General features: G+C 75.7%; 55 protein-coding genes (2 of these 55 only partly in view). 21 read left to right on the top strand and 34 right to left on the bottom strand.

Annotated features, from left to right (window positions below; translation table 11 throughout):
• Together ABD994_RS08730 and ABD994_RS08725 are read right to left on the bottom strand one after the other, a co-directional pair.
• Window positions 1-2895 carry the 5' portion of a putative T7SS-secreted protein gene (locus ABD994_RS08730; RefSeq protein WP_345413044.1) on the bottom strand. 1383 nt of this gene lie to the left of the window's left edge, so only the first 2895 of its 4278 coding nucleotides appear in the window; its start codon is at window positions 2893-2895; its stop codon lies beyond the left edge, outside the window.
• Between the two features lie 7 nt (window positions 2896-2902).
• On the bottom strand, window positions 2903-3487 hold the full coding sequence (locus tag ABD994_RS08725; RefSeq protein WP_345413042.1) for a hypothetical protein: 585 nt from the start codon (window positions 3485-3487) through the stop codon (window positions 2903-2905).
• A gap of 141 nt (window positions 3488-3628) precedes the next feature.
• Between ABD994_RS08725 and macS the strand changes: the two genes are divergently transcribed.
• The 3 genes from macS to ABD994_RS08710 are packed head-to-tail and all read left to right on the top strand — an operon-like array spanning window position 3629 to window position 6163.
• Window positions 3629-4783 (top strand): MacS family sensor histidine kinase, encoded by a 1155-nt coding sequence (gene macS / locus ABD994_RS08720; RefSeq protein WP_345413038.1) that lies wholly within the window; start codon window positions 3629-3631, stop codon window positions 4781-4783.
• Window positions 4783-5421: a response regulator gene (locus tag ABD994_RS08715; protein WP_345413036.1), complete on the top strand. Its 639-nt coding sequence runs from the start codon at window positions 4783-4785 to the stop codon at window positions 5419-5421. Before macS ends, ABD994_RS08715 begins: the two co-directional genes overlap by 1 nt.
• A gap of 46 nt (window positions 5422-5467) precedes the next feature.
• Complete coding sequence (locus tag ABD994_RS08710; RefSeq protein ID WP_345413034.1) at window positions 5468-6163, top strand: VC0807 family protein; 696 nt, start codon at window positions 5468-5470, stop codon at window positions 6161-6163.
• A 3-nt stretch (window positions 6164-6166) separates the two neighbouring features.
• On the opposite strand, the gene ABD994_RS08705 is transcribed toward ABD994_RS08710, so the two are convergent.
• Window positions 6167-6706: a PadR family transcriptional regulator gene (locus tag ABD994_RS08705; RefSeq protein WP_345413032.1), complete on the bottom strand. Its 540-nt coding sequence runs from the start codon at window positions 6704-6706 to the stop codon at window positions 6167-6169.
• Between the two features lie 60 nt (window positions 6707-6766).
• Between ABD994_RS08705 and ABD994_RS08700 the strand changes: the two genes are divergently transcribed.
• Entirely contained in the window at window positions 6767-8140 is a 1374-nt protein-coding gene (locus ABD994_RS08700; protein ID WP_345413029.1) for a carotenoid oxygenase family protein, read from the top strand.
• A gap of 50 nt (window positions 8141-8190) precedes the next feature.
• Here the strand turns inward: ABD994_RS08700 and ABD994_RS08695 are convergent, their stop codons facing one another.
• The 4 genes from ABD994_RS08695 to ABD994_RS08680 form a co-directional block, all read right to left on the bottom strand.
• Window positions 8191-9006, bottom strand: coding sequence for a transglutaminase family protein (locus tag ABD994_RS08695; protein ID WP_345413025.1), 816 nt, complete (start codon window positions 9004-9006; stop codon window positions 8191-8193).
• A gap of 40 nt (window positions 9007-9046) precedes the next feature.
• On the bottom strand, window positions 9047-10567 hold the full coding sequence (locus tag ABD994_RS08690; RefSeq protein ID WP_345413022.1) for an N-acetylmuramoyl-L-alanine amidase: 1521 nt from the start codon (window positions 10565-10567) through the stop codon (window positions 9047-9049).
• Between the two features lie 234 nt (window positions 10568-10801).
• Window positions 10802-11404, bottom strand: a complete 603-nt coding sequence (locus ABD994_RS08685) for a hypothetical protein (RefSeq protein WP_345413020.1) — start codon at window positions 11402-11404, stop codon at window positions 10802-10804.
• A 23-nt stretch (window positions 11405-11427) separates the two neighbouring features.
• Window positions 11428-12075 (bottom strand): hypothetical protein, encoded by a 648-nt coding sequence (locus ABD994_RS08680; RefSeq protein ID WP_345413018.1) that lies wholly within the window; start codon window positions 12073-12075, stop codon window positions 11428-11430.
• Between the two features lie 219 nt (window positions 12076-12294).
• Here ABD994_RS08680 and ABD994_RS08675 point away from each other — a divergent pair, with 219 nt between their 5' ends.
• Window positions 12295-13800 carry a carboxylesterase/lipase family protein gene (locus tag ABD994_RS08675; protein ID WP_345413015.1) on the top strand — a complete coding sequence of 502 codons (1506 nt, stop codon included), beginning with the start codon at window positions 12295-12297 and terminating at the stop codon, window positions 13798-13800.
• Here the strand turns inward: ABD994_RS08675 and ABD994_RS08670 are convergent.
• From ABD994_RS08670 to recC, 4 genes are all read right to left on the bottom strand, one after another.
• Window positions 13791-14057: a hypothetical protein gene (locus ABD994_RS08670; protein WP_345413013.1), complete on the bottom strand. Its 267-nt coding sequence runs from the start codon at window positions 14055-14057 to the stop codon at window positions 13791-13793. The two genes, ABD994_RS08675 and ABD994_RS08670, sit on opposite strands and share 10 nt — an antisense overlap.
• A 63-nt stretch (window positions 14058-14120) precedes the next feature.
• Window positions 14121-15959, bottom strand: a complete 1839-nt coding sequence (gene recD / locus ABD994_RS08665; protein ID WP_345413011.1) for an exodeoxyribonuclease V subunit alpha — start codon at window positions 15957-15959, stop codon at window positions 14121-14123.
• On the bottom strand, window positions 15956-19330 hold the full coding sequence (locus ABD994_RS08660) for a UvrD-helicase domain-containing protein (RefSeq protein WP_345413009.1): 3375 nt from the start codon (window positions 19328-19330) through the stop codon (window positions 15956-15958). Before ABD994_RS08660 ends, recD begins: the two co-directional genes overlap by 4 nt.
• Window positions 19327-22563, bottom strand: a complete 3237-nt coding sequence (gene recC / locus ABD994_RS08655; protein ID WP_345413007.1) for an exodeoxyribonuclease V subunit gamma — start codon at window positions 22561-22563, stop codon at window positions 19327-19329. The genes ABD994_RS08660 and recC overlap by 4 nt, the downstream gene beginning before the upstream one ends.
• 129 nt (window positions 22564-22692) lie before the next feature.
• On the opposite strand from recC, the gene ABD994_RS08650 reads away from it, so the two are divergent.
• Complete coding sequence (locus ABD994_RS08650) at window positions 22693-23640, top strand: zinc-binding dehydrogenase (protein ID WP_345413005.1); 948 nt, start codon at window positions 22693-22695, stop codon at window positions 23638-23640.
• A 35-nt stretch (window positions 23641-23675) separates the two neighbouring features.
• Here the strand turns inward: ABD994_RS08650 and ABD994_RS08645 are convergent, their stop codons facing one another.
• Both ABD994_RS08645 and ABD994_RS08640 read right to left on the bottom strand, forming a co-directional pair.
• Window positions 23676-24206, bottom strand: a complete 531-nt coding sequence (locus ABD994_RS08645) for a DUF3558 family protein (RefSeq protein ID WP_345413003.1) — start codon at window positions 24204-24206, stop codon at window positions 23676-23678.
• Window positions 24203-24550, bottom strand: a complete 348-nt coding sequence (locus tag ABD994_RS08640; protein WP_345413000.1) for a PE domain-containing protein — start codon at window positions 24548-24550, stop codon at window positions 24203-24205. The genes ABD994_RS08645 and ABD994_RS08640 overlap by 4 nt, the downstream gene beginning before the upstream one ends.
• 113 nt (window positions 24551-24663) lie before the next feature.
• On the opposite strand from ABD994_RS08640, the gene ABD994_RS08635 reads away from it, so the two are divergent.
• The gene (locus ABD994_RS08635) at window positions 24664-25362 is read left to right on the top strand and encodes a hypothetical protein (RefSeq protein ID WP_345412998.1); all 699 of its coding nucleotides are present in this window, start codon (window positions 24664-24666) and stop codon (window positions 25360-25362) included.
• On the opposite strand, the gene ABD994_RS08630 is transcribed toward ABD994_RS08635, so the two are convergent.
• From ABD994_RS08630 to ABD994_RS08610, 5 genes are all read right to left on the bottom strand, one after another.
• A complete protein-coding gene (locus ABD994_RS08630; RefSeq protein ID WP_345412996.1) occupies window positions 25363-26028 on the bottom strand; it encodes a response regulator in 666 nt (221 codons plus the stop codon). It abuts the gene before it with no gap.
• The gene (locus ABD994_RS08625) at window positions 26016-27152 is read right to left on the bottom strand and encodes a sensor histidine kinase (protein WP_345412994.1); all 1137 of its coding nucleotides are present in this window, start codon (window positions 27150-27152) and stop codon (window positions 26016-26018) included. Before ABD994_RS08625 ends, ABD994_RS08630 begins: the two co-directional genes overlap by 13 nt.
• Window positions 27153-27216: 64 nt before the next feature.
• Complete coding sequence (locus ABD994_RS08620; RefSeq protein ID WP_345412992.1) at window positions 27217-27999, bottom strand: MerR family transcriptional regulator; 783 nt, start codon at window positions 27997-27999, stop codon at window positions 27217-27219.
• 34 nt (window positions 28000-28033) lie between these two features.
• Complete coding sequence (locus ABD994_RS08615; protein WP_345412989.1) at window positions 28034-29086, bottom strand: S-adenosylmethionine:tRNA ribosyltransferase-isomerase; 1053 nt, start codon at window positions 29084-29086, stop codon at window positions 28034-28036.
• Window positions 29083-29775, bottom strand: coding sequence for an SDR family NAD(P)-dependent oxidoreductase (locus tag ABD994_RS08610; RefSeq protein ID WP_345412987.1), 693 nt, complete (start codon window positions 29773-29775; stop codon window positions 29083-29085). Before ABD994_RS08610 ends, ABD994_RS08615 begins: the two co-directional genes overlap by 4 nt.
• 94 nt (window positions 29776-29869) lie before the next feature.
• Here ABD994_RS08610 and ABD994_RS08605 point away from each other — a divergent pair, with 94 nt between their 5' ends.
• The 6 genes from ABD994_RS08605 (at window position 29870) to ABD994_RS08580 (ending at window position 35041) form a co-directional block, all read left to right on the top strand.
• Window positions 29870-30763, top strand: coding sequence for a LysR family transcriptional regulator (locus ABD994_RS08605; RefSeq protein ID WP_345412985.1), 894 nt, complete (start codon window positions 29870-29872; stop codon window positions 30761-30763).
• 65 nt (window positions 30764-30828) lie between these two features.
• Window positions 30829-31920, top strand: a complete 1092-nt coding sequence (locus ABD994_RS08600) for a hypothetical protein (RefSeq protein ID WP_345412983.1) — start codon at window positions 30829-30831, stop codon at window positions 31918-31920.
• 9 nt (window positions 31921-31929) lie between these two features.
• A complete protein-coding gene (locus ABD994_RS08595) occupies window positions 31930-32826 on the top strand; it encodes a fumarylacetoacetate hydrolase family protein (RefSeq protein ID WP_345412981.1) in 897 nt (298 codons plus the stop codon).
• A complete protein-coding gene (locus ABD994_RS08590) occupies window positions 32826-33767 on the top strand; it encodes an MBL fold metallo-hydrolase (protein WP_345412979.1) in 942 nt (313 codons plus the stop codon). The genes ABD994_RS08595 and ABD994_RS08590 overlap by 1 nt, the downstream gene beginning before the upstream one ends.
• A 78-nt stretch (window positions 33768-33845) precedes the next feature.
• On the top strand, window positions 33846-34199 hold the full coding sequence (locus ABD994_RS08585) for a hypothetical protein (protein WP_345412977.1): 354 nt from the start codon (window positions 33846-33848) through the stop codon (window positions 34197-34199).
• On the top strand, window positions 34106-35041 hold the full coding sequence (locus ABD994_RS08580) for an amidohydrolase family protein (protein ID WP_345412975.1): 936 nt from the start codon (window positions 34106-34108) through the stop codon (window positions 35039-35041). Before ABD994_RS08585 ends, ABD994_RS08580 begins: the two co-directional genes overlap by 94 nt.
• 87 nt (window positions 35042-35128) lie before the next feature.
• On the opposite strand, the gene ABD994_RS08575 is transcribed toward ABD994_RS08580, so the two are convergent.
• The gene (locus ABD994_RS08575; protein ID WP_345412973.1) at window positions 35129-36208 is read right to left on the bottom strand and encodes a plasmid pRiA4b ORF-3 family protein; all 1080 of its coding nucleotides are present in this window, start codon (window positions 36206-36208) and stop codon (window positions 35129-35131) included.
• Between the two features lie 165 nt (window positions 36209-36373).
• Here ABD994_RS08575 and ABD994_RS08570 point away from each other — a divergent pair, with 165 nt between their 5' ends.
• A complete protein-coding gene (locus tag ABD994_RS08570; RefSeq protein ID WP_345412971.1) occupies window positions 36374-37396 on the top strand; it encodes a sensor domain-containing diguanylate cyclase in 1023 nt (340 codons plus the stop codon).
• A gap of 4 nt (window positions 37397-37400) precedes the next feature.
• On the opposite strand, the gene ABD994_RS08565 is transcribed toward ABD994_RS08570, so the two are convergent.
• From ABD994_RS08565 to ABD994_RS08530, 8 genes are read right to left on the bottom strand one after another with little or no spacing between them, the layout of a single operon-like run.
• Window positions 37401-38072, bottom strand: a complete 672-nt coding sequence (locus ABD994_RS08565) for a GntR family transcriptional regulator (RefSeq protein ID WP_345412969.1) — start codon at window positions 38070-38072, stop codon at window positions 37401-37403.
• The gene (locus ABD994_RS08560; RefSeq protein ID WP_345412967.1) at window positions 38069-38836 is read right to left on the bottom strand and encodes a carboxymuconolactone decarboxylase family protein; all 768 of its coding nucleotides are present in this window, start codon (window positions 38834-38836) and stop codon (window positions 38069-38071) included. Before ABD994_RS08560 ends, ABD994_RS08565 begins: the two co-directional genes overlap by 4 nt.
• Entirely contained in the window at window positions 38833-39690 is an 858-nt protein-coding gene (locus ABD994_RS08555) for an NAD(P)-dependent oxidoreductase (RefSeq protein ID WP_345412964.1), read from the bottom strand. The genes ABD994_RS08560 and ABD994_RS08555 overlap by 4 nt, the downstream gene beginning before the upstream one ends.
• The gene (locus ABD994_RS08550; RefSeq protein ID WP_345412960.1) at window positions 39687-40082 is read right to left on the bottom strand and encodes a carboxymuconolactone decarboxylase family protein; all 396 of its coding nucleotides are present in this window, start codon (window positions 40080-40082) and stop codon (window positions 39687-39689) included. The genes ABD994_RS08555 and ABD994_RS08550 overlap by 4 nt, the downstream gene beginning before the upstream one ends.
• On the bottom strand, window positions 40079-40468 hold the full coding sequence (locus tag ABD994_RS08545) for a cupin domain-containing protein (RefSeq protein ID WP_345412956.1): 390 nt from the start codon (window positions 40466-40468) through the stop codon (window positions 40079-40081). The genes ABD994_RS08550 and ABD994_RS08545 overlap by 4 nt, the downstream gene beginning before the upstream one ends.
• The gene (locus ABD994_RS08540) at window positions 40465-41337 is read right to left on the bottom strand and encodes an NAD(P)-dependent oxidoreductase (protein ID WP_345412953.1); all 873 of its coding nucleotides are present in this window, start codon (window positions 41335-41337) and stop codon (window positions 40465-40467) included. The genes ABD994_RS08545 and ABD994_RS08540 overlap by 4 nt, the downstream gene beginning before the upstream one ends.
• The gene (locus ABD994_RS08535) at window positions 41334-42137 is read right to left on the bottom strand and encodes an N-acyl homoserine lactonase family protein (RefSeq protein ID WP_345412949.1); all 804 of its coding nucleotides are present in this window, start codon (window positions 42135-42137) and stop codon (window positions 41334-41336) included. Before ABD994_RS08535 ends, ABD994_RS08540 begins: the two co-directional genes overlap by 4 nt.
• Window positions 42134-43372: an alpha/beta fold hydrolase gene (locus ABD994_RS08530; RefSeq protein WP_345412945.1), complete on the bottom strand. Its 1239-nt coding sequence runs from the start codon at window positions 43370-43372 to the stop codon at window positions 42134-42136. Before ABD994_RS08530 ends, ABD994_RS08535 begins: the two co-directional genes overlap by 4 nt.
• Window positions 43373-43468: 96 nt before the next feature.
• On the opposite strand from ABD994_RS08530, the gene ABD994_RS08525 reads away from it, so the two are divergent.
• Window positions 43469-44827, top strand: coding sequence for an MFS transporter (locus ABD994_RS08525; protein ID WP_345412941.1), 1359 nt, complete (start codon window positions 43469-43471; stop codon window positions 44825-44827).
• A 52-nt stretch (window positions 44828-44879) separates the two neighbouring features.
• Here ABD994_RS08525 and ABD994_RS08520 read toward each other — a convergent pair whose 3' ends face one another.
• Window positions 44880-46361 carry an FGGY-family carbohydrate kinase gene (locus ABD994_RS08520; protein ID WP_345412938.1) on the bottom strand — a complete coding sequence of 494 codons (1482 nt, stop codon included), beginning with the start codon at window positions 46359-46361 and terminating at the stop codon, window positions 44880-44882.
• 41 nt (window positions 46362-46402) lie between these two features.
• On the opposite strand from ABD994_RS08520, the gene ABD994_RS08515 reads away from it, so the two are divergent.
• Window positions 46403-46636 (top strand): hypothetical protein, encoded by a 234-nt coding sequence (locus ABD994_RS08515; RefSeq protein ID WP_345412936.1) that lies wholly within the window; start codon window positions 46403-46405, stop codon window positions 46634-46636.
• Window positions 46637-46641: 5 nt separating this feature from the next.
• On the opposite strand, the gene ABD994_RS08510 is transcribed toward ABD994_RS08515, so the two are convergent.
• From ABD994_RS08510 to ABD994_RS08500, 3 genes are all read right to left on the bottom strand, one after another.
• Window positions 46642-47610 carry a DUF2332 domain-containing protein gene (locus ABD994_RS08510; RefSeq protein ID WP_345412933.1) on the bottom strand — a complete coding sequence of 323 codons (969 nt, stop codon included), beginning with the start codon at window positions 47608-47610 and terminating at the stop codon, window positions 46642-46644.
• Window positions 47607-48812 (bottom strand): cytochrome P450, encoded by a 1206-nt coding sequence (locus ABD994_RS08505; protein WP_345412930.1) that lies wholly within the window; start codon window positions 48810-48812, stop codon window positions 47607-47609. The genes ABD994_RS08510 and ABD994_RS08505 overlap by 4 nt, the downstream gene beginning before the upstream one ends.
• Before the next feature lie 177 nt (window positions 48813-48989).
• On the bottom strand, window positions 48990-49883 hold the full coding sequence (locus ABD994_RS08500) for a DNA polymerase domain-containing protein (RefSeq protein WP_345412928.1): 894 nt from the start codon (window positions 49881-49883) through the stop codon (window positions 48990-48992).
• Between the two features lie 44 nt (window positions 49884-49927).
• Here ABD994_RS08500 and ABD994_RS08495 point away from each other — a divergent pair, with 44 nt between their 5' ends.
• Complete coding sequence (locus ABD994_RS08495) at window positions 49928-50443, top strand: RNA 2'-phosphotransferase (RefSeq protein ID WP_345412926.1); 516 nt, start codon at window positions 49928-49930, stop codon at window positions 50441-50443.
• 43 nt (window positions 50444-50486) lie between these two features.
• On the opposite strand, the gene ABD994_RS08490 is transcribed toward ABD994_RS08495, so the two are convergent.
• Window positions 50487-50885: an NUDIX domain-containing protein gene (locus ABD994_RS08490; protein ID WP_345412924.1), complete on the bottom strand. Its 399-nt coding sequence runs from the start codon at window positions 50883-50885 to the stop codon at window positions 50487-50489.
• Between the two features lie 94 nt (window positions 50886-50979).
• Between ABD994_RS08490 and ABD994_RS08485 the strand changes: the two genes are divergently transcribed.
• Genes ABD994_RS08485 through ABD994_RS08475 form a run of 3 tightly spaced genes read left to right on the top strand, consistent with a single transcriptional unit; the run spans window position 50980 to window position 53521 of the window.
• The gene (locus ABD994_RS08485) at window positions 50980-52251 is read left to right on the top strand and encodes a ferric reductase-like transmembrane domain-containing protein (RefSeq protein WP_345412922.1); all 1272 of its coding nucleotides are present in this window, start codon (window positions 50980-50982) and stop codon (window positions 52249-52251) included.
• A 26-nt stretch (window positions 52252-52277) separates the two neighbouring features.
• Entirely contained in the window at window positions 52278-53081 is an 804-nt protein-coding gene (locus ABD994_RS08480; protein ID WP_345412919.1) for an endonuclease/exonuclease/phosphatase family protein, read from the top strand.
• The gene (locus tag ABD994_RS08475) at window positions 53078-53521 is read left to right on the top strand and encodes a DNA polymerase ligase N-terminal domain-containing protein (protein WP_345412917.1); all 444 of its coding nucleotides are present in this window, start codon (window positions 53078-53080) and stop codon (window positions 53519-53521) included. The genes ABD994_RS08480 and ABD994_RS08475 overlap by 4 nt, the downstream gene beginning before the upstream one ends.
• On the opposite strand, the gene ABD994_RS08470 is transcribed toward ABD994_RS08475, so the two are convergent.
• A complete protein-coding gene (locus tag ABD994_RS08470; RefSeq protein WP_345412915.1) occupies window positions 53512-54369 on the bottom strand; it encodes an SDR family oxidoreductase in 858 nt (285 codons plus the stop codon). The genes ABD994_RS08475 and ABD994_RS08470 overlap by 10 nt on opposite strands.
• An 84-nt stretch (window positions 54370-54453) precedes the next feature.
• On the opposite strand from ABD994_RS08470, the gene ABD994_RS08465 reads away from it, so the two are divergent.
• Window positions 54454-55137, top strand: coding sequence for a TetR/AcrR family transcriptional regulator (locus tag ABD994_RS08465; protein WP_345412913.1), 684 nt, complete (start codon window positions 54454-54456; stop codon window positions 55135-55137).
• Here the strand turns inward: ABD994_RS08465 and ABD994_RS08460 are convergent.
• A protein-coding gene (locus tag ABD994_RS08460; protein WP_345412911.1) for an ATP-binding protein crosses the window boundary here: on the bottom strand, window positions 55121-55552 show its final stretch. Its footprint extends 2244 nt past the window's final position; 432 of the gene's 2676 nt are visible here — the last part of the coding sequence; its start codon lies beyond the right edge, outside the window — the gene reads right to left on this strand; the stop codon is at window positions 55121-55123. The two genes, ABD994_RS08465 and ABD994_RS08460, sit on opposite strands and share 17 nt — an antisense overlap.

The raw sequence follows: 55552 nt of genomic DNA, 5'->3' as shown, positions 1-55552 counted from the left end.
CGCGACGTGACCCGCCTCGTCGAACGACCACCGGCTCGACACCCCCGACGGCACGCGGCGCCCGACGACGCGCCCGCCGGCGTCCCGCTCGACCGCGACCGTGCGGCCGTCCACCGTCTCGGCGACCACGCGCCCCGCCGCGTCGCGGTCCAGCGCCAGCGAGCACGCGGACGACCACGCGCCCACCAGACGCCCCGTCGGGTCGTACGTGCGCCGCTCCGGCTCGCCGTCGACCCACCGCGTCGTCACCCGCCCGGCCGGGTCGTACTCCCAGCGCACCTCCTGGCCCGAGGCGTTCGTGCGGCGCACGACGCGGCCGAGGGCGTCCCGCTCGAGCGTGACGGTGCGGCCGTCGAGGTCGGTCTCGGCGACGAGGCGGCCGGCCGGGTCGTGGGTCGTGGTCCAGGTCCGGCCGACGGCGTCGCGGACGGCGACGACGCGGCGCAGCGGGTCGTGGGTCAGCTCGGTGCGGGCGCCGTCGGGCGCGACCACGGCAGTGACGACGTCGAAGGCGCCGTACTCGCGCCGCGTCACTGCACCGAGCGGGCTGCGCGCGGCGACCTCGTTGCCCTCGCCGTCGTGCTCCCACGACCACGTGGCGCCGTCCGGGCCCGTCCGGCCGGCCAGGAGCCCCTCGACGGTCCAGGCAAGGGACGTGCGCGCACCGAGGGGGTCCACCCGGGCCACCACACGCCCGAACCCGTCGCGCTCGACGCGGGTGACGGCCCCGGCGGGGTCGGTGACGGCCACCGGACGGCCCGCGGCGTCGTTCACGACGGCCGTGCGCGCCCCGAGCGGGTCGACCACGGCGACGACGTGCCCGCGCGCGTCGCGCTCCCACCGGGTGACCGCGCCGGTGGGATCGGTCGCCGCGACGACCCGGCCCGCCGCGTCCCGCTCCCACCGCGTGACCGCCCCACGGGCGTCGGTCCACGTGACCACGCGGCCGGCCGCGTCGCGCCCGACGGACTCGCGGGTGCCGTCGGGGTGCTCGACGCCGACGGTGAGGCCGGTGTCGTCGTGGGTCCAGCGGGTGGTGGCGCCGAGCGCGTCGGTGCGGGCGAGCAGGCGGTCACCGTCGGCCCACACCGAGCGGGTCACGGCGCCCAGCGGGTCGACGCTGCGCACGATCCGGCCGCGCGCGTCGTGCTCGAAGCGCTCGGTGTGTCCCAGCGCGTCGGTGGACTCGGTGACGCCGCGCCCGTACCGGAACGACCACGCCATCTCCCCGCCGTCGGCCGCGCCGTGGACGCAGCGGCCCCGCGCGTCGTAGGTCGAGCGGAAGGTGACCCCGTTGCGGTCGGTCCACGACGCCATCCGCCCGGCGGCGTCGTAGGTGAACCGCAGCGGGCGTCCCGACGAGTTGACGACCTCGGCGAGCTGCCCGTCGGCGTGGGCGAACGACACGACCGGGGACGAGTCCAGCCACAGGCCCGTGACCAGCCCGGACGGGTCGGTGGTGACCGCGACGTGGTGACCGCCGGAGTGCCGGACGGCGGTGGGACGGCCCTGGTCGTCGCGGTCGACGGCGACGTGGTCGCCACCGGGCACCGACCACCCGGTGACCGCGCCGCTCGCGACGAAGGTGCGCCGCAGCCCGGTGGCGGGGTCGGTGATCACCCAGCCCTCACCGTCGCGGGCGAGTGGCCATCGGGGGGCGTGGTCGGGCGCCGCGGGCAGCACGGCCTCCGCGCCGGCCGGCGCGGGGTAGACGACGACCACGGCGTCCTCGCGCACGAACCACACGGCGCCGGCGGCGAACTCGAGGCGCTGGTCGAGCGTCGAGGCCCAGCGCGGGCCGAAGGCGCGGCCGAGCTCCCAGCTCGAGACGTGGGTGCGGGTGAGCCGCAGCGGCAGGGGCGCGTCGATCGCGAGGTCGACCTGGCGCAGGATCTGCGCGCCGCTGACGACGTCGACGGGGTCGGCGCGGGTGGCCAGTCGTTCGAGCGACCGGTTCTCGCTGCGTCCCGCGGCCCGGGCGAGCCGCCCGAGCCGGCCCGCTGCGCCACCCCCTCCGGTGGCCGCGGTGAGGGCGGCGTTCGGGACCAGCTCGCCGAGGGCGCCCGCGGGGTCGCTGCCCCAGCCGGTGCCGACGGCGCCCTTGACCAGGTCGGTGGGGTGGGCGACCGCGCGGGCCAGCCCGGCCCCGGTCGAGGACAGGTTGGTGATCGCCTGCGCGGGGTGGGTCAGGTTGTAGGGGTCGAGCGGAGTGATCGTGCGGCCGAACTGGACGAGCCCCTCGAGGCCGCGCCCCACGCCCGCGGCGAGGCGGTCCTCCACGGTGCCGGCGACGCCGGCCGCGTCGGCGAGGCCCGCCCCGATCTGAGCGACGGTCGAGGGAGGCGCGCCCGCGAGCTCCCCGGCGCCGCGGACCTCGGCGGCGGCTCGCGCGGCGGCCTCGTCCCGTCCGCGGCGGGCGTCGGCCAGCAGCGTCTCGGCCCGGGCGAGGTCACCCGCCGCCGGATCGGTGAACGGCGCCATCGCCGGTGGCGTGCCGCCGGCCGCGATCGCCGCGTTGTGCGCCTCGACCCGGCCGTTGTACTCCGCACGGGCGGCCTCGGAGGCCGCGACCGCGCGGGCGTGCACGTCGACCGCCTCCCGCGCCCGGTCCTGCGCCGCGGCGACCGCGCTGCCGAAGTCGCCGAGGGCGCGCGACGCGCGGTCGAAGGCGGTGGCCGCGTCGCGCCAGCCGCGCGGCGTCTCGCCGAAGCGGGCGCGGAAGGCGTCGGCGGCGGCGCCGGTCCACTGCCGCAGGTCGATGCGCTCGAGGCCGTCGGCGGCGGCACCGAGGTGGTCGGCGAACCGGCGCAGCGTCCCGGCCCGGTCGGCGAGCGCGGCCGGGTCACCGCCGACGAGCTCGCGCGGGTCGGCCGTCGCCCCGAGCGCCGCCTCCATCAGCGGCTCACTCGACGATCTCCCCGAGGCCCGCGAGGTCGTCGCGGTCGGCGGCGAACGGGTCCTCGCCGTCCAGCGCGCGCCCGATGCGTCCCGGCGTCGACTGCTCCCACAGGTCCTGGCCGGTCTCCCGCCACTGCTCGCTCGCCGCCGCGCCGGCCTCCTGCCCCGACTCGGCGGAGAAGTCCGGGACCAGGCCGCGGCCGACGTCCTCCCACGACCCGTCCTGCGCCGCGTCGAGGTCGGCCGACGGGTCGCCGACGGCCAGCGTGGCGAGGCGGCGCAGCACGCCGGAGACCGAGGTGTCGACGCCGTCGTACTCGACGCCCGCGGCGTCCAGGGCCCCGGCGACCTCCTGCCCGCCCGCGACCAGCGCGCGGATGCCCCACGACCAGCGGTCGAGGAAGCCGTCGACCGACGCGGCGACCTCCGGGTGACCCGCCTCCTCCCCGTCGAGCGCGAGGAAGGACAGCCCGCGGCCGGACGCGGCGAGGTAGTCGTGGCCCACCTCGCCGAGGGTGTCGACGACCCCGCGGATGCCCTGCGCGGTGCGCGCGAGCATCGCCGGGTCGACGCCGAATCCGCCGCTCACGCCCCGGGATGCTGCCCGCGGGGCGGGCGCCGTGGGTGCCGTTCGTGCGTAGTTCCCCGCATCCGCCGAGCCGCGCTCGCCGTCAGGGTGTCGGGCGTGCCGGATATCCTCGCGGGACGCCGCAGCGGGTGGGGAGGTGCCGTGACCAGCGTCGACGGCGCCCGCCGGGGTGGGCCGGCCCGCGGCCACGCGCACCTCGTGCCGCTGTGGCGCGGCTTGGTGGTCTACCGGGTGGTCGCGCTGGTCGCGGCGATCGTCAACCTGGTGCGCTTCGGCGACGGGTGGGCACGCCCCACGCTGGGCGTGCTCGTCGTGGCGGCGATGGTCGTGTGGACGGCGATGTCGTCGCTGCGCTACCTGCACCGCGGCGACGCGCGCACGGCGGTCGTCGACCTCGTGGTCACGTCGCTGGCGACGGCGTCGACCCTGCTCGTGGAGACCCCGGCGCGGCTCGCCGAGGGCGGCCCGGTGATCACGACGGTGTGGTCGGCCGGCCCGGTGCTCGCCCTGGCGCTCGCGCTGGGCTGGCGCGGGGGGCTCGTGGGCGGCGTCGTGACCGTCGGCGTGCTGTTCGCCGTGCGCCGGGCCGTCGACGCCGACCTGGTGTTCGACACCCAGCTGCTGCTCGTCGCCGGGCTCGCCGTCGGGCTCGCGGCCGACACCATGCGGCGGTCGGGCGAGCGGCTGCGCGAGGCCACGGCCCGCGAGGCGGCCACCGCGGAGCGGGAGCGCCTGTCCCGCGACATCCACGACGGCGTGCTGCAGGTGCTCGCGCTCGTGCGCCGGCGCGGCGCCGAGCTGGACGGGGACGCGCCGGCCGTGGAGCTCGCCCGTCTCGCCGGCGAGCAGGAGGCGGCGCTGCGCCGCCTCATCACCTCCGCGCCCGTGCCCGGACCCGACGGCACCGTCGACCTCTCGTCCCGCCTGGCCGGGGCACTGCCGCCGCGGGCCTCGCTCGCCGTGCCGGCGGAGCCCGTGCTGCTGCCCGCGGCCGTCGTCGACGAGCTGGCCGCGGTGCTGCGCGAGGGCGCCGCGAACGCCGCCGCCCACGCGGGACCCGACGCGGGGCTGTGGGTCCTCGTCGAGGACGCGGCCGACGAGGTCACCGTGAGCCTGCGCGACGACGGCGTCGGCATCCCCGCCGGGCGGCTGGACGAGGCGGCCGCCGAGGGCCACCTCGGGGTCGCCGGGTCGATGCGCGGCCGCGTCGCGGACCTGGGCGGCACGATCACGCTGCACACGGGCGCCGGGCAGGGCACGGAGTGGGAGATCACGGTCCCGCGGAGGGGGAGCTGATGGTGCGCGTGATGGTCGTCGACGACCACCCGATCTGGCGCGAGAGCGTCGCGCGGGAGCTCGGCGAGCGCGGGGTCGACGTCGTCGCCACCGCCGCCGACGGTGCCGCCGCGGTGCGGATCGCGCCCGCGGTGCGGCCGGACGTCGTGCTCATGGACCTGCAGCTGCCCGAGCTCTCGGGCGCGGAGGCGACCGCGCGCGTCCGGGAGGCGCTGCCGGACACCCGGGTGCTGGTGCTCTCGGCGAGTGCCGAACAGGGCGACGTCATGGCCGCGGTGCGGGCCGGCGCCTCGGGCTACCTCGTGAAGTCGGCGGGGCTCGACGAGCTCGTCGACGCGATCACGCGCACGGCCTCCGGGCACGCCGTGTTCTCCCCCGGCCTGGCCGGCCTCGTGCTCGGCGAGTACCGCCGGCTCGAGAACGCCGGGCCCGACGAGCCCCGCCTGACGCCGCGCGAGACCGAGGTCCTGCGGCTGGTGGCCAAGGGCCTCACCGCCAGGGCGATCGCGGAGCGCCTCGTGCTCTCCCACCGGACCGTCGAGAACCACGTGCAGAACTCCCTGCGCAAGCTCCAGCTCACCAACCGCGTGGAGCTCACCCGGTACGCCATCGAGCGGGGGCTCGACGCCGACGACTGACGTGTCTCTCTTGACATGTCTGTATGGACAGGTGAGGCTGACGGTCGTGACGGAGCACGCGAACGCTGAGCAGACCAGTGACGAGCAGCAGGGCCACCCGGCCCGCACGATGCTCACCGCCCTGCTCTACGACGTCGGGGCGCCGCTGATCGCGTACTACGGGCTGCACCTGCTGGGCGCGTCGGACTGGGTCGCGCTGCTGGTGGCGACGCTCGCGGCGGGCCTGCGGCTGGTGTGGGTCGCGGTGCGCACCCGCGAGGTCACGTGGTTCGCCGCGGTGATGCTCGCGGTGTTCGGCCTCGGGCTCGCGCTGGCGTTCGTCGGCGGCGACCCGCGGTTCCTGCTGGTCAAGGACTCGTTCGGCACCGCACTGGTCGGCACCGTGTTCCTGGCCAGCCTGCGCTTCGGCAAGCCGCTGACGCTCTCGGCGTTCCAGACCTGGCAGCCGCGCCAGGCGCAGGAGATGGAGGAGTACTACCGGACGCTGCCACCGATCCGGCGCATGTTCCGGCGCAGCGCGATCGTCTGGGGCGTCGGGCTGCTGCTCGAGGCGGCCCTGCGCATCCCGCTGATCTACCTGCTGCCGATCGACGTCATGGTCGGCCTGTCGACGGGGATGATGGTCGCGGTGATCGTCGGGCTGTCGATCTGGAACGGCTGGTACGGCCAGCGCGCGGGCGCGAAGGCGAAGGCCTGGGCCGCGGAGCGGGCCGGGTCGGACGGCACGCGCGCCACGTCGTGACGGTCAGCGGACGGGCTCCCCGGCCGCCAGCCGCTCCAGCGACCACTGCGCCCAGCCCTGCACGGCCTCGTACTGGCGGATCCCGTACTCGCCGGCCAGCCGTCCGAACGGCAGCGGGTCGCCGGGGCGGTGCTCGGCGTCGTCGGCGTCCATGACCGCGCGCAGCGCGTCCCGCTCGCGGGCGCAGTGCTCGGCCATGCCCTCGAGCAGGGCGCGCGCGTCGTCGGGCTCGAGGGACTGCACGAGGAACATCCGCAGCACCGTCTCGTTGCGCACCGTCGCCTGCTCGGGCCAGTGCAGCATCCAGCGGCGGAGCTCGGTGCGACCGTCGTCGGTCAGCGTGTAGGTCTTGCGCCCGCGGGGCCCCGCCTCGTCCACGACGACCAGGCCGGCCTCGGTCATCTTGCCCAGCTCGGGGTAGATGCGGCTGTGCCCGGCCTGCCAGGCGTACTGCCCGATGCCACCCTCGAAGGCGCGCGTGAGGTCGTACCCGCTCGCCGGGCCGTGGGCGAGCAGGCCCAGCAGGGCGTGGCGCAGCGACATGGAGCCGGACGCTACCAGTCCGTATTGACATGTCCAGATTGACAGGTAAAGGTGGAGCGCATGACCAGCACGCCCACGTCGATCGGCCGTCGCCCCGAGCTGGGTGGGCGGTTCGCCCCGGTGCCCGACGAGATCGACGCCGTCGACCTGCCCGTCGAGGGCGCGCTGCCGCCCGAGCTCACCGGGCGCTACGTCCGCAACGGGCCGAACCGGCTGCCCGGGGAGGAACCCGGCCACCTGTTCACCGCGCACGGGATGCTGCACGGCGTGCGGCTGCGCGACGGTGGCGCGGAGTGGTACCGCAACCGCTGGGTCCGGACCCGCGCGCTGGAGGGCAGGCCGTTCCTCTCCGAGGCGGGCGTCGACCTCGCCGCCGTCCCGGCCAACACCCACGTCATCGAGCACGCCGGGCGCCTGTTCGCGCTGGTCGAGAACGGCCTGCCCTACGAGGTCGACCGCGACCTCGGCACCGTCGGGCCCTGCGACTTCGACGGTCGGCTGACCACGGCGATGACGGCGCACCCGAAGACCGACCCGGCGTCGGGCGACCTGCACTTCTTCGGGTACTCGCCGTTCCCGCCGTTCCTGACCTACCACCGGCTCTCGGCCGACGGCACCGACCTGCAGAGCCGCGAGGTGGCGGTCGCCGGGCCGACGATGATGCACGACTTCGCCATCACCGCCGAGCACGTTGTGTGGCTCGACCTGCCGCTGACGTTCCAGTGGGAACGGATGGCCACGGGGATGCCGTTCGGGTGGGACGACGCGTACGGCGCGCGGCTCGGCGTCATGCGGCAGGACGACCCGGCGTGCGCCGTGACCTGGTTCGACGTCGATCCCTGCTACGTCTTCCACGTCGGCGGCGCGTACACCGACGCCGAGGGCCGCGTGGTCGTCGACGGGGCCCGGTACGCGCCGGCGGACGTCGCGGTGATGTGGGGCGCGCCCGTGCCGACCGACCCCGCGGCGGCCGCCGCGGCGACCGGCGCCGCCCGGATGCACCGCTGGGTGCTCGACCCGCGCGACGGCTCGGTGGTCGAGACCGCACTCGAGGACCGCGGCGTCGAGTTCCCGACCATCGACGAGACGCTGGTCGGACGCGAGTCGCGGTGGCGCTACGCCGTCGCCGACCGCGGGCTGCGGGGTGAGCAGGCGGGCGCCGTGGTCAAGGTCGACACCGACGGGACGCTGACCGCGCACGAGCTGGGCCCGGACGTCGTGTCGGGCGAGGCGGTGTTCGTGCCCTCCGCGGCGCCGGACCGCGCCGAGGACGACGGCTGGCTGCTGACCATCACGACGACCCGCGACGGCTCGGCGTCCCGGTTGCTGGTCCTCGACGCGACCGACGTCGCCGCCGCCCCCGCCGCCGCCGTCACCCTGCCCCGCGGCGTGCCGTCGGGTTTCCACGGCTCGTGGGTGCCTGACGGCAGGTGAGCAGAGATCAGTGCTGCAGCACTGATTTCTGCTCACCTGGCGCAGCCACCTCAGTTGAGGTGGGCGCGCCAGCGGCGGGCGTGGCGGTGCAGGGCCTCGGCGTCGCGGGGCAGGACCTCGGCCCACTCGTCGAGCAGGGTCGCGGCCTCGCGGAACGCGGCGCGCCGACCGCGGACCTCGGCGAGCTCGGCCACCTCGACCGCGGAGACGCCGGGCAGGCCCAGGCGCATGCGCAGCACCCAGCCGAGCTCGGCGAGGTCGCCGCGCGAGCGGTGGATGCCGCGCAGGTTGGTCAGCATCCGCACGAGCACGGCCTCGGTGCCGATCGGCGCCAGCAGGGCGTCGTCGAACGGCACGTCGCGGCCCACGCCCGTCGACTCGCGGAACCGCCGGACGCACCGGTCGCGGTCGAGCAGCTCGCCGGTGAAGGGGTCGAGATGGAGGTCCGACCCGACGGGGTGGACGAGGAAGTGCCCCGGCATCCCGACCGGCTCGAGCGCGACCCCGGCCCGCCGCCCCACCTCCAGGCACACGACGGCGAGCGTGATCGGGATGCCCACCCGGCGGGTGAGCACCTCGGTGAGCGAGCTGTTGCGCGGGTCGTAGTAGTCCACCCGGTCGCCCCGGAAGCCGGCCTCGACGTAGAGGCGGCGCACGAGGCCGTCGAGGTCGCCCACGCCGTCGGCCAGGACGTCCAGCTCGGCGCGCGCGGCGTCGGTGTCGGCCTCCGGGTCCGCCGCCCGCGCGATCTCGAGCGCGGCCGCCAGCAGGTCGGGGTCGCCAGGGCCGACGAGCGCCAGGAAACGCTCGACGGCGCCGTCGACGGCGGCGCGCCGGTCCGCGTCCCTGCCGTCGTGACCGTCCACGCGGGGCATCCTGCCTGTCCCCTGGACGCAGCGCTGGACGTCAGGCGGGCGGGCCGACCACGTTCGTGGCCCGTGTCCAGGTCAGGGCGCCGTGCTCGAAGTTCTGCTGGCGTCCCGCCGGGACGTCGTACTCGCCGCTGGTCGGGTAGCCGAGCGGCGACCGTTCGGCCCCCGCGCCGCGCCACTGCTCGGCGATCGCGCCGGTCACGGGCCACGCCCCCGTGCGGGGCGACCAGATGACCGTCCCGTGCTCGAAGTCGGTGCTGCGGCCTGTGCCGTCGGCGGTCGGCCCCTCGACGCGGGTCGCCTCGCCGAGGACGGCGCGGTCGGCCGCCCAGGCGGCCCGCACGTCGGTGGCGGACTGCGCGATGAGGCCCTGCACCATCGCGCGCAGCGGCTCCATCATCGCGTAGGCCGCGTCGCCGGGGCAGGTCGTGCGCCCGACGTCGCGGTGCGCGAACAGCGCCGGCACGGTCGTCGTCTGCCCCTTGGGGATGCGCGACGTACCACCGCCGGACGACGTCAGCTCCACCTGCTGGCGGGGGTCCTGGTAGAGCCCGCCGAGCTTCCAGGCGGCCAGCGCCGCGACCGAGTTCATGGTCGCCGCGTCCGGCGGGATCATCGTGTAGTTGCCCATCATCGCGATGCCGAAGGTCTCGCGGTTGAAGCCGCCGGCGTGGGCGGCGACGACGTTGCGGTCGAGGCCGCCCGCGCGACCCTCGAAGATCGTCCCGTACTTGTCGACGAGGGCGTTGTAGCCGATGTCGCCCCAGCCCTGGGTGCGCGCGTGGTAGGCGTAGATCCCGCGCACGATGCCGGCCGACTGGTCAGGGCTGTAGTCGTTGGACTCGCTCGTGTGGTGGATCGTCACGGCCCGCACCGCCGGCGTCGTCTCCGGCGGCCAGGTCATCATCGACTCGTCGGCGCCCCACTGGGCGCGCGTGACGTAGTGCGGTGCCGCCGGCCCGCGCGCGGCGCCCAGCGCGCCGATCGCCTGGTCGTTGCTGCCCGTGCCCGGGTCGATCCGTACGACCTGGACCTGGTCGGTGACCGGCTGCCCGGCCCGCGTCGCGCGCACCTCGACGCCGGTGCGGTCTCCCACCCAGATCGGGTCGGTGCCGCCGCGTTCGGGGACACCGGCGGGGTCGGTGGCCTCGCGCTCGCTGCCGGCGGCGTCGAGGTCGGTCCAGGTGCCCCAGTGGCCCGCGGCGTCGGTGGAGCGCAGGGAGACGGTGTCGGGGGCCGGCCCGGTCCACGTGACGCCGACGAGCCGCAACGGCGTCGCACTGCGCGCCTGGCGTGCACCGAACGAGTCCCGCCCGCCGGGGGCGTAGGCGACCGGCTCGATCCCCGGGACCACGGGAGCCGACGCCGGCAGCGCCGCGGGCGGCATGACGGCGTGGGCCGGGTCGAGCTGGACCGGCGGTGCCGTCGGGATCGGTGTCCCTCCCGGCGGCAGCGGTTCGCGCGGTGCCGCCAGGGCCGACCCGGCGGGCAGCAGCAGCACGGTCGCGACGACCGTGGCCGTCAGCGCCACCCCCGCCCGCGCCGACCTGCGCACACGCCCCCTCGGGGCCCCGGACCCGGCCATCGCGCACGCACCTCCGCTCGCCCGGCGCGGTCCCCACGACCCGCCGTGACGATCACCTTGACCCCCACACGAGCACCACTGGCCACACCACGCGCAGAAGGCGCCCGGTCGGGTGACTTCGGGGGCGCGCCGCGAGGGGACCGAGGGACGCCTTCGCTCGGTGTCACGGAGCGAAGGGCGCCCTCGCTCCGCCTCGGGGCCGGGCTAGAGGTGCGCCTGGGCGAAGGTGGCGACGGTGCGCATCGCCATCGCGTCCGCACCGGCCCCGATCGGACCGGCCACCACGGGGATGAGCTTGGTGACGTTGAGGGCGCCGCGGCGGGTGAACCGCGAGGTCAGCCGGTAGCCGATGCGCGTGTCGAGCTGGGCGCGGACCTCGGTCGGCAGCCGGCGCAGGCCGTGGAGCAGGGAGGCGTTGACGAGGTCGAGGCCCGTGCGCTCCGCCAGCTCGACGCCGTCACCACCCAGCACGCAGATCATCGCCGCGGTGCGGGTGACGGGGTCGTCCAGGTCGCGGCCCCGCAGCGACGCGATCGTCGCGGCGAGCCGGGTGCCGAGCAGGTAGAGGCCGGTGATGCCCGCGGGGGCGGTGACCACGAGCGTGGCGGCCCCGCCGAGGCTGGTCACCAGCCCGGAGCTCGCGGCGAGGCGCACGTGGCTGCCGGTGACGCGACGGACCGCGGCCTCGACGTCGTCGTCGGTGGCGGCGAGCGCGTCGGCGGCCACCGACGGCGCGCCGGCGACGGGACCGATGCCGCCCACGGCCCGGCGCCACAGCTCGTCGACCAGGGTGTCGGGCAGGCTCACCGCACCAGTGTCGCGGGTCCCGCTCAGTCGAGGAGATCGCAGGCCGCCGCGAGCGTGCCGGCCCAGCGCTCGCGGCGGTCGCGGTCACGCGCCCGCTCGAGGCGTTCGCGCTGCGGCGCGGCGTGCGCCCACGCGAGGACCGCGTCGTCGACCCGCGCGCCGTAGAAGGCGTCGACCACCAGCTCGGCGAGGTGGTGGTCGGCGCTGGCGATCTCCTTGTACTCCCAGATCGCCAGCAGCCGCTCCGGCGGGTCGCCGAGCGCACCGAGCCCGTCGAGCATGGCCACGGCGGTCGCGCCCTCAGGGGCGTCCGGGTGCGTGTCCAGCAGCGCCGACCACACGGCGTCGGCGACGTCGCGCACCGCGTCGCGCTCGAGGTCGCCCCAGTCCGCCCAGGTCTCCGCGATCCGGCCGAGCACCGTGCGCAGGTCGACCCGGTCGTCGGTGAGCGCCCGGCGCAGCAGCCACGGGGTCAGCGCGCGCAGGTCCTCGAGGGTGCCGAGCGTGTTGCCCAGGGCGAGCGCGAGCGTCAGCGGGTCCGCGGTCGCGACCAGCACCTCGCCGTGGCAGTGGGGGCAGCCCGCGAGCGTCCGCGGGGCGGGGTACGCCACGAAGGCGGCCTCCAGGCCCCACAGCGCGGCGTCGACCCCCGCGTCCGTCTGCACGTCCATCGAGGGGAATCTTCGTCAACCGCAACGCGACACGCTGGGCCGATAGAGCGAACATGACTCAGTTGTGTGACCGTGCGTGGCTCTCGGTACCGCCGAGCGTGTCAGCACGTCCACTCGTCCTGTCGTCGAGGGGACACCGCGAGGGCCGCGACACGCCCGGGAGCGGCTGGTCGATCACATCGGCGGGCGGTGACGGGCCCGGTCACGCAGCATCGGAACATGCGTTCCCGTCACCCCGCCCCCGCGGCGGGCCCCGAGACCAAGACGACCGGCGGGGTCGTCCGCGGCATCAGCAGCCACGGCGTGCACTCCTGGCGCGGCATCCCCTACGCGGCCGCCCCGGTCGGCGACCTGCGCCTGCGCCGGCCGCACCCGGTCGTGCCCTGGGAGGGCGTGCGCGACGCCTCGCGGTTCGGGCCGGTGCCGATCCAGGAGCGCATCGGCGAGTTCATCGGCGCGGGACGCGACACCCCGATGAGCGAGGACGCCCTGACGCTCAACGTCAGCGCCCCGACGACGCCGTCGGACACCCCCCGGCCGGTGATGGTCTGGTTCTACGGGGGCGCGTTCGTCGTCGGCGCCTCGTCGGCGCCGACCTACCGGGGCTACGACTTCGTCCGCCGCGGCGACGTCGTGTACGTCAGCGTCAACTACCGCCTCGGGGCGCTGGGCTACCTCGACTTCTCCGCGTACGGCACCCCCGAGCGCCCGATCGAGTCGAACCTCGGGCTGCGCGACCAGATCGCCGCCCTGGAGTGGGTGCGCGACAACATCGCGGCGTTCGGCGGCGACCCGGACCAGGTCACGGTCTTCGGCGAGTCGGCCGGCGCGATCTCGGTGACGACGCTGATGGCGACCCCCTCGGCCCGCGGCCTGTTCCACCGCGCGATCGCCGAGAGCTCGGCGCCGGGCATGGTGTTCGGGCAGGAGCGCGCGCGGGCGTGGGCAGCCGGGTTCGTCACCGCCCTGGGTGCCGACGACGACCCCCTCACCGGCCTCACCACGGCGACCGGTGAGCAGCTCCTCGCCGCCGCCCGGGTCCTGCGCGACCACCTCGGCGACCAGCCCGGCACGATCCCCACCGCGCCCGTCGTCGACGGCGACCTGCTGCCGGAGGCGCCGCTCGACGCGTTCGAGGCCGGCCGGGCGGCGGACATCCCCCTGATCATCGGGACCAACGACACCGAGGGCCGGCTGTTCGAGCTGCCGCGGATGCGGATGGACGTGCTGGTCAGCGAGGAGCGCGCGTCGAGGATGTTCGCGCTGACCCAGCCCGAGCTGCGCGAGCAGGTCCTGGGCGCCTACGAGGGCCGCCCGTTCCGCAAGGACCTCGGCGGCGACTACATGTTCTGGTGGCCCTCGGTGCGGGTGATGCAGGCCCACCGTGGTCCGGTGTGGGCCTACCGCTACGACCTCACCACGCCGGTGCTCAACCTCATGGGCGTGCGCGCCACGCACGGCATGGAGCTGTTCACCGTGTTCGGCGTGGCCGACCGGGCGCGGTGGCTCACCGCCCTCGGCGGCCGCGCGGCGCTGCGGGCGATGCAGGACCGCGTCCAGGACGACTGGCTCCACTTCGCCCGCCACGGCACGCCCGCGTCGTTCTGGCCCGAGTACGAGCCGGACACCCGCCTCACGAAGATCCTCGACCGGACCGACCGCGTCGAGGCCGACCCCCGCCGCGAGCGCCGGCTCGCGTGGCAGGGGTTCCGCGGTTACGACTGATCGGAGCGGGGCTGGGCCGCGACCCGGCGCCGGTGGAAGCGCAGGGTCAGCACCAGCGACACGAGCGCGACGACCGCGAAGACGATGCCCAGCACCACGCTGTGCTCGTACAGGAAGAAGATCAGCGTCACGCCGATCGACAGGATCGTGCCCAGGATGCCGATCCCGACGTTGAGCTTGAGCTCGCTCTGCTTGTCCGGCGAGCTGTCCGGGTCGGCGGCGGGGTTCCGGACCCTCGGTGCGCTGTCCTCGCTCATGGCCGGATTACTACCCCCTCGGACGGCCGCGTTGAACCCCCGGACCGGGTCTCCACGGCGAGTTCACAGGCGTCGCCGCAGGCCCGACGCGCGGCCGATCGGCCGGGCGATCGCGGCCCGGACGGCCTCCTCGGTGCCGACGAGCCGCACACGCACCCGAGCACGGGTCACCGCGGTGTAGAGCAGCTCGCGGGTGAGCAGGGGCGACTCCGCCGGCGGGAGGATCACCGAGACGCGGGCGAACTGGCTGCCCTGGGCGCGGTGCACCGTCATCGCGTAGACCGTCGCGACGCCGTCGAGCAGGCTCGGCGCGATCTCGACCGGCGCCCCGCCGCGCGCGAACACCGCCCGCGGGCCGCGCGGGGTGCCGATGACGACGCCGGTGTCGCCGTTGTAGATGCCGCGGTCGTGGTCGTTGGCCGTCACCAGTAGCGGACGGCCCGGGTACCACTCCTCGTCGCGGTCGGCCACCGGCCCGGACTCCACGAGCCAGCGCTCGACGTCGCCGGCCCACCGCGTCACCCCGTAGGGCCCGCGACGGTGGGCGCAGAGCAGGCGGTGCTCGTCGAGGCGCTCGAGGGCGAGGGCCGCGTCGCCGTCGAGGGCCGCGACCTCGGTCTCCGCGGCGCCGCCGACGACGTCCTCGCGCAGCTCGGCGAGGCCGGCGGGGTCGCGGGTCGTGAGGTCGGCGTCCTCGACGAAGACGACGTCGTGCTCGCCGGCGCGCAGGGCCCCGAGCGCCGCGTCGGCGTCGCCGGCCCGGATCGCGGCGGCGAGCGTCGCGATGGTGCCGTGGAAGCGCCAGGTGCGGTCGAGCACCGTGACGCCGCCGCGCACGGGCGGCCCGGGCGCGCCCGCGCGCTCCAGTGCCGCGTCCAGCGCCGGCTCGGGCTCCGCGGGCGCCGCGACGAGGTCGCCGAGCACCGCGCCGGCCTCGACCGACGCCAGCTGGTCCGGGTCGCCGACGAGCACGAGCCGCGCGTCGGGCCGGACCGCCTCGAGCAACCGCGCCATGAGCGTCAGCGACACCATCGACGTCTCGTCGACCACGACCACGTCGTAGGGCAGGTGGCGGTGGCGGTCGTGGCGGAACCGCGACGACCCGCGGATCGGGCCGAGCAGGCGGTGGATCGTCGACGCCGAGAGCCCGCCGAGGCGCGCGCGGTCGGCCGCCGGCAGGTCGACCTCGGCCAGCGCCTCCTGCAGGCGCGCCGCCGCCTTGCCCGTGGGGGCGGCCAGCGCGATGCGCAGCGACGGGTCCTGGTCGCGCAGGACGGCGAGCAGGGTGGCGACGGTGGTGGTCTTGCCCGTGCCCGGCCCGCCGGCCAGGACGCTGGTCCAGCGCAGGGCGGCGACGGCGACGGCGCGGCGCTGGGCGTCGTCCGGGGCCCCGGCGAAGAGACGGGTGAGGGCGGCGCGCAGGCGGTCGGTGTCGACCGTCGGCGCCGCGGCGGCCGCCCGGCGCGCGAGGGTCTCGCGGACCTGCTCCTCCTGGCGCCAGTAGCGGTCGAGGTAGAGCAGGCCGTCGACCAGGCGCAGCGGGCGCCCGGTGGTGCCCGCTGTGTCGTCGGCCACCAGCGGCGACATCGCGACCGCCGCGGTCCAGGGCGCCGGGTCGGGCCACGGGAGGTCGGAGGTGTCGACGACCTCGTCGCCCTCGGCCAGCACCGTGCGGTCGACCGCCGCGAGGTCGAGGCACACCGACCCGGCCCGCAGCGCCCGCACCACGAGCGCCGCCGCCAGCAGCACCTGCTCGTCGGTCTCCCCGCCGAGACGCCCGAGCCGGCGGGCCACGTGGACGTCGGTGGCGGCCAGGACCCCGCGCTCGTTGAACGCCGCGAGGAGGCCGGTGGCGCGCGTGGCGAACCGGATGCCCTCCTCGGCGACCAGCTCGGCGGTCACGTCGCCCTCCCGTCGAGCAGGGCGGAGAGCTCCACCACCAGGGCCGGCGGCGGGTCCCACGCGAACACGCCGCAGGTGGTGCCGTCGACCACCGGGGTGTCCGGCCCGCACATGCCGCGCAGGAACAGGTACAGCACGCCGCCGAGGTGAGCCGCCGGGTCGTAGCCGCGCAGGCGCCAGCGCAGGAACCGGTGCAGCGCGACCGCGTACAGCACGGCCTGCAGGGGGTAGTGCGACGCGATCATCGCCGCGGCCATGGCCGTCGGCCCGTAGTGCGCCGCGGTCAGCGGCGCGCGGCCCGTCGGGCCCACAGGCCCGAGCCAGTTGGTCTTGTAGTCGACGACGACGAAGCGCCCGTCCGGCCCGCGGAGCACGCCGTCGATGCTGCCGGTGAGGTAGCCGCGCAGGACCTGCTCGGCGACGGCCTGGGCGTGCGGGTGCACGAGGGCGTCCGGGTAGGCGGCCAGGGGGTCGCCGGCGGGCAGGTGGCGGCGCAGCAGCGCGGCGACCTCGGCGAGGGTCACCGGGGCGTCGCCGGGGCGGGTGCGGTCGCCGCCGGCCAGCGGCAGCTCGAAGTCGAGCTCGGCGAGCCGGTCGCGCGGGGCGACGTCGGCGAGCCGCGCCGGACCGCCCGCGGGCAGGGGCGTGAGCATCACCGGCAGCAGCGCGTCGGCGAGCGTCGGGGCGTCGACCTCGGCGTGCGGGCGGTGCCGCAGCTCGTCCTCCGCGGCGGCGACCAGGGCCGCGCGCAGGTCGCCCGTCGCGGTGTCGACGTTCTCGAGGACGCCGTGCACCAGCGTGCCGAACGCCGGGCCGAGGGGCAGGTCGGCCATCGGGGACGGCACCGGCGCGACGTCGTCGGTCACCGGCGCGGCGGCCTCGTCGGGGTCGGTCTCGTCGGCGAGGGTGCGCTCCTCGGGCTCGCTGCCCACGGCGCCGGCCGCGTGGGCCCCGGCGGTGAGCGACGAGTACGACGAGCGCCGCCACGCGAGGTCGAGCGGCCGGTCGAACGCCGCCGCGGCCAGGGTCCGCGCCCGACCGGCGGGCGGGACGTAGGGCACGGCCTTGCGGGGCTCGACGCGCTCGACGGCGATGTCGTCCCCCGCCAGGGCCTCGAGGCGCTCCAGGATCGTCTCGTCGTCGCGCAGGGAGCAGGTCGCGTCCGGGGTGGTGCCCGGCGCGGGCCGGCCGACGAGCAGCCGGTGCACGGCCGAGGACGCGGTGTTGGTGGACGGCGCCCACCAACACACGACCTGTCCCTGCGCCCGCGTCAGCGCGACGTAGAGCAGCCGGAGGTCCTCGCCGTCGTCCTCGGCGCGGGCCGTGGCGACGTGCTCGCCCCAGCCCGGGTCGTCGGTGCCGCCGACCGCCCGGACGCGGTGACCGTCCTCGTCGTGGTGGGTGACGACGGTCGGGGTGTCCGCCACCCAGCGGTCCCAGCCGAACGGCACGTAGACCACGGGGAACTCGAGGCCCTTGCACTTGTGCACCGTGAGCACCTGGACCGCGCTCGCGTCCGACTCGAGACGGCGGCTGCGCTCGGGGCGGATCTCCCCGGTGCCGGCCACGGCCTCGGCCATGCGCGTGCGCAGCCACTCGACCAGCGCGACGATCCCGAGGCGCGACTCGACCGCCGCGGCGTGCAGGACCTGGCCGATATGGCGCAGGTCGGTGATCCGCCGCTCGCCGTCGACGCGGGCGAGCACGCGCGCGGCCAGGCCGGTCTCGGCGGCGACGGCCTCGAGGAACGCGGCGACCCCGCGGTCGTGCAGCACCGCGCCCCACCGCCGCAGCGCCGCGCCGACCTCGGGCAGCAGGGTGTCGGCGTACGCGTCGAGGTCGGCGGCGCGGTGGCCGAGGAACACCGTCAGCGCCGCGGCCCGCACCCGGCCTGGGCGCCCGGGCTGCTCGACGGCCTCGAGCAGCGTCAGCCACTCCTCGGCGCTCTCGGCGGTGAAGACGCTGGTGGCGCCGGCGAGCACCGACGGCACGCCGGCCGCGGTGAGCGCCTCGCGGACGAGCGTCGCCTGCGCGTTGGTGCGCACGAGGACGGCCACGTCGCCCGGCCCGAGGGTCGGGTCCTCCCGGCCGTCCTCCCAGCGGGAGTCGGCGGCGACCAGCTCGGCGACGTCGGCGGCCAGGTCCGCGGCCACCTTCTCGCGCACCGGGCCGACCAGGGGCAGCCCGGTGCGGTAGTCGGCGCGCAGGCCCGCCCGCGGCATCGCCCGCAGGCGGAACGGCGCGGGCCGCGGCGCGCCGGCGAGCCGGCGCCCGGGGTGGGCGGCCCCGACGGGCGCGACGACGATCCGCTCGTCGCCCAGGGCCGCGCCGCCGAACACCGTGTCGAGCGCCGACACCAGGGGCGCGTCGCTGCGCCAGTTCTTCGCGAGCCCGGCCCGGGTGCCCGCGGACTCGACGGCCTGCAGGTAGCTGACGACGTCGGCACCGCGGAAGCCGTAGATCGCCTGCTTCGGGTCGCCGATGAACGTCAGCGCGCTGTGCCCGTGGAAGGCGACGCGCAGGATGTCCCACTGGATGGGGTCGGTGTCCTGGAACTCGTCGACCAGCACCACCGAGAACCGCGCCCGCAGCCGCGCGCAGGCCGCGTCGCCCAGCCGCGGGTCGACGAGGGCGCGGTGCAGCCGGGTGAGCATGTCGTCGAACGTGAACAGCCGCCGGCGCCGCTTGCGCTTCTCGACCTCGCCGCGCACGGCCTCGGCGAACGCCGCCCGCGCGCCCGCGGCGTTCGGCGCGTCGCGGCCGGGGGCGATGCGCGCGCCGGGGTCGGCGACCACCGACTGCCCGATCGTCAGCGCCGTCGCGCGGTCGAAGGCGGGCGGGCCCGCGTCGGGCACGGCGTACTTGCGCAGGTAGAAGTCGTCGACCACCTCGGTGACGACGTCGTCGATCCGCTCGACGAACGTGCCGTCGGGGTCGGTGTCGCCGACGATGCCCAGCCCGGTGAGCATGTCCTGGCAGAACTGGTGGGTGGTGGCGATCGTCGCGGCGTCGAAGCCGGCGAGCGCGGCGGCCAGCCGGGCGCGGCGGCGGGCCACCTCGGCGTCGTCGACGGCGGCGAGGAGCCGGACGACGTCGTCGTCCCCGCAGCGCGCGGTCTCCGGGTCGGCGAGGGCCCGCTCGGTGCGCACGAACCGGTCGCGGACGCGCTCACGCAGCTCGCGGGTGGCCTCGCGGCCGAACGTCACGAGCATGACCTGCGGCAACGTGGCGTGGCCCTCGGCGACGTAGCGGGCCGCGAGCGCGGCGATCGTGTAGGTCTTGCCGGTGCCCGCGCTGGCCTCGAGCACCGTGGTGCCGGTGGGCAGCTCGCCGCAGACGTCGAACGCGCGGGTCAGCAGTGCCGTCGTCATCGCCCGCCCAGCTCCTCGGCCTCGCGCAACGGCGTCCACAGTCGGGTGGCGAGGGCGCTGAACCGCGTGGGCGCCCCGCCGGTGGCCGCGCCGAGGATCTCGTCGAGCGGGCGGCGCCGACCCCACACCAGCACGTGGGCGGGCTCGTCCTGCTCGCCGCCCTGGCGCTTGGCCCACAGGTCGCGCGCGCGGTTCATGGCCGCGACCTCGCCCTTCGTCGCCCGCGCCTGCGCGTAGGCCTCGGACGTGCGGCAGAGCAGCGGCAGCGGCTCGACCATGCCCTCGGCGTGCAGGGCGAGGAGGTCGGCGAGGACCTCGCGCGCCGTGGCGGGCTCGAGCGGCCCGAGGGTCGAGACGAGAGTGGGCGCGCCCCAGTTGCCGCGGCCCACGGTGACGGCCCGCCACGCGCGGTCCGGGTGCGTGACGGCGAGCGCGAGGAGGTTCGCCCAGGCCCGCAGCCGGTGCTTGGGCGCGAGCCGGGAGTACGTCACCGTCACGAGCGTCGCCTCGTGCACGCCCGCCACGGCACCGACCAGCGCGTCGGTGGTGACGTCGACGTCCGTCGCGACGGCGTCGCGCAGCCCGGCGGCGGCCGTCACCAGCGGCTCGACCTGGCGGCCGACCTCGCGGATCAGCCGGTCGCCCAGCGGGCCCGGCGGGAGCTCGCCGCGGCGACGTTCGGCGGCGATGCAGGCGGCGACCTCGCGGCCGGCGAGGCGGTCGCGCAGGAGGCGCTCGCCGATGGCCCACTTGGCCAGGCCGTCGGGCTCGACCGGCACCGCCTCGACGGGCTCGTCCTCGTCACCGCGCGCGAACACCCCGAGGCGCTGGCGCAGGAAGGCCTTCACCGGGTGCTCGACGAAGCGCACCAGGTCGTCGAGGTCGAGACCGTCGGCGGGGCGCGCGGGCAGCGGGCCGGGCAGGAACGGCACGACCGCCCCGCGCTCGGCGACCAGCGCCCTCGTGCCCGCGAGGGCCGCGCCGTCGAAGGAGAAGGGGCCGCCGTCGTCGGCGGTGTCGAAGTCCGCGGGGTCGAACGGCTGCAGCGGGTTGCGCCGCGTGAGGTGGTCGCGGGCGTCCCGGCCGTCGGTGAAGGCGAACGTGGCGTCGAGGGTGTCGAGCAGCTCGCCGATCGGCACGGCCGGCGGACGGTCGGCGCCCGTGCGCTCGTCGGCGCCGGAGTGGACGACGACGAGGTGGTCGGTGGCCGCGAGGATCGCGTCGAGCAGCAGCTGGCGGTCCTCGGCGGCGGGGTCGCGCTCGCCCACGCGGGGGTCGCGCGCGAGGACGTCGTCGCCGTCGGCGCGGGTCTCGCGCGGGAACACCTGGTCGTCCATGCCGAGCAGGCACACCACGCGGTGGGGCACCGAGCGCATCGGCACGAGCGTCGCGACCGTCAGCGTGCCGGTGCGGAAGTTGGCGCGCGTGGGGCGCCCGGCAAGCCGGTCGCCGAGCACGGCGCGGACGTCGTGCAGCGTCATCACCGGGTCGTGCGGGGCGCTCTCGAGCACCGCGGTGAGCTCGGTGCGGGCCTGCGCGAGCTGCCACGCGTCGGCCGGGACCGTCGCGGTGAGCCCGTCGAGCCCGCGACGCAGGGCGGCGATCCAGGCGGTCAGCGGCTGTTCGCCGCGCAGCTCCTCGATCACCGACCCGACGCGGTCGACCAGCTCGCCGAGGCGCCCGACCCGCTCGGCGTCGGACGAGTCGACCTCGTCGAGGGGCAGCGCGTCGCCCAGCCAGTCGCCCCCGTCGGCCGACATGGCGACGCCGAGCAGCAGCCGGTCGAGCCCCTGGGACCACGTGTTGTCGGGGAAGCGGGCCAGCGAGAACGCCGCCCGGTGCGGCGCGTCGAGACCCCAGCGGACGCCGGCGCGCTCGGCGAGCTCGCGCAGGCGCGGGAGGTCCTCGTCGTCGAAGCGGAACCGGCGGCGCACCGGGTCGGACTCCGCGAGGTCGAGCAGCTGGGACGCCGTGACCCGAGCGTCGGCGAGGTCCAGCAGCGTGGCGAGCGTGCCGAACAGCGGGTTGACCTCCCGCAGCGAGCGATCCGCCAGCCGGACCCGCAGCCGGTGCCCGGCGTGGGTCGCGCCCTCGGCGTCGCCGAAGCAGGCGGTGACGAGCGGGGCAAACGTCTCGATGTCCGGGCACAGGACGATGACGTCGCGCGGCTCGAGCGTCGGGTCGGCCTCCAGCAGGCCGAGGACGGTCTCGCGCAGGACCTCGACCTGCCGGTCCGCCCCGTGGCACCGGTGGACGCGGATGCTGCCGTCGTCGACCGCGTGCCGACCCGACGGCGCGCGGTCGTGCCGGAGGTCGTCCTGCAGCTGCCCGAGCAGCGTCGCCGGCTCCTCGTCGCGGCCGTGATGGTGATCGGCGCGGGCGGCCCGGCCGGGGCGGGCGAGGCGCAGCTGCAGCTCGCGGACGTCGCGGCCGAGGCTCGCGAGCAGCGGGTGCGCGACGGCGCGGGCGCTCGTGTCGTCGGCCCGCCGCCCGGCCGTCTGCCCCTCGAGGCGCTTCCACAGCACCGGCGACGGGTGCGGCAGCCAGAGGTGGACGTCGTGGTCGACGCCGAGGGCGTCGAGGACCGTGAGTTCGGTGTCGGACAGGCGCGTGGCGCCGAAGAGCGAGAGCCGGGCCGGGAAGCCCGCCGGCACCCGGACGTCCGCGACGGTCTCGGCCGGGCTCTCCGCGTCCAGCCGGGCGCGGAGCCGCCGCCAGAGCTCGGGCTGCCAGCGCAGGTCCTCCGGCGTCGCGGCGTCGTCGCCCGCGGCCCAGACGCGGACGAGCGCGGGCCGGTGGTCCGCGTAGCGGGTGAACAGCCGGGCCAGGTGACGTGCCGCGGCGAACCGGCGGCCGCGCCGGGTGCCGCTCGGGTCGCCGACCCCGAGGAACGCGCCCAGCGGCGCGCACCACGGCTCCTCGGCACACGCGTCGATCGTCTCCAGCAGCGGCCAGACCAGCCGCTCCGGTCGCCAGGGGTCGTCCTCCGGGACGGCGAGGACGCGCCCGACCAGCTCCCCCGGCGACGGGAAGACGACGTTGGCGCACACGCCGTCGTCGCCCGTCGTGGTGCCGAGCCGGTGGGCGAGGCGCTGGGCGAGCCAGCGCTCGATCCCGCGCGTCGGGACCGCCACCAGCTCGGGCTCGAACGGGTCGGCCAGCGGGTCGGCCAGGACGTCCGCGAGGGCCTCGACGAGGTGGTCGGCCCGCTCCGCCCGGTGCACGTGCAGCACGTCCGCACCTCCCCCTCGCGACCCGATCTCCCGCTGCCCGCGACGCTAGACGAGCCCTCCGACAGCCCCTCGCTCCGGGCCCGCGCGTGTCCTTGACCTCGACCTCTGTTCAGCGTGGAGCCTCGGCGCATGCGCGAGGTGCTGGTCGAGGAATTCGGTGGGCCCGAGGTGCTGCGGGCCGCGTCCCGGCCCGACCCCGAGCCGGGGGCCGGCGAGGCGGTGGTGGACGTGACGGCCGCGGACGTGATGTTCCTGGACACCCTGCTGCGGTCCGGCTGGGGCGAGGGCTTCTTCCCGGTGCGGCCGCCCTACGTGCCGGGGAGCGGGGTCGCCGGTCGCGCCGACGGCCGCCGCGTCGTCGCCGACACGAAGCAGGACGTGGGCGGCGCGGAGATCCCGGTCGGCGGCTACGCGTCGCGGGCGGTGGTGCCGGTGTCCGAGCTGATCCCGATCCCCGACGCGCTCGACGACCAGCAGGCCGTCGCCCTGCTGCACGACGGGCCGACGCTGCAGTCGCTGCTCGGGGCGGTGGCGGCTCGCCCGGGCGAGCGGGTCCTGGTGGCCGCCGCCGCGGGCGGCGCGGGGGTGCTGCTCGTGCAGGAGCTGGTGCGGCGCGGGGTGCACGTGGTCGCGGCCGCGCGCGGGGCGGCCAAGACGGCGCTGCTGCGGTCGCTCGGGGCGAGCGAGGTCGTCGACTACGGGACGGCGTCGTGGGCCGGGCACGTCGGGCCGGTCGACGCGGTCCTCGACGGGGCGGGCGCGGCGCTGGGCCGGGAGGCGTTCGGCCTGGTGGCCGACGGTGGCCGGTTCGTCTCGTACGGCACCGCGGGCGGCGAGTTCGCGGCACCGGACCCCGCCGAGGCGGCCCGCCGGCGGGTGACGGTGGTCGGCCTGACCGACCTGCCCCGCCTCGACCGGACGCGCCGTCGCGCCCTGGTCGAGCGCACGCTGGCCGAGGCCGCGGAGGGGCGCTACCGGCCGATCATCGGCCAGACGTTCCCGCTCGACCGCGCGGCCGACGCCCACGCCGCCATCGCCGCGCGCGAGACGGTGGGGAAGACGCTGCTGGTGCCCTGACGGGACCGTGTCCTGGGGACACGGGTCGGGCGAGGTCAGCCGGGGAGGGGAGGGAGCGCGAGGGCCACGTGCTCGGCGGCTCGCTGTGCGCCATCGCAACTGGCGGCCCCGGTGTAGTCGCTGATGAATCCTTGCCCGATCGCCGTCCCCACCGTGACGGTGCAGGTCATCGATCCGACGAAGCTCTGCTCACGCGTCGCGGGCAGGCCCGCGACCTGGATCGGCTGGAAGACGGGGTACTGGCGTGTGCGGTAGGTGTCGACGAGCACGTCGCGATCCGGGATGACGATGAGCGTGAGGTAGCCGTCCCCGCCGGTGGTTCTCCAGTCACAACCGCGGTCCCCGGTCTGCAGGACCTTCGGGCGCCCCCGCGTGGACAGGCCCATCGCGACGAGATCTGCGCTGTCGAGCAGTCCTCCGCACGGATCGCCGCCCCGTACGTCCCGGGGGGCCACGACCTCGGGAGCCCCGAAACGGCGGTCTGCGACCGGTGCGCGTGGTGCCGGTGCGGCACAGGCGGTGACCACCGCGAGGGAGAGTGCGAGGACGCACGCCGCGCGGATCACGACGAGATCGACAAGCGCGATCGGCCCTGCTCGTCGCCCTCCTGGTAGGCGCTGAGGCCCGCGCGCAGCGCCTGGATCATGCGGTCCAACTCCGCGATCCCGGCCTCCAGCGCGGCGAGGAACGACGTCGGCCCTCCGGTGGCCGTCATGCCCAGCGCCCGCGCGGCGTCGATGCTCACCTGGTCGGTCGTGGGCGGAGTGATGTGCCCCAGCAGGGTGGCGTCCTGCCGGATGCTCCGCAGTTCCTCGAGCGCCTGCTCCAACTGTCGGATGGCCTGGGGTGCCTGGGTGATGTCGACGTCGAACGCCCCACCACCGACGGCACGGGGCGGGGGCTGGGTCACGGCTCGTCACGCTAGCGACGGACCCCGGCGCTTGGGTCCGGTTCGACAGAGATCGCCCGGCGTTGTCGGGGGTCGGGCGCATCCTCCGTCGCGAGGCGACACGAGGAGGAGCGATGGGCAGGCGCAGGCGCGGTGGGCAGCGGCGGGCAGCGAAGGTCGAGGCGCGGCGGAGGCGGCGGGAGGTCACGACACGACCCCCGCGCCGGGCGCGGCACGAGCGGGCGGGCGTCGCGCCGACCACGCCGCCGCCCGCGCGCACCGGCCCGGCGACGCGGGAGGACATGGCCACGCTCCTCGGCGAGATCGTCGCCGGCCTCGACCTCGAGGACGAGTGGGCGGACGAGTGGGACGACGCCGACGAGGACGACGACCTCGAGGACGACGACGGCCGGTTCGAGGAGCTCGAGGACGAGGTCCGGCTGGCCGTGGCGCGCACGGTCCGGGAGCACGACCTGGAGGTGGCGCGGACGCTGGTGGCCGACGCGGGCCGCGGTACCGACCGGCCGTTCACCGGCGACCGGGTGCTGATCGACCTCGTCGTCGACTCGTGGCTCCGCAAGGCGGGGCGGCGGCGGGCGGACGTCGACCTGCCGCACGCGGCGGTCGCGTGGGTCGCGGAGCACCTCGGCGAGGACGCCCGGGAGGCCGCGACGATCCTCGGCCCGACGGCGCCGGGAGCGTGGATGGCCGACTTCCTCCGCACGCCGGACGACGTGCTCGTCGCCCGCCTCTGGCTGCTGGCCGCCGTCGTGGCGCTGGCGCCCGGCCGCGACGCCGTGCGGATGGACGTGCTGGGCGGCGTGACGCCGTGATCAGCGCTCCGCGTCGTGGACGAGGAGCGCGATCTGCGTGCGGTTGTCGAGGCCGAGCTTGGCCAGCACGTGCGAGACGTGGGCCTTGACGGTCGCGACGCTCATGTAGGCCTCCGCGGCGATCTCGGCGTTGGACCGTCCGCGGGCGACGGCGTCGGCGACGTCCCGCTCGCGTTCGGACAGCGACCGCAGCGCCGACCGCGCCTTCTCGCGCGTGCCCTCCTCGGTGCCGGCACGCTGCATGAGGCGGCGGGTGACGCTCGGCGAGAGCATCGGGTCGCCGGCGGCCACGCGCTGCACGGCCTCCACGATCTGCGCCGGCGGGGTGTCCTTGAGCAGGAAGCCGCTGGCCCCGGCGCGCAGGGCGTGCAGGACGTTCTCGTCGCTGTCGAAGGTCGTGAGCACCACGACCTCGGGCGGCTCCGGACGCTCGCGCAGCCGCCGGGTCGCGGCGAGGCCCCCGACGCGGGGCATGCGCAGGTCCATGAGCACGACGTGCGGGGCGTGGGCGTCGACGAGCGCCGGCACCTCGTCGCCGTCGGCCGCCTCGCCCACCACGCGCAGGCCGTCGGCGCCGTCGAGCATCATCGTCAGGGCCCCGCGCACGAGGGCGTCGTCGTCGACGACGAGCACGCGGATCTCGCCCGGGGGGCTCACGCCGGCCACGGTAGTTCGGCGATCACGTGGAACTGGCCGTCGGGCGTCACCCCGTGCTCCAGCCACCCGCCCACCGACGCCGCTCGCTCCCCGAGCCCGACCAGCCCGGTCCCGCGCCCGTCGGGCACCGCGCGTCGCATCGGCAACGGGTTGCGGACCTCGACGCGCAGCTCCCCGCCGGCGGTCCCGCCGACGGACACGTGCACGGTCTCCCCCGGCGCGTGCTTGCGGGCGTTCGTCAGCCCCTCCTGCACGATCCGGTACGCCGTGCGACCGAGGGTCTCGGGCACGTCGGCGGCGCGGTCGTCGAGCTCGACCGGCGCGCCCGCCTCGACCGACTCGCGCACCAGCGACCGCAGGTCGGCCAGCGTGGGCTGCGGCGGCGCCTGGCCGTCGGCCCCGTTCGCCCCCACCAGGTCGTCGGCCCGCAGCACCCCGATCACCCCGCGCAGCTCCTCCAGCGCCTGGTGCACGCCGGCGCGCACCACGCCCGCCGCCCGCGCGACCTGCTCGGCCGACGCGTCGGGCCGGTACTCCAGGGCCCCGGCCGACGCGGCGACCAGCGAGAGCCGGTGCCCGAGGACGTCGTGCATCTCCCGGGCGATCGTCGCGCGCTCGTGGCGCCGGGCGGCCGCGATCCGTTCGGCCTGCTCCTCCTGGGCGCGCCGCTCCTGCGCGTGCCGGGCCTCGCATCGCGCCCGCACGAGCGCGCCCCAGGCGACGAGCGCGGCGTGCACCGCCACGTCGATCACCAGCAGCCACCCGTACGACAGCCCCGGGATCGGCCGCACGAGGCCCTGGACGGCGTGGGCGGCGGTGCTCGCGGCACCGACCCCGATCGCCGTCGCGAGCGGGCGCTCCGAGGCCACCCTCAGCACGCCGATGGTGGCCGCGGGTGTCGCCGCGGGTGAGAACGCGGCGAGCACCGACATCGCCAGGGCGCCCGGCACCGGCCGGCGGACCAGCACCGGTACCAGCGCGCAGGCGACCAGCGTCGCCACCGCGTCGGTGACGGTGAACGCGAGCGAGGCCCGGGTGTCGGTGCGGCTGACGAGACTGAGTCCGCCGAGCACGGCGACCACGAGCAGGACGGTCGCCGTCGCCCGGCGTCGCTCGCGTTCCTCCTGGTCCACGTGGCGGAGCGTAGGAGCGGGTCACGGCCCGCACATCCGACCGAAGTCGACCCCGCGTCGACGATCAGCCCTGCCGGGCGGCGTTGGCGTGCACGGCGTCGCGCACGTACTGCGCGAGCCCCGTCGCCTGGTCCTCGTAGGTCTTCCGGAACCGCTCGTCGTCGGTGTACATCGTCGAGAGGCACGCGTGCAGGTCGGGCGGGCAGTCGTAGAACCACCGGGTGATGTGCTGGCGGTGCTCCTCGGCGAGCGCGGTCGCCCGCTCGCCGTCGGCGGGCTCGCGAGCCTGCAGGGCCGCGACGAAGCCGGCGTTGATGCCGTCCGCCTCGGCCTTGATGGTCTCCCAGTCGGCCTTCGTGTACCGCGACGTCCGCTGCTGGCTCTGGCGCCACGCCTCGGTGTCGCCCCAGCGTTCCTGCGCCTCCTGCTGGTACTCCTCGGTGAATCCCTCACCGAACAGCTCCCGCTGCTCCTCACGCGTCAGCCTGATGCCGGACACCTCTGCCTCCAGGGCTCGGTCGATGGCCGTGACGAGCTCGGTCAGCTCGTCCAGCCGGGACGTGACCGCGGCGCGCTGCCGGCGCAGGTGCGCGGCGACGTCGGCCCCGGGGTCGTCGAGGAGGACCGCGATCTCCTCGAGCGCGAACCCGAGCCGCCGGTAGACGACGACGTGCTGCAGGCGCACGAGGTCCGCGTCGGTGTAGAGCCGGTAGCCCGACGCGCTGCGGCGGCTCGGGCGCAGGAGCCCGATCTCGTCGTAGTGGTGCAGGGTCCGGACCGTCACCCCGGAACGCTCGGCGACCTGTCCCACCGTCCAGGTGGTCGTCCCCGGTGCCGTCTCGGTCATGGGCACCACCGTGCGGCCTCTCGTCGCGTGAGGGTCAAGAGACTGTGCCACGGACCGGGGGCAGCAGGAGCGTCGAGTCGCCGAACTCGTGCCAGAGGTACCGCCCGTCGAGCACCGCGTCGTAGGCCCGCTCGACGAGCTCGGGCCCCGCGACGGCCTCGAGCAGCGCCAGGTGGCTCGCCTCGGGCTCGTGCAGCCCCGAGATCAGCCCGGTGACCGCGCGGGCGGGACGGTGGGCGCCGAGGACGAGGTCGGTCCACCCGTGTCCCGCGGACACGGTCCCGTCGGGGTCGGCGACGGTCTCGAGCGCCCGCACGACTGTCGTCCCGACCGCGACGACCCGCGACCCGGCGGCCCGCGCGGAGTTGACCAGCCGCGCCGTCGCCGGCGGCACCCGGTAGCGCTCGGGCGTCGGCGGCTCGTGCTTCTCCGGGCTCGACACCCCGCAGTGCAGCACCAGCGGCGCGACGGTGATCCCGCGCGCCATCAGCGCCACCAGCAGGTGCTCCGAGAGCGGCCGCCCGGCGCTCGGCATCTCCGCGCTGCCGGGCTCCGCGGCGTAGACCGTCTGGCGGTCCGCGAGCGGGAAGCGGCCCGTGACGTGCCCGTACGCGATGGGGCGCCCGTAGGTGGCGAGGTAGCCGGCGAGGCCGACCGGCGGCCACGGCCGCGCCCGCCACAGCCGTCGCGGCGCGTGCTCGTCCGGGTAGGGCGCCACGAGCGTCAGCACGACCCCGGGCGGCCCGAGCCGGTCGCCGGCGGCGACGTCGGTCTCCGGGCCGTCGGGACGGCGCGGCTCGACGACCCAGTCGCCGTCGTCGAGCGCGGTCGACACGTGCAGCGTCATCGCCCGCCCGTCGTGGTGGCGGACGTCGAGCGCGGCCGGCAGCGTCGCGGAGGTGTTGACGACGAGCAGGTCGCCCGGGTCGAGCACGGCGGCGAGCTCGCGGAACCGCCGGTGCTCGACGCCCGAGGGACGCGCGACGAGCAGGCGGACACCGTCGCGCGCGAGCCCGCGGTGCTCGGGCGGCTCGTGCGCCTCGGCCCCGGGCGGGAGCACGAAGCGCGTGAACGGCAGGACCGTCACGACGTCACCGGCGCCAGGTCGGCGGCGCGGTAGCGGCCGCTGGGGTGGTCGCCGTCGACGAGCACCCGCAGCGCGGGCACGACCGTCTCGGGCTCGGGCCGGTCGCTGATGTCCTCGCCGGGGAACGCCTCCTGGTGCATGACCGTGCGCATGTCGCCGGGGTCGACGACGAGCACGTGCCACTGCGGGTTCTCCACGGCGAGCACCGACGCCAGGAACTCCAGGGCGGCCTTGGACGTGCCGTAGCCGCCCCAGCCGTCCATCGGTTCGGCGCCGGCGTCGGAGGTGATCGCGAGGATGCGGGCACCCGGGCGCAGCAGCGGGCCCAGGGACTGCACCAGCCCGAGCGGGGCGAGCACGTTGACGCGCAGGACCTGTTCCAGCACGTCGAGGGGGTAGTCGGCGAGCCGCGGCTGCGGGCTGGGGCCGAGCAGGCTCGCGTTGAGGACGAGGAGGTCGAGGCCGCCGAGATCGTCGACGGTCTCGGCCAGCGTGGCGCGGTGCGCTGGGTCGGCGACGTCGCCGGGGACGTCGACGACGTCGGGCAGCCCGGCGACGGCGTCGGCGAGCGCGTCGCCGTGGCGGGCGTCGACGACGACGCGCCAGCCGTCGGCGGAAAGGTCGGCGGCCAGCGCACGGCCGAGACCGCGGGACGCGCCGGTGACGAGGGCGGTGGGTTGCTGTGCCATGTCCCGACGGTGCGACCTCGAGGAAGGTCGAGGTCAAGCACGGATTCCTCGGCGGCGCGAACGCCAGTAGCGTCGCCGGCACGGAGGGCGCGACATGGACATCCAGGGGCTCCGCTACGTCGTCACGCTGGCGGAGGAGCGGCACTTCCGGAAGGCGGCCGAGCGGCACTACATCGCTCCGCAGGCCTTCGGGCGGCACGTCCGCGCCCTGGAGAAGGAGGTCGGCGCGCGGCTGTTCGACCGCACGAGCCGCCGCGTCGACGTCACCCCGGCCGGGGCCCGCCTGGTCGAGCGGGCCCGTGACGTGCTGGCCCGCGTGGACGGCCTGGCCGCGGCCGTGCGGGACGCCCCGCCGCCGGACGACGAGGTGGTCCGCGTCGGCGTCCTCGGCTTCGGGGCCGCCGACCGCTGGCCGGAGCTGCGCGCGCTCGTCGCGGCCCAGCTGCCCGCCACGACGCTCGTGCACGTCGAGCTCGACTGGGACACCCAGTACCAGGCCGTGCGCGACGGGGACGTCGACGTCGCCGTCATCCACGACGTCGGCCCGGTGGACGGCGTCCGGCGCGACCCCCTGTTCACCACCGCGCGGGTCGCCGTCGTCCCGGCCGCCTCGCCGCTCGCCGACGCGGACCGCCTGGGCGAGGACGACGTCGGCGGCCAGGCCTGGGTCGCCGTCCGCGGCCGTCACCCGGGGCTGGGCGCCTGGGCGGGCGTCACGGGTCAGACGTCCCGCCGCAGCCCGGTGGTGCGCACACCGGCCGCGATCCCGGCCGCCGTCGCGACGTCGGGCCTGCTCGGTGTCCACGGCGAGCTCGCCAGCCGCTTCTTCCCCCACCCGCACGTGCGCTACGTGCCGCTGGCGGGGCAGGACGCCCGGGTCTCGGTGGCCACGCGGGCCGACGACTGCTCCGCCACGGCCCTCGCGTTCCGCCAGGCAGCGGAGCTCGTCGGCACGTCAAGAGGGGATCGGAACCGGATCGGGACGTGATCGGGCCGCCGGTCCGCGCCACGGTGGCCCCACGGACCCGACTCCCCGACGACGCGGAGGCCACGATGACCCGCCGGCTCAGCGACCACTTCGGTCACCTCTTCCCGACGACCGCGGTCGGCTCGTACCCGCGACCGAAGTGGAACACCTTCGACCTCGGCGGCGAGGACATCCGCGTCGCGATGCGCCGCGGCGACTTCGCGGAGGCCTACAGCGACGGCGTCCGCGCCATGATCGGCGACCAGATCGACGCCGGGCTCGACCTGCCCACCGACGGCCACCTCTGGTACGACCGCCACGAGGGCTTCATCTCCTCGTTCCTGCTCTACCCCGCCTACCACCTCGACGGCATCACGGTGCAGCCCGCGCCGAACCACCTGTTCGACCTGTTCGGCACCGAGACCGCCGCGCCGTTCGCCGGGACGTGGAGCGAGACGACCGTCGACGGACCGATCGGGCGCGGCACCATGCACCTCGCCGACCTGTGGCGCACGGCGCGCGCCGTCAGCCCCCGCACCGTGAAGTTCTGCAGCGGCATGGGCCCGGCGAACCTGGCCGGCTGGCTGACCGACCGGCACTACCACGACAAGAAGGCCCTGTACCGCGACCTCGCGGCCGCCTACAACGCCGAGTTCAAGGACGCGGTCGCCGCCGGCGTGGAGGTGCTGCAGCTCGACGACGTGGGCTTCACCCTGCACCAGCCCGAGGACTACCCGCTGGTCGTCGAGACGCTCAACCAGGCGCTGGAGGGCGTCGAGGCGCTGACGATCTTCCACATCTGCCACCTGGCCAGCGGCGTCCCGGTCGGCATCACGCCGTACGCGGGGTTCCACGAGCTCGTCGCGAACGAGCTGCAGGTCGACGCCGTCGAGTACGCCTTCGCCGAGACGGGCTTCCCCGACGACGACTTCGACCTGTGGTCGCGCTACCCCAGCGACAAGGGCATCGGCGTGGGCTGCATCGACATCAAGCGCCTCGTCGTCGAGACGCCGGACGCGATCGTGGCCGGGGTCCGCAAGGCGCTCGAGCACGTCTCGCCCGACCGCGTGCACCTGACGTCGGACTGTGGTCTGTTCTCCCTGCCGCGCCCGATGGCCCGCGGGAAGCTCGTCTCGATGGCGGCCGCGGCCGAGCAGTTGCGGGCCGAGTTCAGCTGAGGAGGAGCGTTGCGCTGGAGCACGTACCGGACGGCGGACGGTGACGAGCAGGTCGGTCTCTGGCGGGGCGACGTGCTCCACCCCGTGCGGGGGGCGTCGTCGCTGCTCGAGCTGATCGCGCGCGAGCGGCTGGCGTCGACGGCGGAGCAGGTCGGCGAGGCGGTCGACCCGGACACCGTCACCCTCCTGCCGCCGATCCCCCGCCCGCCGTCGATCCGGGACTTCATGGCGTTCGAGGAGCACGTCGTCACCGCGAGCGCCGCGATCGGGCTGGAGGTCGACCCGCTCTGGTACTCCCAGCCGGTCTTCTACTTCACCAACCCGGCGTCGCTGCGCGGCCCGCACGCCGAGGTCGCGGTGCCCCCGGGCAGTCAGGCGCTGGACTACGAGCTCGAGATCGCCGCGGTGATCGGGCGCGAGGGCCGCGACGTGGCGCCCGCCGACGCGGCCGCGCACATCGCGGGCTACGTGCTGTTCTGCGACTGGAGCGCCCGCGACCTGCAGGGCGCCGAGATGAAGCTCAACCTCGGGCCGGCCAAGGGCAAGGACTTCGCCTCGAGCTGCGGGCCGTGGATGGTCACGCCCGATGAGCTCGTGGCCTCGGCGGCGATGGCGGCCTCGGTCAACGACCGGCCCTACAGCGCGGGGCGTCTCGACGCCCTGTACTGGAGCTTCGCCCAGATGATCGCCTACGCGTCGCGCGGCACCCGGGTCGTGCCGGGCGACCTCATCGGTTCCGGCACGGTCGGCACCGGCTGCATCCTCGAGCTCTCCCGCGTCCACGGCGGCGACGCCTACCCGTGGCTGCGGCCCGGCGACCGCGTGCACCTCGAGGCCGAGGGGCTCGGCGCCATCGACGCCCCGATCGTGCCCGGCACCGACCCGATCCCCCTGAAGGAGGCGTGATGAGCTCCCGCACCGACGACATCACCGTGCCCGCACCCCCGCGCCGCGAGGAGGTCTCCGACGGCATCCACGCCTACGTGCAGCCCGACGGCACGTGGTGGATCAACAACACCGGCTTCGTGGTCGGCCCCCAGGGCGTGCTCGCGATCGACGCCTGCTCCACCGAGCGCCGCACCCGCGCGTTCCTCGACACGATCGCGTCGGTCACGGACCGGCCCGTCCGCACGCTGGTGAACACCCACCACCACGGCGACCACACCTTCGGCAACGCCCTCTTCGGCGGCGCGGCGATCGTCGCCCACGAGCGGGCCCGGGCCGAGACGATCGCGTTCGGGCCGGCCCGGGAGCTGCCCTACTGGCAGAACCCGGAGTGGGGCGACCTGCCCCTCGACCCGCCGTTCGTCACCTTCACCGACCGCGTCGCCGTGCACGCCGGCGACCTGCGCGCCGACGTGGTCCACGTCGGTACCCCGGCGCACACCACGAACGACTCGATCGTCTGGTTCCCCGAGCGCTCGACGCTGTTCTGCGGCGACCTCGTCTTCAACGGCGGCACCCCGTTCCTGCTCATGGGCTCGGTCGCGGGGGCGATCGACGTGCTGGAGAACGTGCTGCTGCCGCTGGGGGCGCAGACGATCGTGCCCGGCCACGGGCCGGTGTTCCACGACCGGGCCCCGCTCGACGCGACCCTGGAGTACCTGCGGTTCGTCCTCGACGTCGCCGGTCGGGGCCGCGACGCCGGCGTCAGCCCCCTCGACGCGGCCCGCGACACCGACCTCGGGCAGTTCCGCGACTGGCCCGACGCCGAGCGGATCGTCGGCAACCTCCACCGCGCCTACGCCGAGCTCGACGGCCTGGAGCGCGGCGGCCAGATCGACGTGTTCGGCGCGCTGGACGACATGGTGACCTACCACGGCGGCCCGCTGACCTGCTTCGCGTGACGACGGCCGAGGCCGATCGACCCTGACCGTGCCCGCCCGGCGGTGCCACCCTGGACCGCGTCGGCAGGGAGGCGCGGCATGACGACGATCGCGGGGGCGCGGGTCTTCGACGGGACCGACGCGCTCGGCGTGGCGGCCGTGACCATCGAGGGCGGGATCGTCACCGACGTCCGACCCGACCGCCGGGACGGGGACGTCGACGGGCGCGGGATGACGCTGCTCCCCGGGCTGGTCGACGCGCACGTCCACCTGCGCGGCGCGGGCAACCTCGGCCAGGACCTGCGCCACGGCGTCACCACCGTGCTCGACATGTTCTCCGCGCCGCCGCAGTCACGGCGATGCTGCGCGGGCGGGCGGCGACGCGCACCGACGAGGCCGACCTGCGCAGCTCCGGGCTCATGGCCGGCGCCGTCGACGGCTGGCCCGCGGTGATCGTGCCGCCGGACCCGTCGGGCTGGCGGATGCCCGGGTTGTCGGGCCCCGAGGACGCCGAGCAGTTCGTCGCCGAGCGCGTCCGCGAGGGGTCGGACTACCTCAAGGTGTTCGTCGAGAACAGCGCCGACGTCGACCGGCCGGTGCTCGGCCCGGAGACGGTGGCCGCCGTGTGCGCGGCGGCCCGCGCCCACGGGCTGCTGACCGTCGCGCACGCCCCGACCCGCTGGGCGTTCCGCACGGCGATCGACGCCGGCGTCGACGTGCTCACCCACGTGCCGCTCGACGGCCCGATCGACGACGACGTCGACCCGGCCGGCCTCGTCGTCTGCCCGACGCTCGCGATGATGCGCGCCCGCGCCGACGTCCGGAGCACCGACGACCTGCTCGCCGACACGCGCCTGCTCGCCGGTCTCGACGCGGAGGTCGTGGCCGCCCTGCGCGCCGGCGACCGCGGCCACCTCCCGGTCAACGACGCGCCCGGGGTGTCGTACGACCACGCCGCCGGCAACGTCGCCCGGCTCGCCGAGGGTGGCGCGGTGGTCCTCGCGGGCACCGACGCCAACGACGTCCCGGGGCACGCCGCGGCGGTGCTGCACGGCGCCTCGATGCACCTGGAGCTCGAGCTGCTGGTGCGGGCGGGCATGACGCCGCGGGACGTGCTGCGGGCCGCGACGTCGGTGCCCACGGACGTCTTCGGCCTGCCCGACCGCGGCCGGATCGCGCCCGGGCAGCGCGCCGACCTGCTGCTCGTCGCCGGCGACCCGCTCGTCGACATCACGGCGACCCGGGACGTCCGCGGCGTCTGGCGCTCGGGGGTCCGGCTCTCGAGCGATCCCTAGCGCTGTCTACGGCCGACGCTAGACACACCGAGAGACCTCGAGGCGGGGAACGCGCATCCGCAGATATCGCCGAGTCTCGCGCGAACGCTAGACGGGTCGAGACGACGCGAGATCGTCCGGTACGAGCAGCGCGGTCCGGGGCAGCAACCAGCCCGCCTCCGGCCCGGCCCGCCACGTCCGCCGCGCCGACGGGCCCTCGTCCTCCACCTGCTCGAGTCCGAGCAGCACCGCGGAGTTCTGCGCGAGGACCACGGCCATGTCGTCCTCGGTGAGCGGCCGGCCGTCGAGGCCCCAGAATCGTCCGAGGACGTCGTACAGGGTCCCGGCCAGGTCGTCCCGGTGCAGCGGACCCTCGGTGAGCAGGCGCGCGACGACGTGGTGGACGACCATGCCGAGGAACGTGTCCACCGAGAACGCGGCGCGGACACGACGCAGGACCTCCCGGGGGTCGGCGGCGGCCTTCGTCGGCGTCAGCACCCGGTTCCGGACGCGGGCGAGCCGCGTGTCGAGCACCAGGTCGTGGAGGGCGGCCAGCGGGTGGAGGTCGTCCTCCCGGTGCGCCGGACGTCCCTCGTCGCCGAGCCGGTGCCACGCCGGGCGCTCGCGCTGCACGTCGCGCACGAACGCCTGCGGGAGACGGCCCCGCGGGGTCAGCGTCACCCCGCCGGCGAGGCGGTCGAGGACGATCCGCAGCCCGCCGGGCACGCGGCCGAGGACCCGGTGGAGCCGGCGCCCGATCCGGTCGGCGTCGAAGGCCCGGAGTGCGCCGGCGTCCAGGGCCTGCTCGTACCCGGGCCCGCCGCCGATGTCGTCCTCGGGCTCGTCGCCCTCGCCGTAGACGAGCCCGGGCTCCGCGGCGCCGGAACCCAGGACCTCGACCTGGTGCGACCACGAGTCGCCGAAGTCGTACAGGTAGTCGAAGGAGGCGGGCAGGACCGCGAGCCGGGTCGTCGCGGCGTCCACGAGCTCCTCGGGGGCGTCGGGGTCGAGCGGCCCGTACCGCGTCTCGCCGGCGCTGAACTCGTAGAGGTGGGAGTCGTCGAAGCCGAACACCGCCTGGAGCGCGAGGTGGACCTCCTCGAGGGTCGACGCCGCCGGGACGTCGACCACCCGCAGGACCGTCGGGTCGACGTCCTCCAGCCGCACCCGGAGCCGTGTGGTGTGCACGGCCCCACCTCACCACGCGTGACGACTGCGGCGGGGCGGGCCTTTCCTGTCCTCAGGACGGGTGATGACGGGCCCCTGCCCGCGTCGTCTGCACGTGCACGGGCGACACTGGGAGCGCGGCAGGGGTCGGGAAGGGACCGCTGGGACTGCCGGAGGGGGAGGACCATGACGTCCACGCAGGAGCTCCGGGTCGCCGCCGAGCTGGCACCGCCCAAGGCGTTCGACGCCGCGTGCCGCATGGTCGTCGACTACCTGGCCCACGTCGTGCCGCTCGACGCCTGGGCCGTGACGCGGGTGGCCGACGGTCACCAGACGATGCTCGTCACGGCCGACTCCGGTTACGGGCTGGCCCCGGGCCTCAGCACCCCGTGGACCGCCTCGATGTGCCAGTACATGGTCGCCGGGTCGGCGCCGCGCATCGTGCCGGACACCCGCCGGGTGCCCGACCTCGAGCGGATCGCGACCGAGGCCGCATCGCAGGGCATGCAGGTCGGCACCTACGTCGGGACACCCATCGTCACCGGTGACGGCCGGCTGTTCGGCACGGTCGTCGGGATGAACCGCGAGCCGGTCGACCCGGGCCTCGTCGCCCAGGAACCCCTGCTCGACCTGCTGTCGAGCCTCCTGTCGTCGGTGCTCGAGGCCGACACCGCGGCCGTCGACTCCGCCCGCGCGCTCGAGCGGGCCGTCAGCGACGCGGAGAGCGACGCGCTCACCGGCCTGCTCAACCGCCGCGGCTGGGAGCGCTGGCTCGACCGCGAGGACGACCGCTTCCGCCGCTTCGGCGACCCCGCCTCGGTGGTGATGCTCGACCTCGACGGGCTCAAGGAGGTCAACGACACCGACGGCCACGACGCCGGAGACCGCCACCTGCGGCACTGCGCCGCGGTGCTGCGCTCGACGATCCGCAGCACCGACCCGCTGGCCCGCCTCGGCGGCGACGAGTTCGCCCTGGTCGCGCAGGTCGGCGTCGAGGACGCCCAGAACCTCGTGGAGCGCCTGCGCGAGGCGCTGGACTCGGCCGGGGTGCCCTGCTCGATCGGCTCCGCGCCGTTCACGGTCGCGGGCGGCTTCCCGGGCGCCTGCGCGGAGGCCGACGCGCTGATGTACGCCGACAAGCGCGCCCGCCGGGCCGGCCGCTCCGCCCCCTCCCCGCGGCCACACCCGCCGAGCCTGCCGACGGCGTGACCCGTCAGCCCGTGAGCTGGGCCGTCGCGGTCGCCGCGGCGTGGCGGATGTGCCGGACGCACGCGTCGGCGGCGGCGTCGGCGTCCCGGGCCTCGACGGCGTCGACGACGGCGCGCAGCTCCTCCGCCGCCTCGGCCGGCCGGCCGGGGACCGAGAGCGACGTCGCCCGCAGCAGCCGCACCCGCGCCTGCAGCCCGGCCAGGGTCTGCTGCAGCGGGCCGCTGGCCGAGCCCGCCATGAGCACCTCGTAGAAGCGGTCCTTGGCGCCGAGGTGGTCGCCCTCGCCGGCGGCGCTGCGGGCGATCTCGTCGACGGCCCGGCGCAGCGCCCGGACCTCGTCGTCCCCCGCCCGCTGCACGAACCGGCGCACGGCCAGCGCCTCGAGCGAGGCCCGCATCTCGTAGATGTCCGCGGCGTCCGACGCCGACAGCGACGTCACCTCGGCGCCCCGCTGCGGCACGACGGTGACCAGCCCCTCGGCGGCGAGCTGGCGGATCACCTCGCGCACGGTCGCCCGCGAGACACCGAGGTTCTCGGTGAGCTCGCGCTCGATGAGCCGCTCGCCGGGCTTGAGGCGCAGGTCGAGGATCGCGGACCGGACCCGGTCGGTCACCTGCTCGCGCAGCGGCGCGGCGACGCGGGGCAGCGGCTCGGACCCCCACACCGACGACGTCACACGTCGATCGTGCCATCCCGCGCCGCGAGCTCGGCCAGGATCGGCGCCCCTGTCATCGCGGCGTGGATGCCGACCAGGCTCGCGATCTCGAACATCTCGAGGATCTCCGCGACCGACGCGCCGTGCCCGAGCGCGTTGCGCAGGTGCAGCTTGAGCCCCGGCACGTAGAGGTGGGTCGCCGAGGCGTCGAAGGCGCAGTAGACGAGCTCCTTGACCTTCGGCTCGAGCGTCCCGGTGTGCCAGGGCACCGAGGAGAACGCGACGTAGGCCTCGAACAGGTCGGGGTCCAGCTCGAGGATCTCGTCCCAGAAGGAGTGCCAGTAGCCGCGGGTGGCCGTGAACTCGGCCTTCAGGCGCTCCTGGCGCTCGTCGAGCGGGGCCGGCCCGTCGCGCAGGCCTTCCTCGGTGAGCACCTCGACCAGCAGCGGCACGCCGATGTTGGCCGCGTGGATGCCCAGCGTGCTCGTCAGCTCGAGGACCTCCATGACCTCCTGCGGCGTCGCCCCGGCCGCCAGCGCGGCCGCGACGTGCTGCCGCACGCCGGGGGTGTGGAGGTGCGTCGCGGCGGCGTCGACGGCGACGTGGAGCAGCTCGCGGACCTTCGGCTCCAGCGCCCCGTGCCGGACGGGCACCGCGGCGAGGTCGGCGTAGGCGCGCACGAACGCCGGGTCGAGCTCGAGCATCCGCTCCCACGGCTCGCCCCACGTCCCGCCGGCGCGGACGAACGCGTCCTTGACGGCCTGCTGCTCGTCGGTGAGCGTCACGACGACTCCTCCCGCAACCAGCGCGCGATCTCGGTGTGGTCGGCCGCCGGCCCGAGGGCCGCCAGCGCCTCGTCCCACAGCGCGACGGTCGCCGCCGAGTGCCGGGTCGGGACGGACGTGCTGGCGGCGAGGTCGAGGGCGATGTGGATGTCCTTGACCATGAGCCCCAGCCCGAAGCCGGCGCCGTACGTGCCGGGCAGGATGTGGTTCGGCCACTTGTTCTCGGTCGACCCGCTGCGCCCCGACGAGCCGTTGACCACCTCGAGCATCACCGCCGGGTCGAGCCCGAACTCCTCGCCCACGAGCACGGCCTCCGAGCTGGCGACGAGGTGCGCGGCCGACATGAGGTTGTTCAGCGCCTTGAGCGCGTGCCCCGCACCGACCGGCCCGACGTGCCGGGGCCGGCCCATCGTCGCGAGCACGGGTCCCAGGTCGGCGACGACGTCGTCCGGGCCGCCCACCATCACCGCCAGCGTCCCGGCCCGTGCCCCGGAGACGCCGCCGGAGACGGGGGCGTCGACCAGCACGCGTCCGTTCTCGGCCAGCTGTGCGGCCAGCGCGCGGGTCCTCAGCGGCTCCGACGAGCTCATGTCGACGACGACCCGCGCGGCCTCCAGCTCGGCCACCACCGCCTCCACGGCATCCGAGTTCGGCAGGCACAGCAGCACCGCGTCGGCGCCGGTCGCGGTGTCCGCGGCGGTGTCGACGACGGTCGCGCCCGGCACGGCCGCGGCGAACGCCGCCCGCGCCTCCGGCGACGCGTCGTAGGCCCGCACCGCGATCCCGGCGTCGACCAGGCGCGACACCATCGGCGTGCCCATGTGCCCGAGCCCGACGAACCCCACGGTGGTCACAGCGCGCCCTCCTCGGCGAGGACCTTCTCGGCCACCCGGAACGCCTCCAGGCCCGCCGGCGCGCCGCAGTAGACGGTCGCCTGCAGCAGGGCCTCCTGGATCTCCTCGGTGGTGGCGCCGTTGGTCACCGCGCCGCGCACGTGGACGGCGAGCTCGTGCGAGCGACCGAGCGCCGTGAGCATGACGAGGTTGAGCAGGCTGCGGGTGCGGCGGTCGAGGCCCGGCCGGTCCCAGACGTCGCCCCAGCACGCGCGCGTCACCCACTCCTGGACCGGGCGCGAGAAGTCGCTGACCTGCGCCATCGAGCGCTCGACGTGGGCCTCGCCGACCACTTCCTTGCGCACGGCCAGCCCGCGCTCGAAGCGGGGGTCGCTCCCGTTCGACCCGCTCATCGCGCCGCCTGCCCGTACTCGTCCTCGGACACCTCGTCCAGCCAGGTCGTCGTGCCCAGCGACGTCGCGAGGTGGGTCATGATCGAGTTCGGTCCGGCGCCGTGCCAGTGCTGCTCGCCCGGCGGCACCCACACGACGTCGCCGACGGTCAGCGGCTGCGGCGTCTCGCCGTGGGTGCACACCCAGCCGGTGCCGGCGGTGACGATGAGGATCTGGCCGCGCTCGTGGTGGTGCCAGTACGTGCGCGCACCGGGGGTGAACGTCACCGAGTTGATCGTGGTGCCGTCGGTGGTCGGCAGCACCGGGTCACCCCAGACGGTGCCGGTGAACGTGGCGCCGCGCGCCTCGGTGACCGCGCCCTCGGCGCGCCCGTGGACGATCTTCACGAGACCTCCTGCTGCTGGATCCGGACCCCGCCGGCGAGGTCGCCGAGGGCGTCCACGACGCGGTTGGAGATGACGTCGCCGTAGCCGAGGTGGGCGGCGAGGCCGAAGGACGCGATCGGCCCGGCGGCGTTGAGGGACGGCACGCCGAGGCGGCCGAGCAGCTCGGTGTAGAGGGTCACGTCCTTGGTCATCAGGCGGCTGGTCAGGCCGCCCTCGAGGTAGTCGCCCTCGACGATGCGCGGGAAGCGGTTGCTCGAGGCGAACGACTGCCCGCTGCCGCCGTTGATCGCCGCGAGCAGCGTGCGCAGGTCCAGCCCGGCCCGCTGTCCGGCCACCATCACCTCGGCGGTGGCCGCGAGCGTCACGGCGTTGAGGAAGTTGTTGAGCAGCTTCGCGGTGTGCCCGGCCCCGACCGGGCCGAGGTGGTGGACGGTCGCCGCGATCGGCTCGAGGACGGGCCGGATCGCGTCGACGGCGGCCGCGTCGCCGCCCGCCATGATCGTGAGCGTGCCCTTCTCGGCCGCCGCGGCGCCGCCGGAGATGCCGGCGTCGAGGTAGGTGACGTCGTGCGCCGCCGCCTCCGCGGCCAGGGCGACGGTGGACGCGGGCGAGGCCGTCGACAGGTCGACGACGGTCGTCCCGGCCCGCGCGGCCGGGAGCAGCTCCCGGACCACCGGCTCGACCACCGTCGAGTCCGGCAGCGAGAGCAGCACCGTCGTGGCGCGCCCGGCCACCTCCGCCGGACCGCCCACCGCGTCGACACCGGTCACCGTCGCCACCGGGTCGTACCCGACCACCGGGATCCCCGCGTCGACCAGCCGGCGGGCCATCCGCCCGCCCATGTTGCCCAGCCCGATCATGCCGATCATCGCTGCTCCCCGACGTCGATGCGGATCACCAGGTCGTCGATCCCGGTGCCCGCCGCGCGCCCGGGGAAGCGCCGGCGCACGTCGACGTCGTGGCCGGCGACCAGCACGCGACCGGGACGCGCAGTGAGGTCGCGCAGCGTGTCGAAGCCCGCGTACATGGCCTCGAGGTCGGCCACCACGAAGAACGGGCGGTCCTGCGTGAGCTCGTCGTAGAAGTGCAGGGCGTCGGCGGCGAGCACGACCTCCCCGCCCTCGACGGCGACCCGGCCGATGAGCTGGCCCGGGGTGTGCCCGCCCACCTCGACCAGCGCGAACCCGTCGCCGAGCTCGCAGTAGCCGGTGAACGTCGTGACCCGGCCCTGCGCGTGCGCGTCGGCCAGCGCGGCGATCTCGCCGGCCTCGGTGGAGTGCGCGAACTGGACGCGCCCGGCGTGCGGGCCGGTCCAGAACGCGAGCTCGCGGGCCGTCAGCACGATCTCGGCCGACGGGAAGTGCGCGAGGTTGCCGATGTGGTCGTAGTGCGCGTGGCTGACCACCAGGCGGTCGACCGTCGCGGGCTCGATGTCGAGCGCCCGCAGCGCGTCGACCGGGTCGACCAGCAGCTCGCGCCCCCGCCGGCGTCCGACCTCGGGGTCGAAGCCGCAGTCGACGACCGTCGTGCGCCCGCCGCCGCGGACGATCCAGAAGAAGTAGTCCATCCGGAACGCCTCGTCGGGCTCGCCGTAGACGTGCCAGTTCAGGTACGCCTCGCCGCGGGTCGTGACGCGCGTGCCGTACCGGACGGCCAGCACCTCGTTCATCGGAGACCTCGCAACACCGGGAGCAGGTACTCGAGCAGGCCGTCGGGGTCCTCGGCCATCGGGAAGTGGCCGCGGCCGTCCATGACGACGAGCTCGCCCCCGAGCTGCTCGGCGGCGCGGCGGCTCATCTCGGTGGTCGCGGAGTAGTCGTACTCGCCGCTGAACACGTAGAGCGGGCACGTCGCGCGGCCCAGGCCGGCGGCGATCGGCGGGAAGTCGACCGAGTAGAACGCGGTGTCGCCCTGGTAGACGCCCGGGCCGTTGCTGGCGTAGCCCCACAGCGTCTGCGCGCGCGGGCCTTCGGGGCTGGACGGGGCGATCAGCCCGCCGACCCAGCTGGCCAGGAAGGCGGAGTGGTCGACGTCGGCGCGGTGGGTCCACTCGACGAACCGCCCCGGGCTGCCCAGGCCGCCCTCCAGCGCGCAGACCCCGCGGAAGCGCTCGCCGTGCTCGGCGGCGAGGTAGAGCGCGATCGCCCCGCCCATCGAGCACCCGAGCAGCACCGGCTGGTCGAGCGCCAGGGCGTCGGCGACCGCGAGCACCGTCGCGGCGTAGGTGGCGGTGTCGAGGCGGTAGGTGCGGCGCTGCCAGTCGTCGGGCGGGTCGGAGCGGCCGTGCCAGGGCATGTCGAAGGCGACGACCCGGTGGTGGTCGGTGACCCGCGGGTCCTCGAGCAGGCCGCGGAACTGCCGCGAGTCCGCCCCGGCGGTGTGCAGGCAGAGCAGCGGCGGGCCGTCGCCCGCGGTCTCGACGAAGATCCGCCGGCCGTCGTCGAGGTGCAGGTAGCGCCCCACGCTCGGCCCGAACCCGGGTGGGGCGGGCGCGGGGTCGGGGCGGCGCCGGCGCTCCCCGCCGCGGAGGGCCTCGAGGAACCGGTCGATGGCCGGGGCCGCCCGCGCCCACACCTCGCGCCGGCCGGTGATCCGCTCGCTGCCACGGGTGGCGACGAGCGCCTGCGCCGACGTCGCTCCCCGCGGCGGCGGGTCGGCGCAGAAGTCGGCCCACTCCTCGTCGGAGACCGCGAACCCGACGTCCCAGGTGGCGTTGATCCCCGGCGGGCCCTCGCGGCGGACCGACCCGTCGACCACGCGGACCAGGTGGCGTTCCGCCCCGATCTCCAGCAGCACGCTCCAGTCCGGACCGGGCGGGAGCCCGGCGAGCAGGTCGTCGGTCAGCGGCTCGAGGTCCAGGGTCGAGCTCCGCTCCGCTGCGTCTCCCGCAAGTTCCAGGCCCATCGCGCCTCCTCGTCGAGACCCCGGGTGGTTGACGTCCGGCTGTGGCCGACCCTACGTTGCCGATTGTCTGACAGCCAGACATGAGGAGGGGTCTCGATGGCGAGTCCCGAGCAGGCGGTCACGGCCGCTCCGGCGGAGACCCCGGAGCGCGCGGCCAAGCGGCGGTCGGCGACGCGGGGCGCGTTCTTCGCCGAGTTCGTCGACATGTTCGACATCTATCTGCCGACCGTGATCCTCACGCCGGCGCTGATCTACTTCCAGCCGGCGGGGAGCGTCGACCCCGGGCTCGCGGCGATCTTCACGTCGCTGGTGTTCGTGACGACGCTGGTGGGCCGGCCGATCGGCGCCGCGGTGTTCGGCGCGCTCGCCGACCGCATCGGCCGGCGGCGCAGCACGATCATCTCGGTCACCGGCTTCGGCGTGATCACTCTGCTCATCGCGCTGATCCCGGGCTTCTCGACGATCGGCGTCGCCTCGTACTGGCTGCTCATCGTGCTGCGCTTCCTCGACGGCATCTGCCTGGGCGGCGGGTACACCGGCGCGTTGCCGCTGGCCATGGAGTACTCGACGAAGAGCCGCCGCGGCCTGCTCGGCGGGGTCATCCTCGCCGCGTTCCCGCTGGCCTACGTGGTGATCACGCTGCTGGGCCTGGCGTCGTTCGCGCTGTTCCCGCTCGCCGGACCGGACTCGCCGTACGCGGTGTGGGGCTGGCGCGTGCCGTTCGTGCTCGGCGCGCTGCTGGCGTTCGTCCTCGCCGCCTACTACGTGCGCAGCGTGTCGGAGTCGGAGATCTGGGAGGCCGCCGAGGCCGCGAAGGCCGAGGGCACCTCGCAGGGCGGGGCGGGCCGGCCTCTGCTCGCCGTGCTGCGCAGTCCGACGTTCCTGCAGGTCTTCGGTATGATGACCGGCTTCTGGCTGACCCAGAACCTCGTGACGCTCTTCCTGCCCACGACGGTGCTGCGCAACCTCGTCGGCCTGACGAACACCCAGCTCACCGTCGCGCTGCTGATCGCCTACGTGTGCCTGGTCGGGAGCTACATCGCGTCCGGCGTCATCGGGCAGCGGATCGGCCGGCGACGCTTCTTCGTGATCGCCGGCGTCCTCATCGCCACGGTCGGGGTGGCGCTGATGGCGGTGCTGGTCAACGGCAAGGGCCTGCCGTTCGGGCTGGTGGTGCTGGTGGTGGTCGCGTTCTCGGTGGTCGTCACCGCGCCCTGGGGCGTCGTGCTGCCCTACATCACCGAGCGGTTCCGCACCGACGTCCGCGCCTCGGGGTTCGGGCTCGGGTTCAGCGTGTCGGTGGTGATCCCGTCGTTCTACGCGTTCTTCCTCGAGGGCCTCGGCGGGCTGATGCCCTACGCCGCGGCGGTGCTGGTGCTGCTGGCGCTCGGCGGCGTCCTGGGCGCCGTGGGCGCGGCGGCGGGCCCGGAGACCAAGGACGTCGACTTCGAGTGAGGTGCCCTGCGGGCATGTGAGCAGAAATCAGTGCTCCAGCACTGATTTCCGCTCACCTGGGTGAAGCCCACCTCTGCTGCTCGGCGAGGAAGTGGGCGGCGTCGGCGGTGGCCGGGTAGAGGGCGCGGTAGTGCGCGTGGAACGCGTCGTAGAGCGCCGTCCGCTCGGGGTCGGGGGACACCGTCGCGACCACCGGGTTCCATCGCGCCGCGTCGGCGTCCACGCCGATCGCGCGGGCGGCGAGCAGCGCGTCGCCCAGCGCCGCACCCGTCGTGTCGGCGGGCACCTGCTGCTCCCGGCCCGTCACGTCGCTGACGATCTGCGTCCACAGCCCGCCGCGGGTGCCGCCCCCGACGGCGACGAGCCGAGGCGAGGGGCCGCCCGCGTCCCGGAACGCCTCGAGGTTGTGGCGCACGCCGTGGGCGGTGCCCTCCAGCGCGGCGCGGTAGAGCTCGGCGCGGCCGTGCGACGTCGTCAGCCCGAGGACGAGACCGCGCGCGTCCGGGTCGGAGATCGGCGTGCGCTCGCCGGCGAAGTAGGGCAGCAGGAGCAGCCCGCGCGCGCCGGGCGGGACCGCGGCGGCCTCGTCGAGCAGGGTCGCGTAGTCGGCGCCGACGAGGTCGCGCAGCCAGGCGGTGACCGCCCCCGACGTCGCCATGCCGGCCGCGGTCGTGAACGACCCCGGCGCGACGCCGCGCGTGGCCCACAGTGCCGGGTGCCGCACCGGCGCGTCCGTCACCTGGACCAGGAACATCGTCGTGCCGTACATGACCATCGTGTCGCCGGCGGTCTCGACGCCGACGCTCGCGGCCTCGGCCCAGGCGTCGATCGTCCCGGCCGTCACCGGCGTGCCCTCCCGCAGGCCCGTGGCCCGCGCGGCCGCGGCCGTCACCGTCCCGGCCACCTCGCCGGGCCAGAGCAGGCGGGGCAGCGCGAGGCCGGGGGCGACGACCTCCGCGAGGTCGGTGGCCCAGCCGGCGGCCTCGAGGTCGTACATCGGGTCGCACTGGCTCGCCGAGTGGTGGTCGAGCACGTACTCGCCGGTGAGCCGGTGGACGAGGAAGGAGCTGGCCATGAGGAACAGCCGCGTCCCGGCGTAGACCTCCGGCTCGTGGCGCTGCAACCACCGCCACTTCGGCCCCACCGCCTGGCTCGACAGCGGCGTCCCGCCCCGCGCGACGATCTCCTCGCCGCCGATCTCCTCGGTCAGCTCCGCGATCTCGGCCGTGGCCCGGGTGTCGACGCCGTAGAGGATCGCCGGCCGCAGCGGTCGCCCGTCGGCGTCGGCGGGCAGCAGCACCGGGCCGATGCCGCTGACGCCCACAGCGTCCGGGGTGCCGTGGGCGAGCAGCTCGCGCAGGAGCGCCGCGACGTCCGCCCACCAGACGTCCTCGGCGTCGTGCTCGACCCACCCCGGGTGGGGGAACGACGTCGCGTGCTCGACGTCCGCCCGCGCCACGACGTGCCCGTCGCCGTCGACGAGCACGCCTTTCGACGACGACGTCCCGATGTCGATGCCCAGCACCAGGCTCATGCGACGAGTGTCCCGGACCCGGCGTCTGGCACCCTGCCGCCGTGACGGGCGACGACCAGCAGGACCAGCCGGAGGTCATCGGGAGAGAGCTCGCGGCCATCGCGGCCGAGGAGCTGGCGGCCGAGGTCGCCGCCACCAGCCCGCCGCCGTGGGGTCCGCGGCCCGACCTCGCCGCGACGGCCCACCGCCCGACCCCGCGGACGCTGGCCCTGGGGCTCGGGTCGGCCGTGGTCGTCGCCGGCGTCGTGGTGTGGGGCGTGCGGCGCCGACGCTGACGGGCTCATGCGAGCCAGTGCAGCCACGTCCCGTGCCCGTCGACCCAGGCCAGCGGCTGGTGCCCGTCGCGCACGAGCAGCGACGGTGACGGAACCGGGGGTGGGTCGGGGAGGTCGGGCAGGTCGTCGTACACGGACGTCGCCTCGTTCGCGAGCCGGACGACGCCGAGGTCGGCGACGAGCTCCGCGAACGCCGCCCGCCGCCCGGACGCGACGTAGGCCAGCACGGCCGAGTGGAAGACGACGAGCGTGGCGTCGGCCGGGGCCTGCGCGGCTAGCGCGGGGAGGTCGTCGACGAGGTCGCCGCGCACGATCCGCGGCGGGTCGGCCCGCGCCACCGCGACGGCCGCGTCGAGCCGTTCCTCGCGTCCGTCCTCACCCGGCCAGAGCAGGCAGCGCAGCCAGTCGACGTCCTCGGGGTCCCGGACGTCGAGCGGGTCGAGGTCGATCCCGCCACGCCAGACGACGTCGGGCGTCGCGGTCGGCACCGGGGCCGGGCCGCCGACGTCGCAGGTCAGGACCGGCTCCCCGCCGAGCCGGCGGCCGCCGCCGGGCCACCGGAAGTCGTAGCCGTAGCGGTCGGGGTAGAGGCAGAGCCCGGCGCTGGCGCCGACCTCGAGCAGGGCGAGCGGCCCAGAGGGCAGCGCCGGCAGCAGCGTGGCGCAGCGGGCGGGCTCGTTGGTCTGGGTGCGGCGGGCCAGCATCGTCGCCGTCACCTCGTCGCGGCGCCCCAGCACGACGTCGCGGAACGCCGGGTAGCCCGCCGGCACCCCGGCGAGGTGACGGACGGTCGCCAGCAGCAGGTTGGGCTGGCGCTTGCCCGGCGGGAGGCGCTCGAGCAGCGTCAGCACCTCGTGGTCGTCGGCGACACCGAGGGTCAGCTCCTGGTAGAGCGGGCTGCGGCCCTCGGCCTCGTGCACCGCGAACCGCCGGTAGTTGTCGGCGACGGTGCGCTCGAGCTCGTGCCCGATCACCAGGCGAGCGGCAGGCGGTGCAGCCCGTAGATCAGGGTGCGGTGACGGAACTCGGGCTCGCCGTCGAGCCGCAGCGTCGGGAACCGCCGGAACAGCGCGGGGAACGCCACGCGCATCTCGATGCGGGCCAGCGGCGCGCCGAGGCAGTGGTGGATGCCGTGGCCGAAGGCGAGGTGCGGCGACGGGGCGCGGGTGACGTCGAGCGTGTCGGGGTCGGCGACCACCTGGGGGTCGTGGTTCGCGGCGGCCAGCGAGCCGATCACCAGGTCCCCGGCGGCGACCGGGTGACCGCCCAGCGTCGTGTCCCGCACGACCGCGCGCGGGAAGCCGCCGTGCACGACGGTCAGCCAGCGCAGCAGCTCCTCGACCGCGGCGTCGACGCTCTCGGGATCGTCGCGGACGCGGGCAAGCTGGTCGGGGTGCTCGAGCAGCGCGAGCGTGCCCAGCGACAGCATGTTCGACGTCGTCTCGTGCCCGGCGACGAGCAGCAGGTTGCCGATGCCGACGAGCTCGTCGTCGGTGACGTCGCCGGAGTGCTCGCGGATCAGCATGCCGAGCAGGTCGTCGCCGGGGTCGGCGCGGTGGCGGGCGACCAGCGAGGTCATGTAGGCCCGCGACTCGTCGGCCAGGCGCATCCGTTCGGGCGGCGGGGTCGTGCCGTCGAGCGTGCGGGCGCTGCGCTCGGTGAACTCCGCGCGGTCGTCGTAGGGGACGCCGAGCAGCTCGCAGATGACCATCGACGGCACCGGCAGCGCGAAGTCCTCGACGAGCTCCGTCCGGCCCGCGCGCTCCATCGCGTCGAGGTGCTGGGTGACGATCTCCTCCACCCGCGGGACCAGCCGCTTCATCCGCTTGACCGTGAACTCGCCGGTGAGCATCCGCCGCAGCCGCGTGTGGTCGGGCGGGTCCTGGCCGAGCAGGTTGCCGGCCTGGCGCCGGCGCCACTCCTTCATGTCCCGCCCGGCCTCGACCATCGCCGGCGGCGGGGGCACGGCGTCGAGCCGGAAGCGCTCGGGGTCGCCGTGCAGCTCACGCACGTCGGCGTAGCGGGTGACCATGGTCGCCGCGTGCCCGAACGGCGTCGCCACCCGGGCCGTCTCCCCCGACGCGCGCAGGGCCGTGACCTCGGGCAACAGCTCGAAGCCGTCGCGCTGCGCGGCCACCTCGCCGGTCCACGCCTCGTGGGCCACCTGGTCGGTCATCCCGGTCCTCCCGTCGACGGCGTCGGGTCCCCTCACCCCGATCGTGCTCCTCGACGCCGGCGCACGCCCACCCGTGACAGAGACGTCCCGTTCGGACGCGCACCACCGGTGCGAGCAACGCGGCATTGCTGGCGTCCACCGCCAGGATCGCCACATCCTCGAGGCGCCGACACGCCGTCAGGGCAGGGGGCGGGCGTCGGCGCGCAGGCTCGCCCACGGGTCGGTCTTGCGGGCCAGGCGCCGCGGGATCGAGCGGACGTCGTGCTGGTCGGGCGTGACGCGGCCGAGCTCGTCCCAGTCGAGCGGGGTCGCGGTCGGTCCGCCGGGGCGGGCGCGCGGCGAGTAGGGCATGACGGCGGTCTGGCCGTAGGCGTTGCGACCGATGTCGAGGAACGTGCGCCCGCCGCGGGCGTCCTTGCGCACGGCCGTCGTCAGGTCGTCGGGGTGCTCGGCGACGACGGCCTCGGCGATCTCCTCGGCGACCTCCCGGACGCGGTCGTGCCCGGCGGACCCGTCGAGCGGGGCGACGACGTGGTAGCCGCGGCTGCCGGTGCTCTGCAGGTACGCGACGAGCCCGCGGCCCTCGACGGCCGCCCGCACCGCCCGCGCGACGTCGCGGATGCCGGCGAGATCGGCGGTCTCGCCGGGGTCGATGTCGACGATCAGCCGGTCGGGGTGCTCCAGCGACCCGGCCACGGCGTTCCAGCCGTGCAGCGTCACCGTGCCGAACTGGACCAGCCGGACGAGGTCGGCCACCTCGGCGACCTCGGGGTGGTGCACGACGTCGTCCGCGCCCCTCTTGGCATCGCGGCGCGGCGTGTCGACGGTGTGCAGGCCCTTCGGCGCCCGCTGCCCGGCGTCCTGCTGGACGAAGCCGCCGGCGTCGAGCCCGTCCGGGAAGCGCTGGAGGGTCAGGGGCCGGTCCGCCAGGTGCGGCAGGACCGTGCCCGCGATCGCCTCCCAGTAGCGCGCGAGATCGGCCTTCGTGAGGTCGTCGCCGCCCTCGCGGGCGGGCAGGAGGACCTTGTCGGGGTGGGTGACGTCGATGCCGGCGACGGTCAGGGCCTGCATGCCCAGCGTTTGCCTCCGGCTGCGGGGTGACAAACCCGCCGGTCGTGGACCGTGTCCGGCTCTCGAAGCGCATGTCGCGCGTACTGCGCCACGACCCGGCCCGCGTCGGGCTGACGCTCGACGCCGAGGGGTGGACGCCGCTCGACGCGCTCTGCCGCGCGCTCGGGGTGGCGCGCGCGGACGTCGAGGACGTCGTCGCGCACGGCTCCAAGCAGCGCTTCGAGCTCGCCGGCGACCGCGTCCGCGCCCGCTACGGCCACTCCCTGCCCGGCCACGTCGAGCTGCCCGCCGCCGTGCCGCCGCCGACGCTGTTCCACGGGACGTCGGTGGCCGTGGTGGACGCGATCCTGCGCGAGGGCCTGAGCGCCGGCGGGCGCCAGTACGTGCACCTGTCGCCGGACCCGGACACGGCCCGCACGGTGGGGGCGCGCCACGGCCGCCCGGTCGTGCTCGGCGTCGACGCCGGCGCGGCGGCCCGCGACGGCGTCGTCTTCCGGCGGGGCAACGACGACACGTGGCTCACCGACGCCCTCGACCCCCGCTACCTGCGCCGCGCCTGAGCACCGGGGGTCGTCAGCGTGGCGTCCACGCTGACGTTCATCGTCAGGAAGTCCGCCGGCTCGGCAGAGCCAGGACGAGATCCACCAGCACCCGCGGCCGGACGTCGACGCCCGCGAGCCCGTCGAGGCGGTGCCACGCGAACGCGAGGTGCGGCTCCTGGCTCACGGGGTCGGCGGCGTCGATCTCGACGGCGAAGACGTGGTCGATCTCCCGGTGCGCTTCGCCGTCCTGCACGAAGTCGTTGCGCACCTCGCCCAGCGCCTCGACGACCGTCGCCCCGACGTCGATCTCCTCCCGCAGCTCCCGCACCACCGCGTCGCGCGGGCTCTCGCCGTCCTCGACGTGGCCGCCGGGGAAGAACCAGTAGCCGGCGACGAGGTCCCGGACGAGCAGCAACCGACCGTCGCGGACGATCACGGCGCGGGCGACGACCTCGGGCACGGCAGGGATCCTGGCCGCCGCGAGGTCACGAACGGGTCACGGCGTCGCCGAACCGCCACCACGCCCCTGCCCACCCTCCCTAGCGTCCGCAGCCATGACCGAGCGCGGACGGGCGTGGCTGATGGGGCTGGGCCTGGTGCTGCTCATGCCCGTCGTGGCGCTCGGGCTCTCCCTCGTCTCGCCGGCCTTCGGCAAGACCGTGTCCTGGACCAGTGCGTCCGGGCTCCTCGCCGCCGTGCTCATGGCGCTGATCGTCCTGCTCGTCTCCCGCGTGCGGGGCCTGACGCGGGTGCTCGGTGTCGAGATCGGCGTGCGGGTGCACCGCCGGCTCGGGGTGGCGGCGGCCGGGTTCACGCTCGCGCACGTCGTGGCCTCGATGCTGCACTCCCCCAAGGGCCTCGGGATGCTCAACCCGTTCCTCGTCGGCCCGCCGATCCAGGCCGGCATCGCGGCGACGGCGCTGATGGTCCTGGGCGTCGTGGTGCTGCCGCGGCGGGCCGTCCGGCGCTACGGGCAGATCGCCCGGGTGCACGCCGTGCTCGGGGTCCTCGTGGTGCTGCTCGTCGGGGTGCACGTGTGGCTCTTCGGGCACCTGGCGGAGAACCCGCTGGTCGGCGTCCTCGGCGCGCTGCTCGGCGCCGTCGTGCTGGTCGTCCTGCTGCAGCGCTGGGTGGTGCGGCCCGCGCTCGGCACGGGCGCCTACGTCGTGACGGCGGTCCGCCCGGAGTCGCCGAGCACCTCGACGCTCGTGCTCGCCCCGACCGCCTCCGCGCTCGACCCGCCGCCCGAGCCCGGGCAGTTCGTGTGGCTGCGCCTGCGGCGCACCCCGGTCGCGGAGGAGCACCCGTTCACGATCGCCGCCTCGACCCGCTCCGGGCTCGTCGAGCTGACGATCCGCGACCAGGGCCCGTTCAGCGGCGGCCTGCACGACCTCGAGCCCGGCCGACGGGTGTGGCTCGACGGGCCGCACGGCGCGTTCGTGCCCCCCGAGGTCGCGGAGCGCGCGGACGGCGGGCTGGTGCTCATCGCCGGCGGGGTGGGCGTCACGCCGATCATGAGCATCCTGCGCGCCCACGCCGCCGCGGCCGACCCGCGTGCCCACACCCTGCTGCTCGCGGAGTCCGAGGGCGAGGCACTGTTCGCCACCGAGATCCTCGCGCTGTCGCACCGGCTGGACCTGTCGGTGCTGCGCACCGGCGGGCGGCGCGTGGACCCGGAGATGCTCAGCTCCGTGCTGCCCGACGGCGTGCCCGAGAGCCACCAGTACTTCGTCTGCGGGCCGCCCCCGCTGGTCGGCGCGACGCTGCACGGGCTCGGCCGCCTCGGCGTCCCGGCCCGCGCGATCACGACCGAACGCTTCGGCTGATCCCGCCGTCCACCACGATGGGGGGTGTGGCGCGACGGTGGTTCCTGCTGGGCCTGCTGGGCCTGCTCGCCGTGCTCGCCGCCTGCTCCGCGCCGGCCCCCGCCCCACCGCCCGACCTGCGCGTCATGACCTGGAACGTGCAGACCCACGCCCACGAGCCCGGCGAATGGGCCCCGACGATCGCCCAGGCCCGCCCGGACGTCGTCGCCCTGCAGGAGATCTGCGCCGGCGAGGCCGACGAGCTGGCCGACATCCTGCTGCACGACTGGGGGCTCACCTACCAGTCGGTCCCCGGCCCGGTGCGGCCGCCGACGCGGGCCGAGGCGCGCGCTCCCGTCAACGCCGCGCTCGGCCCGGCCTGCAGCACCGGCCCCGACGACGTGCAGTTCGGGCTGGCCGTCCTGTCACGGCTGCCGGTGAGCGCGCCGGCCGTCGTCACCTACCCGCCCGACCGGCGCGACGAGCAGCGCGGCTACCTGAGGGTGCGGGTGACCACGCCCGCGGGCGCGGCCGTCACCGTCCACGACACCCACCTGGGGCTGGGCGGCGTCGCCGACGCGCAGGTCCGCGAGCTCGCCGACGACGCCGCCCGCGCGACGCCGGCCGTCGTGTTGGGCGACCTCAACCTCCCCGCCGGCGACCCCGGGCTCGCGCCGCTGCGAGAGGGCCTCACCGACGTCGACCCCGGCGGCCGCTTCCCCACCACGCCCGAGGGCGCCATCGACCACGCCTTCCTGCGCGGGCTCACGCCCGTCGGGCCGCCCACCACGCCCCCGACCAGCGCGTCCGACCACCTCCCACTCGTCGTCGACCTGCGGGTGACGCCGTGACCGGCCGCTTCGTCGTCCAGCGACACCACGCCTCGACGCTGCACTTCGACGTCCGGCTGGAGATCGACGGCGTGCTCGTGTCGTGGGCCGTGCCCAAGGGCCCGTCGACCGATCCCCGCGTCCGCCGCCTCGCCCGCCGCGTGGACGACCACGCGCTGTCCCACCTCGACGTCGAGGGCCGCCTCGGGAGCGGCACCGTGATCGTCTGGGACACCGGCACCTACACCATGCGCGACGCCGACAGCTCGCCCGCCGAGGCGCTCGCCGCGGGCCACCTCGTGGTCGTGCTCGACGGCCGCAAGCTCGCCGGCGCCTACGCCCTCACACAGACGCACGACGACTACTGGCTCATGGTCAAGACCCGGGACGAGCACGCCGGCGACCCGATCGCCGACGACACCTCGACCCTCACGGGCCGCACCAACGACGACTACGCCTGAGCCGGCACCGCGAGCACGTCGGCCAGCGGCGTCGCCGGGCGCCCGATCAGGCGGGCCAGGGTCGGGTCGGCCGGCGCGAAGTCGCCGCGGCGGGACGCCGCGAACATCGTGAGGAACATGCGCGCGGCCGCCTCGGGCACGCCGTGGGCCACCTGCTCGGCGACGAAGTCGTCGTCGGACACCACCACGCGGCGGATCGTCCGCCCGGCCGCCTCCGATGCAAGCGCGGCCACGTCGTCCATGGTCAGCGCCTCGGGCCCCGTCAGCGGTGGGGTGAGCCCGTCGAAGGTCTCGCTCGTCAGCGCCAGGGCGGTGACGTCGGCGAGGTCGCCGTGGGTGGTCCAGGCGACGGGGCCGTCGGCGGGCAGGCGGAGCTCACCGGTGTGCCACGCGCCCGCCAAGAGCACCGGCACCGTCGAGGCGTAGAAGCCGTTGCGCAGCGACGTCCACGCGACGCCGCAGCCGCGCAGGATCTCCTCGGTCGCGAAGTGATCGGGCATCGGCGCCATCGGCGAGGTCGGGTCGGCGCCCATGTGCGCGGTGTAGAGCACGCGCCGCGCCCCGGCCGCGAGGGCCGCCTCGATCGCCGTGCGGTGCTGGCGCAGGGCCTCCTCGCCCAGCACGTTGGCCGAGACGACCAGCACCTGCGTCGCGCCCTCGAACGCCGCGGCCAGGCTCGCCGGGTCGGTGTAGTCGCCGCGGCGGACGCGCGCGCCGCGCGCCGCGAGGTCGGCCACCTTCTCCGGCTCGCGCACGCTCGCCCCGACCTGCTCGGCGGGCAGGCGGTCGAGCAACCGCTCGAGGACGGCACGGCCGAGCTGGCCGCTCGCCCCGGTCACGACGATCATCGGCTTCTCCTGTTTCCAGCGGTAACGGTGAGACGGTAGCACCGTTGTTAGCGATGGAAGCACGATCTCGCTATCGTCGCCACCGTGGAGGACGAGAAGCCCCGCGCGCGGATCGTCGCGGCCGCGCTGCGCCTGCTCGAGGAGGGTGGGGCCGACGTGGTCTCGACGCGGGCGGTCAGCACGGCCGCCGGGGTGCAGGCGCCCACCATCTACCGGCTCTTCGGCGACAAGCAGGGCCTGCTCGACGCCGTCGCCGCCCAGGGGTTCGCGGCCTACACCGCGAGCAAGAGCGCCGGCGAGCCGCACCCGGACCCGGTCGAGGAGCTGCGCCGGAGCTGGGACGAGCACGTCGCGATGGGCCTCGCCCACCCCGCGCTCTACGAGCTGATGTACGCCCGCACCCGCCCCGGCTCGCCGGCCATGGAGGCGGCCGCCGCCGTGCTGGCGAAGCGGATCGGGCGCATCGCCGAGGCCGGGCGCCTGCGGGTGCCCGAGGAGCGTGCGGTCGCCCTCGTCCGCGCCGTGGGCGAGGGGACCACGCTGACGCTCCTCGCGACGCCCGAGGAGCACCGCGACCCGCAGCTCGCGGCCACCGCCCGCGAGGCCGTCATCGCCGCCATCACCACCGACGCCCCGGCTCTGGCGTCCCCGGGACCCGTGCCCGCGGCGTCGGCCCTGCGCGCGGCGCTGCCCGAGGTCGACGCCCTGAGCCCGGCCGAGGCGGCGATGCTGCGGGAGTGGCTGGACCGCATCACCGGCGCGCAGTGAGCCGGCTCCCCAGCGCGTAGCTGGTGGCGTCGGCGCGGTTCCGGGCGCCGATCTTGCCGTAGACGTTCGCGACGTGGCGCTCGACGGTGTGCACGCTCAGCGTCAGGGCGCGGGCGATCTCCTTGTTGCTGGCCCCGCCCGCGAGCAGGTCGAGCACCTCGCGCTCGCGCCGGCTCAGGGCGTCGACCGGGCACGTCCCGGCGCTGCGCTCCAGCCCCGCCCGCGACGCCGCGGCGAAGAGTGGCGCCCGCCAGTGCTCGTGCAGCCGCAGCGCCGCGGCGAAGTGCTCGGCGGCCTCGGCGTGCCGGCCCGTCGTGGCGCAGGTCAGCCCGAGGTAGTGGTCCACGGCGCCCCACCAGGCCACGACCCCGAGGTAGGCGATGCCGCCCCGGTAGGGGGCGAGCAGGTCGTGCAG

Origin of the sequence: Actinomycetospora chlora (assembly GCF_039542135.1) — a bacterium.
Classification (GTDB): Bacteria; Actinomycetota; Actinomycetes; order Mycobacteriales; family Pseudonocardiaceae; genus Actinomycetospora; species Actinomycetospora chlora.
The sequence above is the reverse complement of the archived record's forward strand: the minus strand, read 5'-3'. Positions and strand labels throughout refer to the sequence as shown.

Bases quoted from the DNA above. Each gene is read 5' to 3' on its own strand.
- ABD994_RS08715 (WP_345413036.1), top strand. From the start codon at position 4,783: ATGGTGCGCGTGATGGTCGTCGACGACCACCCGATCTGGCGCGAGAGC.
- ABD994_RS08705 (WP_345413032.1), bottom strand. From the start codon at position 6,706: ATGTCGCTGCGCCACGCCCTGCTGGGCCTGCTCGCCCACGGCCCGGCG.
- ABD994_RS08700 (WP_345413029.1), top strand. From the start codon at position 6,767: ATGACCAGCACGCCCACGTCGATCGGCCGTCGCCCCGAGCTGGGTGGG.
- ABD994_RS08680 (WP_345413018.1), bottom strand. From the start codon at position 12,075: ATGGACGTGCAGACGGACGCGGGGGTCGACGCCGCGCTGTGGGGCCTG.
- ABD994_RS08675 (WP_345413015.1), top strand. From the start codon at position 12,295: ATGCGTTCCCGTCACCCCGCCCCCGCGGCGGGCCCCGAGACCAAGACG.
- ABD994_RS08670 (WP_345413013.1), bottom strand. From the start codon at position 14,057: ATGAGCGAGGACAGCGCACCGAGGGTCCGGAACCCCGCCGCCGACCCG.
- ABD994_RS08660 (WP_345413009.1), bottom strand. From the start codon at position 19,330: ATGACGACGGCACTGCTGACCCGCGCGTTCGACGTCTGCGGCGAGCTG.
- ABD994_RS08650 (WP_345413005.1), top strand. From the start codon at position 22,693: ATGCGCGAGGTGCTGGTCGAGGAATTCGGTGGGCCCGAGGTGCTGCGG.
- ABD994_RS08635 (WP_345412998.1), top strand. From the start codon at position 24,664: ATGGGCAGGCGCAGGCGCGGTGGGCAGCGGCGGGCAGCGAAGGTCGAG.
- ABD994_RS08620 (WP_345412992.1), bottom strand. From the start codon at position 27,999: ATGACCGAGACGGCACCGGGGACGACCACCTGGACGGTGGGACAGGTC.
- ABD994_RS08610 (WP_345412987.1), bottom strand. From the start codon at position 29,775: ATGGCACAGCAACCCACCGCCCTCGTCACCGGCGCGTCCCGCGGTCTC.
- ABD994_RS08605 (WP_345412985.1), top strand. From the start codon at position 29,870: ATGGACATCCAGGGGCTCCGCTACGTCGTCACGCTGGCGGAGGAGCGG.
- ABD994_RS08600 (WP_345412983.1), top strand. From the start codon at position 30,829: ATGACCCGCCGGCTCAGCGACCACTTCGGTCACCTCTTCCCGACGACC.
- ABD994_RS08590 (WP_345412979.1), top strand. From the start codon at position 32,826: ATGAGCTCCCGCACCGACGACATCACCGTGCCCGCACCCCCGCGCCGC.
- ABD994_RS08585 (WP_345412977.1), top strand. From the start codon at position 33,846: ATGACGACGATCGCGGGGGCGCGGGTCTTCGACGGGACCGACGCGCTC.
- ABD994_RS08580 (WP_345412975.1), top strand. From the start codon at position 34,106: ATGCTGCGCGGGCGGGCGGCGACGCGCACCGACGAGGCCGACCTGCGC.
- ABD994_RS08570 (WP_345412971.1), top strand. From the start codon at position 36,374: ATGACGTCCACGCAGGAGCTCCGGGTCGCCGCCGAGCTGGCACCGCCC.
- ABD994_RS08550 (WP_345412960.1), bottom strand. From the start codon at position 40,082: ATGAGCGGGTCGAACGGGAGCGACCCCCGCTTCGAGCGCGGGCTGGCC.
- ABD994_RS08540 (WP_345412953.1), bottom strand. From the start codon at position 41,337: ATGATCGGCATGATCGGGCTGGGCAACATGGGCGGGCGGATGGCCCGC.
- ABD994_RS08535 (WP_345412949.1), bottom strand. From the start codon at position 42,137: ATGAACGAGGTGCTGGCCGTCCGGTACGGCACGCGCGTCACGACCCGC.
- ABD994_RS08530 (WP_345412945.1), bottom strand. From the start codon at position 43,372: ATGGGCCTGGAACTTGCGGGAGACGCAGCGGAGCGGAGCTCGACCCTG.
- ABD994_RS08525 (WP_345412941.1), top strand. From the start codon at position 43,469: ATGGCGAGTCCCGAGCAGGCGGTCACGGCCGCTCCGGCGGAGACCCCG.
- ABD994_RS08520 (WP_345412938.1), bottom strand. From the start codon at position 46,361: ATGAGCCTGGTGCTGGGCATCGACATCGGGACGTCGTCGTCGAAAGGC.
- ABD994_RS08505 (WP_345412930.1), bottom strand. From the start codon at position 48,812: ATGACCGACCAGGTGGCCCACGAGGCGTGGACCGGCGAGGTGGCCGCG.
- ABD994_RS08500 (WP_345412928.1), bottom strand. From the start codon at position 49,883: ATGCAGGCCCTGACCGTCGCCGGCATCGACGTCACCCACCCCGACAAG.
- ABD994_RS08485 (WP_345412922.1), top strand. From the start codon at position 50,980: ATGACCGAGCGCGGACGGGCGTGGCTGATGGGGCTGGGCCTGGTGCTG.
- ABD994_RS08470 (WP_345412915.1), bottom strand. From the start codon at position 54,369: ATGATCGTCGTGACCGGGGCGAGCGGCCAGCTCGGCCGTGCCGTCCTC.